The organism is Pseudomonas sp. PDM04 (genome assembly GCF_014851765.1).
Classification (GTDB): Bacteria; Pseudomonadota; Gammaproteobacteria; order Pseudomonadales; family Pseudomonadaceae; genus Aquipseudomonas.
Genome location: NZ_JACVAI010000003.1, coordinates 685,420 through 742,449, shown reverse-complemented (window position 1 = coordinate 742,449; position 57,030 = coordinate 685,420). Strand labels below are relative to the sequence as shown.

The window sequence follows — 57,030 nt, the reverse complement described above, 5'->3', positions numbered from 1 at the left end:
CCATTCACCTTCAGGAGACCGCCATGTACGGCATGCGCGCCCAGGACAACGCTCCCGCCACGCACTTTCGCAGTGACCGGGTGTGTCGGGTCAACGGGGAGTTGTACTTCAGCACCCGGGAAAACACCCTGGAGGGGCCTTTTGACAGCATGGAGCACGCCGAGCGCGAGATCGAGGCGTACATCGAACGGATGCAGCGTCTGGGTGCCGGGCGCTAGACCCGGTCGATGCTTACCGCCACCGGCAAAGCGGTCCCGCCCCCACAGTGGATCAGCATTTGCCGAATCCTTGTGGGAGCGAGCCTGCTCGCGAGGTGCTCGAAGGCTCGCTACACAGGTGAATGACTAGCGCACCGCCTCAAACAACCCGGTAGCCCCCATCCCACCGCCCACGCACATGGTGACGATGCCATAACGCAACTGGCGTCGCTGCAACTCGCGAACCAGATGCCCGACTTGACGCGAACCGGTCATGCCGAAGGGGTGGCCGATGGAAATCGAACCGCCGTTGACGTTGTACTTCTCGTTATCGATGCCCAACCGATCACGGGCATACAGGCATTGCGAGGCGAACGCCTCGTTGAGTTCCCACAGGTCGATGTCGGCGACCTGCAATCCCCTGGCCTTGAGCAGTTTCGGCACCGAGAATACCGGGCCGATGCCCATCTCGTCCGGTTCACAACCGGCGACGGTGAATCCACGGAAAAACGCTTTCGGTTTCAAGCCCAGCTCCAGCGCTTTGTCCAGGCTCATCACCAGCGTCATCGACGCACCGTCGGACAGCTGCGACGAGTTGCCCGCCGTGACCGAACCGTCTTCGGCAAACACCGGTTTCAACCCGGCCAGGCTTTCCAGGGTGGTGTCCGGGCGGTTGCAGTCATCGCGATCGACGACGCCGTCGAGGATCTGCACCTGGCCGGTGGCCTTGTCCTCGACACGGTATTTCACCGCCATCGGCACGATTTCGTCATCGAACAACCCGGCCGCCTGCGCCTGGGCGGTGCGCTGCTGACTTTGCAGGGCGTACAGGTCCTGCGCTTCACGGCTGACGTGATAACGGCGGGCGACCACTTCGGCGGTCTGGCCCATGGGGAAGTAGATACCCGGCACCTGTTCCTTGAGCAGCGGGTTGATCAGGTTGTCGGTGTTGACGCTTTTCATCGTCAGGCTGATGGACTCGACCCCACCGGCGACGATGATGTCGCTGCACCCCGAGGCGATCTGGTTGGCGGCGATGGCAATCGCCTGCAGGCCCGAGGAGCAGAACCGGTTGAGGGTCATGCCGGCGGTGCCGGTGCCCAGCCGCGACAGCACCGCGACGTTGCGTCCGATGTTGTAGCCCTGGGCGCCTTCGTTGGAGCCGGCGCCGACGATGCAATCCTCGACGCTCGCCGGGTCGATGCCGCTGCGTGCCAGCAGTGCATTGACGCAATGGGCCGCCATGTCGTCCGGGCGGGTCTGGTTGAACTTGCCGCGAAAGGACTTGGCCAGGCCGGTCCGCACGCTGTCGACGATCACCACTTCACGCATGGCATACCTCATTGTTGTTGTCGGTTGAGAGTGGACCGAGCATAAGTCCAGCCCTCACCGCCCGCGACAATCATTCACCCGGCGTATGCGTCACCATCGGCCCGCCCCTTGAACTACTTGTGTTTTTTCCCGTGCCTGTCGGACTTTTCGAAGGCCGCTTCCAGGGCTTCGTTGAGGGTGCGCAACACCTTGATCCGGGCCCAGCGCTTGTCGTTGGCTTCCACCAGCGTCCAGGTGGAAATCTCGGTGCTGGTGCGATCGACCATGTCGCCGACCGCCGCCCGGTAGGCGTCCCACTTTTCGCGGTTGCGCCAGTCGTCTTCCGTGATCTTGAAGCGTTTGAACGGGGTCTGTTCGCGTTCTTCGAAGCGCTCCATCTGCGTGTCCTTGTCGATGGCCAGCCAGAACTTGACCACCACCACGCCGGCATCGGCGAGCTGCTCTTCGAAGTCGTTGATCTCGCCGTAGGCTCGCAGCCAGTCGGCAGGGCTGCAAAAGCCTTCGACACGTTCGACCAGCACCCGGCCATACCACGAACGGTCGAACACGGTGAACTTGGCCCGTGCCGGAATATGCCGCCAGAACCGCCACAGATAGGGATGCGCCCGCTCCTCCTCGGTCGGCGCAGCGATGGGCACAATGCTGTATTGCCGCGGATCGAGCGCCGCCGCCACCCGACGGATCGCCCCGCCCTTGCCCGCCGCGTCATTGCCTTCGAACACCGCAACCAGCGCGTGGCGGCGCATGCGTTTGTCGCGCATCAGCCCGGAGAGCCGCGCCTGTTCGGTGATCAACTGCTCTTCGTAATCCTCCTTTTCCAGACGCTGGGTGAGGTCCAGGCTGTCGAGCAGGCTCACGCGGTCGACGCTGCTGGCCAACGGCGCGGCACTGACTTTATCCGGGTGGATGTCAGGTCTTTTCAAGGCGTTCTGCAGGCCTTCGAGCAGGATCTTGCCGACCGCCAGGCTGCGATAACGCGGGTCCATGCCGGCAATCACGTGCCAAGGGGCATAGTCGCGGCTGGTGCGGCGCAGAATGCGCTCGCCGTATTTGACGAACTTGTCGTAGGTCCGGGATTGCTGCCAGTCCAGCGGGCTGATGCGCCAGCTGTGCAGCGGGTCGTCGGCCAGGGATTTGAGCCGCGCCTTCATCTGCTTCTTGGACAGGTGGAACCAGAACTTGAAGATCAGCGCGCCTTCGTCGCAGAGCATTTTCTCCAGACGCTCCGCGCCGTTGATGGCCTGGTCGAGTCGCGGGTCCTTGAACACGCCGTGGACCCGGCCCTGCAACATCTGGCTGTACCAGTTGCCGAAGAAAATGCCCATGCGCCCCTGGGCCGGCAGCATCCGCCAGTAACGCCAGGCCGGCGGTCTGGCCAGTTCCTCGTCGGTCTGCTGGTCGAACGTGCGGACCTCGATCAGTCGCGGGTCCATCCATTCGTTTAGCAGCTTTACCGTCTCGCCCTTGCCCGCGCCTTCGATGCCGTTGATCAGGATGATCACCGGAAAGCGCTTTTGCTGTTGCAGTTCGAACTGTGCGTCGAGCAAAGCTTCGCGTAGCGCGGGGACTTCAGCGTCGTAGGTGTCTTTGTCGATGACGTGACCGATTTCGGCAGATTCGAACATGGACCGCTCCCTTTCAAGATTGCACAAGCCTAGCGGAAAAACACACGCCCATCAGGACCTCCGTCAATGTCGGGGCTCGCTCCCAGGAAGAAGGGCGGGTATGCGCTGGGTCATGGATCAACCCCGGCGATCGGCTAGAATGGCGCCCTTGCCGTTACCGAGCCTGCCATGAAACCTGTCCTGCCCCACGCCCAGCTCGACTGGGATGACCAAGGGCTCCCGCGTTCGCGGGTGTTCGACGATGTGTATTTTTCCGACCTGTCCGGGCTGGATGAAACCCGCTACGTGTTCCTTGAGCAGAACGCTTTGCGCGAGCGTTTTGCCGCGCTGCCGGCAGGCGGACGACTGGTGATTGGCGAGACCGGTTTCGGCACCGGCCTGAATTTCCTGTGCGCCTGGCAGCTGTTCGAACAACAGGCGGCGGCCGGTGCGCGCCTGCACTTCGTCAGCGTCGAAAAGTACCCATTGAGTGCCGCCGACCTGCAGCGGGCACTGGGGCTATGGCCAGAGCTCAAGCCGTTGGCCGATCAGTTGCTCGCCCAATACGTAGCCATCCATCCGGGCTTCCAGCGCCTGGTGCTGGCCGAGGGTCGGGTGACCCTGACCCTGTTGATCGGCGATGCGCTGGATCAGCTGGCGCAACTGGACGCACGGATCGACGCCTGGTTTCTCGACGGTTTTGCCCCGGCGAAAAACCCGGACATGTGGACCGCCGAACTGTTTGTCGAACTGGCCCGGCTGGCAGCGCCCGGCTCGACCATCAGCACCTTCACCAGCACCGGCTGGGTGCGGCGCCTGCTGAATGCGGCAGGTTTCAAGATGAAGCGCACCCCCGGCATCGGCCACAAATGGGAAATCCTGCGCGGCGCATTCCTTGGCTGGCCAGAGGACGTCATGCCTCCCGCCGCAGACAAACCCTGGTTTGCCCGCCCGCAACCGCCGGCCGGCGAGCGCCGCGCGCTGGTGATCGGCGGGGGCATGGCCGGTTGTGCGACGGCTGCCAGCCTCGCGGCACGGGGTTGGCAGGTCAGCCTGCTGGAGCGCCGCGATGGCCTGGCGCAGGAAGCCTCGGGCAACCCCCAAGGCGTGCTGTACCTCAAGTTGTCGGCCCACGGCACCACGCTGTCGCAGTTGATCCTCAGCGGTTTCGGCTACACCCGGCGCACGCTGGAACATTTGCATCGTGGTCTGGACTGGGACGGTTGCGGCGTGTTGCAACTGGCGTTCAACGCCAAGGAAGCCGAGCGCCAGGCGCAGTTGGCGCAGGCGTTTCCCCAGGATTTGCTGCACACGCTGGACAAGCAACAGGCCGAGGCGCGTGCCGGTATCGGTCTGGCCTCGGGCGGACTGTTTTTCCCCGAGGGCGGCTGGGCGCATCCGCCTGCGTTATGCCGCTGGCAGGCGACGCATCCGAATATCCAGGTGTTGACCCACCACGATGTGCTGCAACTGCGTCGCGTGCAAGGTCACTGGCAGGCCTGGTCTGGCGAGCAATTGCTGGCCGATGCCCCGGTGGTGGTACTGGCCGGCGCTGCCGAGATCCAGCGTTTCCCGTACACCCGCCACCTGCCGCTCAAGCGCATTCGCGGCCAGATCACCCGCCTGCCGCAGACACCTGAAAGCCAGGGACTGAGCACCGTGGTCTGTGCCGAAGGTTATGTCGCGCCGGTACGCCTGGGTGAACACACCCTGGGCGCCAGTTTTGACTTCAACAGCCAGGACCTGGAACCGACGGCGGCCGAGCACGCCGGCAATTTGCAGATGCTGGAAGAGATTTCGGCGGACCTGGTGACCCGTCTCAAGGCCGATGCCTTGTCGCCGGAGACGCTCGAAGGCCGTGCAGCATTTCGCTGCACCAGCCCGGATTACCTGCCGATCGTTGGCCCGCTGGCCGATGCCGAGGCCTTTGCCGACGCCTACAGCGTCTTGAGCAAGGATGCCCGGCAAATACCGGACACCCCTTGCCCGTGGCTGGAAGGTCTGTACGTCAACAGCGGCCACGGCTCCCGAGGGTTGGTGACCGCACCGTTATCCGGCGAGTTGCTCGCCGCCTGGCTCGATAACGAACCGCTGCCACTGCCCACAGCGGTGGCGCAGGCGTGCCATCCAAACCGTTTTGCCTTGCGTCGGTTGATTCGCGGCAAGGCCTGAGGCGCTCAATCCAGTACAAAGCAGGTCTTGAGTTCCTCGGCCTTCATGGCGTCTTCGGTCAGGCGCTGCAACAGCCGGGTTTCCCCTTGTTGCAGCTCAGCGGCAATGCCGTCGACTTGCCCGCGATACAGGTCACCCAGGGTGTCCTGGCTAGCGAACGCCTGTTCCATGCGCTGGTGAAATGGTGCGGCGAGATCGAGGAACCGTTTAGCGTGATGCTGGCGTAAAAAATCGACCCAAAAGCTGCGCTCACTCAGGTACTTGAGCAGTTCAGTGGACATTTCGGCGCTGACCACCCGGTTGTACGCCACGTCCAGGTCACTGGCCGTCACGCCGCTGGCCGAGGAATAACGCATGTGCCGGGGTTGCCCGATCAGATCGAGCCTGTCCGCCAGACCGACACGGTAGGCCAGTTCCACTTCCACCGGATCCAGCTTGGCATCGGCGGCCACCCGTTCCCGGGCGATCCTTGCCAGATAATCCTGGCGAAACAGACGGCGTCCGAGGCTCAGCAGGCGCGCCGCGTGATCGTGGGCATTGCCGGATTGGCGACTGACAGCATCGATCTTCACCGCCACTTCTAGGTTGCTGAAGATCGTCGCCGCCGAATCCGCGCAATTGGCCTTCACCGCCATCGAAAGCACTTGATCACGCAAGCGCGCATCGGATTGAACCGCCTCGATCACGCTCCAGACCCGGCGCGTCATGTCCTCACGCACGTAATGACTGTCCGCCGAACTTCCGACTTCCGCCAGCAACTGCAGAAAACCGCTGGCGTCGGGTTCGTTTTTCAGCGCGAGCCAGGTGCGGTTGCGCGCGGCATAGGTGGTTTCAGCCGGTTTGCCCATCCACAGTTCACGCGCCACCTGTTCGTTGATCACCCGGTCATCATTTTCCAGGTAGCCCATTCCGGCCCCCGTGCGCCCGCGATAGTTTCCCAGCGACACCTGGCTGGAAACCGACAACGGGTTATGGCGCAGGTTGATCGTACTGGCGAACCGTCGCGGCATGTCGAACAGCCAGGCCGGCAGATCGCGTATCTCGTTGCCGCGCAGATCCACCATGTCCAGGTAGCCCAGGCGTGACAGCCCGGAGGGCAACTCGGTCGCGTGGGTATTGGCCAGGAACAGCGATTGCAGATGCAACATCCTGCTGACATCCGGCGTCGCGCCGAGACGATTACCGCTCAGACCCAACGTGCGCAATCCACGCAGGTCCGCGAGCGTGCGCAACGTGTGCTCGGTCAGGACCAGTCGATTGTCGTTGAGGCTCAGGTGCTGAAGGTTGGGCATGTGCGACAGCACTTCGGGCAAGCGGGTCAGGTGGTTGCGGTCCAGCTCCAGGGTGACCAGACCTTTGAACGGCTTGAGAAAATACGCCAGCTCATCGCCGGCCTGCATGTCCTTGATCGACAGGTTGCGCACGTGGGCGACGTCCTGCTCGGTCAGCGTCGGCAGCGACCCCACCGGGTTACGCTCCAGCTTGAGCGTGGTGAAAGGCTGGTCGTGCGGCCAGCGCGGTGGTGTCACCCGACGCCAGCAGTTCTCGATGACGGCAGCGACCTGGCGACGACTGACACGAATATCGTTGAACTGCCCCGGCAGCTTCTTCATCGCCGCCTCGTCCTCACGCCAGGCTAGCAACACCGCTTGCAGTTTCTTCAACTGCTGCCCCAGCGCCTTGAGCCGGTTCACCCGCATCATCGGGGTACTGCCGGCTTCGTCGAGAAACGTCGAAACCTGGGCATCGCTGAACAGCGGATAGAGTTTCCTGACTTGACGGATCAAGCTTTTGGCATAGGGCCTGGTCACGGGAGGATCGGCCTGGACACAGGCGGAAAGGTGCTCCGGCAGCTCGCTGCGCTCCCCCCGAAGCACCTGCGCGGTACGCGCCAGGTCAGCCGTGCCGGCGCGCGCCAGGCGCGTGCGCAAGGTTGCGGCATCCGGCGCATCGATGTCGGAGAAGCCCATGCGGCTGCGCTGCGTGGCGGGCATTGCATCGATTATCGAGCCCAACAGCGTTTCACTCACCAGCGTCGAGGAGACGTTGCCACGGGTTTGGCTGAACGCGTAACCGGAAGACGTTTTGACGATCACCCCGCACGCCGGCGCCGTGGATTTACCGACGCTTTGCAGCAAGCTGCCGGTAGCGGACCCCTGGCGTAACTCCAGTCGATAGCCGTCGCCCCAGCCCTGCACGCGATCCATCAAACCGAACAACAGGGTGTCGGTGTCGGCATTGCCCAGTTCCGGCAAATACAGCCCCGTGAGCGCGCGATCCTGGCGGATCGCGAACCGTGCCTCACCGACCTCCCGCGCGAGGTCCAGGCCAAGCATCCTGCTTTCGCGCAGCAGAGTCCGATCCCTGGCGGATGCACCGTCCAGCAACGCCTGGCTGACCCTGACCGGAAGCTCGCGGGCATGCTCGCGCAAGGTGGCCACCTCGGCGCTGGCGCGGCCGTCGTAGGTTGCATGAAGCAAGTCGAGCAGCGGCCGCCGATCGGTCTGCAGCGATGCGGCGATCTTCTTCGCCAACAGGTGTGGTTTCGACTGCGTCGTCACCGGGCCAATGATGTTTTCCACTTCATGCGGATAAAGCCCACTGATCACCGTTTCGAGCAGTTTGCCGGCGCTCAGTTGCGCCTGCGAAACGTGCACACTGTTGATGTCATCATTGTGCGGCGCCGTCTCCGGGAAGCGGTTGATCACCCGCCCCCGAGCATCGCGCACTTCAATGAAGCGCTTTTTCGGCCAACCGGCCAGCCTGGGCAGGGTGTGCAGTTGTTCCGCTGAAAAAGCATTGTTGGCGATGTCATCTCGGGCGAAGGCCGCGATCAGCGCGCTGATGTTGCGGTTCAGCCTGAAGCGTTCGATACAGTCATTCACCCGTGGCGGCAAGGGGAGATTGCTTTCATGCATGAGGTAAAGCTGCGCCGGCGACAGGCCGGTGATGTCGGCGATTTGTGTCAGTTCACTGTGTGAAAAACTACCGAGACGCGGTGCCGCACGCTTCAGTGCATAGGCGCTGTCGGGCCATTCATGCCCGTACTCATGGACCTGTCGCCAGCCGCCCTCGACGTTGCGCTCAATCACCGGCTGATAGGCGTCCGGACGTGACGGGTGTTTCAACCGCCATGCCTGATTCGCCTCGTCACGAGCCACCTGATAAACCGCGCCCGCCATGACAATCGAAGTACGTTCGCCCTGCTTGTGCAGGCCATTGGTATCGGCCTTTGACCCCTTCGGCAGCGGCGTTGCCTGCTGGTAATGACGAAGTTCGGGCTTCCACAGGCGCGGCTTGCCATCGGCACGGGTCACCGCCTCGAAGCCGTCAAAAAAACCGGCCTGCTCCTGCATGCCACGGCGCAACGCGCTCGATACGACCTTGCCGCCGACCGCGAAGGCCGCCATCTGCGCCACGTTTTCAACGACATTCAACAGATGGCACAGCGCCTTGGTTCGCTCACCATGGCTCCAGTCTTCCACGCCCTCGTAGACCTCACCGGCCATGTCGACCACGGCGGCGGCGGTCATGACCAGCCCCAGCGCCGGCACGAAAAAAGACGCCACGTTCAAAAGCAGCAGTGTGCCATCGAGCACTTGCTGAAGGGTTTTCTCCCGCTGCGCTTCATCGACCTCGCGGGTCGGGATCGCCAGGATGCGGGCATCTTCCTGGGCCTTGCTGACCAGGGCGCTGAATAAGAAATCGGACAGGCAGGTGGCCGGGGCAGCGCCCAGCGTCCCCAGGACCCTGTCCTTGTCGAACTCGGCGAAAAAACCGGTCTTGTCGTGGCCATGCAGGTATTGCCCGGCGAAGAACGCCCGGTAGCTTTTGCTCTGCAGCTTGAGCGTCAGGTAGACCTTGAACTCATCCAGCGAGGCGTATTCATACAGCGGTCGCCGAGGCTCGTTCGGCAGGTAGACCACACACCTGGCCTTCGGCTCGGTTTCGATGGACACCTTGCTGAACACCAGCGCCCCACAGATGCACGCATCATGGATCATCAAGCCTTGCCAGGTCAGCGCTCCCCCATCGAAGGCCGCGTTCCTGGTTTGAGCGGCAGGCAGGTCCTGCGCAATCACGTTCAGCAACATCCGGTACGCGGCTTCGCTGATGTCTTTCTTCAGGTAGGCAACATGAACGGCCACTTCCATGTCGAGCAACTTCAGGCGCCGGATATCGGCGGCGCTGGCGCGATCATCGCCAGTTGCGGTCCCGGGTTTTGCCGGTAGGGCAAATACCTCATCGATGTGCCGCTGATAGCGTCCGCCCAGGTCGAGCTCGCGACAGAGTGCGGCGAATTGGGTGGGGGTGATCTCTGGCCCTTTTTGCGCTTCTGAATTGATTTTTATCGAGGAGTTTGCCGGGATGCCTCCACTTTGCGCCTCGCTCTCGGTGAAATTCTCCATGGCGGCATGAAGCAGACTACGAGAGAGGGTGGTGACAAAACCATTGACGCCTATGACGGGCGGTACCGTTGTCATCGGCAGCGACCTTCGGACGATCTCCAGGGTATCGCGCTCGACGTTAACATCGAGCTTCCATTTGTCCTTGAGAAAACGCGTCAGCTGCTCCTTGCAGAACAGGTCCAGCGGTTTGAGCGTGCACAGCACCTTTTCGGCCTTGGGATGAACCCGGGCGCTCTGTTCGAAAGCAGCCTTTAGCGCCTGCACTACCGAAAGCTCGGCGTCGGCCAGCCATGTTGGAATGGTCTTGTGCAGGGTCTGCGCCTTGTCCAGATCGGCGGTGTGTTCGAGCAACGCTTCCAGGCGATGGGCAGCGGTAAAACGGGCAACGGCAGGCGTCGCTTCGGTGGGTGACAGCATGAGCAATATCCTTATTGCGTTCAGGTTCTATCAGCCTACGGGACCTTGCGCGGCAAATGATAATTCGAATATCGCGTCAAACAGCCGGCGGTTGAAACAACTACTCGCATGCATCGCAGCACTATTTACCGCCATGGAAAAACGCCTGCGTGGCAGATAAACCATTCGTCCGGCCAGTACGGCTTATTACTTATCGATCTAAAACTCCTGAAATCCACACAGGTCAGTTTCTGAGTACCCGCCGTTTTGGCCGGGTGCCGATTGACCCTCCCCAACGGAAAAACCGGTAAGGACTTTATGTGCGGATTAGCTGGCGAGTTACGCTTTGATCATCAACCTGCGGACCTTGCAGCCGTTGAACGAATCACCCATCACCTGGCCCCTCGCGGCCCCGACGCGTGGGGTTTTCACAGCCAGGGACCGATTGCCCTGGGCCATCGTCGCCTGAAAATCATGGACCTGTCGGACGGCTCGGCGCAGCCGATGATCGACAATCAACTGGGCCTGTCCCTGGCCTTCAACGGCGCGATCTATAACTTCCCCGAACTGCGCGCCGAGCTGGAAAGCCTCGGCTATGCCTTTTATTCCGGCGGCGACACCGAAGTGCTGCTCAAGGGCTTCCACGCCTGGGGCGAAGCGCTGCTGCCCAAGCTCAACGGCATGTTCGCCTTCGCCATCTGGGAACGTGACGCCAAGCGCCTGTTCATCGCCCGCGACCGTCTCGGCGTGAAGCCGTTGTACCTGTCGCGCACCGGCCAGCGCCTGCGCTTTGCTTCGGCCCTGCCGGCCCTGCTCAAGGGCGGCGACATCAACCCGATCCTCGATCCGGTGGCGCTGAATCACTACCTGAACTTCCACGCCGTGGTCCCGGCGCCACGCACCTTGCTGGCGGGCATCGAGAAATTGCCACCGGCGACCTGGATGCGCATCGAGGCCGATGGCCGCACCGAACAGAAAACCTGGTGGACCCTGCCCTACGGCCCTCGCGCCGATGAGATGCACCTGACCCTGGAAGACTGGCGCGACCGGGTACTCGACAGCACCCGCGAGGCGGTGGCCATCCGGCAGCGAGCAGCAGTCGACGTCGGTGTGCTGCTGTCCGGCGGCGTCGATTCGAGCCTGCTGGTCGGGCTGTTGCGAGAAGTCGGCGTGGAAAACCTCTCGACCTTCTCCATCGGTTTCCAGGATGCCGGTGGCGAGCGCGGTGACGAGTTCCAGTATTCGGACCTGATCGCCAAACACTACGGCACGCAGCATCATCAATTGCGCATCGACGAGAAAGAGATCATCGAGCAACTACCCGCGGCATTCCGCGCCATGAGCGAGCCGATGGTCAGCCATGACTGCATCGCCTTCTACCTGCTGTCCCGGGAAGTGGCCAAGCATTGCAAGGTGGTACAGAGCGGCCAGGGTGCGGACGAGTTGTTCGCCGGTTATCACTGGTATCCGCAGGTGGATGGCGCAGCCGATCCTTACACGGCCTATCGCGAGGCGTTTTTCGACCGCAGCTACGAAGACTACGCCGCCACCGTGCAGCCGAAATGGCTGACGGCGAATGACGCCGCCGGCGACTTCGTCAAGGAGCATTTCGCACAACCCGGCGCCGACGCGGCGGTGGACAAGGCCTTGCGCCTGGACAGCACCGTGATGCTGGTGGACGACCCGGTCAAACGTGTCGACAACATGACCATGGCCTGGGGCCTGGAGGCGCGCACGCCGTTCCTCGACTATCGCCTGGTGGAACTGTCGGCGCGGGTGCCGGGCAAGTTCAAGCTACCCGACGGCGGCAAGCAGGTGTTGAAAGAAGCGGCGCGCCTGGTGATTCCAAGTGAAGTGATCGATCGCAAGAAGGGGTACTTCCCAGTACCGGGCCTCAAGCATCTGCAGGGCGACACGTTGAACTGGGTGCGCGACCTGCTGCTGGACCCGAGCCAGGACCGTGGCCTGTTCAACCCGGCGATGCTCGACCGCCTGCTGACCGATCCGCAAGGCCAGTTGACCCCATTGCGCGGCTCCAAGCTGTGGCAACTGGCGGCCCTGAACCTGTGGCTCAGCGAACAAGGAATCTGACTGATGAAACCTCACGCCACGGCGTACAGCCAACGCCTGTTGCGCGGTCAGGCGCCTTCCTACGAACGGTTGCAGGCGCGCCTGGCCGAAGACGGCAGCGAGTTGGCCGCCACCCCGATTGCCGTGCATTGCGGTTGGGGCCGGCTGCTGATCGGCCATACCTTCCCCGACCCGGCGAGCCTTGCCGGGGAATTGCTCAATGAACAGACCGGCGAGCGCGACATAGCGCTGTACGTGGCCGCGCCCCAACAAGTACTCGGGCTTGAGCCTGCGCAGTTGTTCCTCGACCCGTCCGACACCCTGCGCCTGTGGTTCAGCGACTACCGCCAGGCCACCCGGGTCTTTCGCGGTTTCCGCATTCGCCGCGCCCAGAGCGAGGCGGACTGGCAGGCGATCAACCAGCTGTACCAGGCACGCGGCATGCTGCCAATCGACCCCACCCTGCTGACGCCGCATCATCTGGGCGGCCCGGTGTACTGGCTGGCCGAGGACGAAGACAGCGGCGCGGTCATCGGCAGCGTCATGGGCCTCAATCACCACAAGGCGTACAACGACCCGGAACACGGCAGCAGCCTCTGGTGCCTGGCCGTCGACCCTCACTGTTCGCGGCCCGGTGTCGGTGAAGTGCTGGTCCGGCACCTGATCGAGCATTTCATGAGCCGGGGGCTGAGCTACCTCGACCTGTCGGTGCTGCATGACAATCGCCTGGCGAAGAACCTGTACGCCAAACTCGGTTTCCGCAACCTCCCGACCTTTGCCATCAAGCGCAAGAACGGGATCAATCAGTCGCTGTTCCTCGGCCCCGGGCCCGAAGCGGCATTCAACCCCTATGCGCGGATCATCGTCGACGAAGCGCACAGGCGGGGCATAGAAGTGCAGGTGGATGACGCCGAGGCGGGTCTGTTCACCCTGGTTCATGGCGGCCGGCGCGTGCGTTGCCGCGAATCCCTGAGCGACTTGACCAGCGCCATCAGCATGAGCTTGTGCCAGGACAAGAGCCTGACCCACAAAGTGCTGAAAAACGCCGGCCTGAATCTGCCCGCACAACAGCTCGCGGCCAATGCCGATGACAACCTGGCGTTCCTCGACGAGCACGAGCGTGTGGTGGTCAAGCCGCTGGATGGCGAACAGGGCCAGGGGGTGGCTGTGGATTTGCGCACCATCGAAGACGTGCAGCAGGCCATCGAATCAGCCCGCCAGTTCGACACCCGCGTGTTGCTGGAAAGCTACCACCAGGGCCTCGACCTGCGGATTCTGGTGATTGGTTTCGAGGTGGTCGCCGCCGCCATTCGCCGGCCGGCGGAAGTGGTCGGCGATGGCCAGCATTCCATCCGCGCCCTGATCGAAGCCCAGAGCCGACGCCGCCAGGCGGCGACCAGCGGCGAAAGCCGGATCCCGCTGGATCACGAAACCGAACGCACCCTGCAAGCGGCGGGCTACGACTACGACAGCGTTCTGCCGGCAGGCGAGCATCTGTTCGTGCGGCGCACGGCGAACCTTCACACCGGTGGGGTGCTTGAGGACGTCACCGCCATTCTGCACCCCACGCTGGTCGATGCCGCAGTACGCGCCGCGCGGGCGCTGGACATTCCCATGGTCGGCCTCGACCTGATGGTGTCGGCGGCGGACCAGCCCGACTATGTGTTCATCGAAGCCAACGAACGTGCCGGACTGGCCAACCACGAACCGCAGCCGACGGCGGAACGGTTCGTCGATTTGCTGTTTCCGCACAGTCAGCCCGTGGCCTGTTAACGATGCGGTGTCGGCACTGACGTCTTCGCAAGCCCGCTCCCACCCGTTGCATTTGCGCTGTGGGAGCGGGCGGGCGAAGGCGCCAGGCCAGGCACCGCCCACTTCATCATCGAAACCGTCGATGCTCTTCACTCATCAGGAGTTTCCATGACCAGCAAACTGCCCGAACCGGATCTCAACTACCTGCAAAAAGTCCTGCTGGAAATGCTCGCCATACCGAGCCCGACCGGCTTCACCGACACCATCGTGCGCTACGTGGCCGAGCGTCTCGAAGAACTGGGCATTCCTTTCGAAATGACCCGCCGCGGCACCATTCGCGCCACGGTCAAGGGCAAGAAAAACAGCCCTGACCGCGCCGTCTCCGCTCACCTCGACACCATCGGCGCCGCCGTGCGCGCCGTGAAAGACAACGGTCGCCTGACCCTGGCCCCGGTCGGCTGCTGGTCGAGCCGCTTCGCCGAGGGCAGCCGCGTCAGCCTGTTCACCGACAACGGCGTGATACGCGGCAGCGTACTGCCGCTGATGGCTTCCGGGCACGCCTTCAACACCGCCATCGACGAGATGCCGATCAGTTGGGACCACATCGAACTGCGCCTGGACGCCTATTGCGCAACCCGCGCCGACTGCGATTCCCTGGGGATCAGCGTCGGCGACTTCGTGGCGTTCGATCCACTGCCGGAGTTCACCGAAAGCGGCCACATCAGCGCCCGTCACCTGGACGACAAGGCCGGCGTTGCGGCGTTGCTGGCGGCGCTCAAGGCGATTGTCGACAGCGGCGAAGAACCGATGATCGACTGTCATCCGCTGTTCACCATCACCGAAGAGACCGGCAGCGGTGCCGCGGCTGCACTGCCGTGGGACGTCAGCGAATTCGTCGGTATCGACATCGCGCCGGTCGCCCAGGGCCAGCATTCGAGCGAGCATGCCGTCAGCGTGGCGATGCAGGATTCCGGCGGGCCTTACGACTACCACTTGTCCCGCCACCTGCTGCGCCTGGCCAGCGATAACGAGTTACCCGTGCGTCGCGACCTGTTCCGCTACTACTTCAGCGACGCGCACTCGGCAGTCACTGCCGGCCACGACATCCGCACCGCCCTGCTTGCCTTTGGCTGCGACGCAACCCACGGCTACGAACGCACCCACATCGACAGCCTGGCCGCCCTCAGTCGCCTGCTCGGCGCCTACATCCTCAGCCCACCGGTGTTCGCCAGCGATGCACAACCGGCCAAGGGGTCGCTGGACCGGTTCAGTCATCAGATCGAACATGAGACGCAGATGGAAAGCGATACGCGAGTGCCGTCGGTGGACAGCCTCGTGGGGCAGCGGTCCGAGAGCTGATCCAGTTTTTTACTGGCTGATCCGCCACCTTCGTCGGAACGCCGCCCGGAGCAAGCCCGCTCCCACAGACACAGCGTTGAACCTGTGGGAGCGAGCCTGCTCGCGATGGCGGTGGTCCGGACTGCACATGAACCCAGGCTAGCCGACGACCCTCATTCGCCGTAGCATCGCGTCATTGTTTAGCCGAGGTGCCTATGCTGATCCCCCACGACCAACTTGAAGTCGACACCCTGACCCGTCTGATCGAAGACTTTGTAACCCGCGATGGCACGGACAACGGCGACGACACCCCGTTGGAAACCCGTGTGCTGCGGGTTCGCCAGGCGTTGACCAAGGGCCAGGCGCTGATCGTGTTCGATCCGGAAAGCGAGCAATGCCAGCTGATGCTCAAGCACGACGTACCCAAGCACCTGTTTGACTGACGCCTTCAGGTCTCCTTGGCTTTCTCCCGTTTGGCCTGGATCCGCTGGTGAACCTCGGCCCGGTGCACCGCGACGCTGTGTGGCGCTTCGATGCCGAAGCGCACGTTGTTTCCGTTGACGGCCATAATGCGCAGGGAAATGGTGTCACCGATGGAAATCATTTCACCCACAACGCGGCTGAGTACAAGCATGGCATTCGTCCTCCAGGGTTATCGAGCCCTGAAGATGCCCGGTGTGTAGCGGGCCTTCAATGCAACGGGAGCAAAACAGTCTCGCCCTACAACGCTAAACGGACACCTCCCTAGGAAACGTCCGACAAAGCTGAGCGAAACTTCAAGAGGCGGAAAAGCGCGGGCCGAACAGGATGACGCTTGCACCGATAACGCACAGTGCCACGCCAATCCAGTCGGAGCCCAGCGGACGAATCCGCTCGACCACCGCCAGCCAGCCAATCGAGGCAATGATGTAGATGCCACCGTAGGCCGCGTAGGCGCGCCCGGCGTAGGTTGCCTCGACACGGGTCAGCAACAGGGCGAACAAGGTCAGGCTGAGCAGCGCCGGTACCACCCACCAGACGCTTCTGCCCTGGCGCAACCACATCCAGAAGGCAAAGCAGCCGGCGATTTCAAACAGCGCGGCGAGAAAGAACCACAGGTAATTGAGCATGCCTGGCGTCTCGTAGGGTTGACCGATCGATGGCGGCCACCCTAACGAGGACGCTGGCAGGGGGCAAGCTCAACCTGCGGTCTGTTTGGCCTTGGCGCGCATTTTGTCGGCCATGGCGGTCATTTCATCGTAGAGCAACTGCGGGTTCTTCTGCTTGAGCGCCCACGCCATGCGCCCCTGTTCGTGGGGCAAAATCATGAACTCGCCGGCCGCCACTTGCCGGTAGATGTAATCGGCAATATCGCCAGCGGTGATTGGCGAACTTTCCAGCAGTTTGCCGACCTGGGCTTTCATCGCCGGTGTCGGGCCCCGGAACGAGTCCAGCAGGTTGGTCTGGAAGAAGGAAGGACACACCACGTGCACGCCGACTTCCTGCTGGGCCAGTTCGACCAGCAGGCTTTCCGACAGCGCCACCACGCCGGCCTTGGCCACGTTGTAGTTGCTCATGGCCGGGCCCTGCATCAATGCAGCCATCGACGCGATATTGATGATCTTGCCCTTGCTCTTTTCCAGCAGCGGCAGGAAAGCCTTGCAGCCTTTGACCACGCCCATCAGGTTGATCGCGATCTGCCAATCCCAGTCTTCCAGGGACAGTTCGCTGAAGAACCCGCCCGAGGCGACACCTGCGTTGTTGACGATGACATCGATGCCACCGAACTTCACTTCGCAGGCCTGGGCAAAAGCGGTCAGTTGACTGTAATCGCGCACATCGCAACGTTGAATGAAACCGTCGCCACCGGCTTCACGAACGAGTTTCAGGGTTTCCTGCAAGCCGGGCTCGCTGACATCCGACAAGGCCAGCCGCCAGCCTTCACGCGCCCAGCGCAGTGCGATTTCGCGACCCAGGCCCGAGCCCGCGCCAGTGATCATCATGCGATTTTGCATAGCAAACAGCCTTGTTGTTCCGGGGAAGATACGTCGAGTGTAGCGAAGGTCCCTGGCCAACCCACGCTCCATCAGATTGCTGAATAGCCCGAACAAACCAAACACAGGTGCGCGATAACTTGTCTTGTTAAAACGAAATAAGCCTGTCTTCGAAAAACATTAAAAAAACTTGGAATTTTCTTTCACTCGCGAGAGTCGGACTTTGTAAGCAGCTTGGGTTTTTCGCATTCCAGCTGAGTGTTAAAGGCCAGGTAATTTCAGAAGACTTCCAACAAGGAAATAGACATGGGCACAATCCTAATTATTATTCTGATCCTCCTGCTGGTAGGCGGCCTGCCGGTCTTCCCTCACTCCAGAAGTTGGGGTTACGGCCCATCGGGTATCATCGGCGTGGTATTGGTGGTGCTGTTGATCCTGCTGTTGCTCGGCAAGATATAAAACGACCGATAAAAAAAGAGGCCCTGTGTAGGGCCTCTTTTTTATTGCGCCGGGAACTTAGTCCGGCTTGCCGTCAACCACACCGGCGGTGTTATCGATCAGACTCTTGGTCGCCGTCTGGATAAACGACTCAAGCTTCTTCCTGAGCACCGCTTCATCGGCCGACGCCGGGATCAGCTCACCTTTGGGATTGGCGCCCAACTGGTACTGATACAGCTTGGGTTCCATTTCCTTCGGCAGCACCAACACGCGGTCGGCGGTGAGCAACGCAACCGTCTGGTCACTGCCCGACGGCTTGATCACGCCAAAGCCCTTGTCGCCTTCCGGCAGGTTCAGCAGGTCACGGCCCCAGCACTGGTGAAGCACATCCCCACCGATACGCCCCATGATGGTCGGCACGATGTCGATCTGGGTGCCTACGGTGTGGTCAACCTGGCCGAACTTGTCCTGGACGCCCGGCCCGATCAGCAGCATTGGAACGTTGAAGCGGCCCAGGTCCATTTCGGTGATTTGCTGCTCGTTGCCGAAACCATGGTCGCCGACGATCACGAACAGCGTTTCCTTGAAGTACGGCTCCTTGCGCGCCTTCTCGAAGAACTGACCCAGCGCCCAGTCGGAGTAACGCATGGCGGTCAAATGCTCGTTGAGGCTGCCACGATCGGTCACACGCTCCACTGGCAACGGTGTCGGCAAGGCGTACGGCGTGTGGTTGGACAGGGTCTGCAGCAAGGCATAGAACGGCTTCTTGTCCTTGCCGTCGCGGGCCTTCAACTCTTCCAGACCGCGATTGAACATATCCTGGTCGGACACGCCCCAGGTCGGATCGGAGAACACCGGGTTGACGAAGTCGTTACGCCCGATGAAGTTGGTCATGCCCTGGTTGCTGAAGAAGCCCGACTGGTTGTCCCAGGCGAAGTCGCCGTTGTAGACATACACGTCGTCGTAGTCACGGGCGCTCAGCAGTTGCGGCAGGCCAGACAGCTTGTGACTGCCTTCGGGGGTCTGCATCAGGTATTCGAAACCGGGCAGGTTGGGGAAGCAAGCCATGGTGGCGAACATGCCCTGATGGGTGTGCGTGCCATTGGAGAAGAAACGGTCGAACAACAGGCCTTCCTTCGACAGCTTGTCGAAGTACGGCGTGACGTTGCCCGGACGCCCCAGCGCACCGACCGAGTGACCGGCGAAGCTCTCCATCAGGATCACCACAACGTTCTTGATCGGCAGGGTCTTGTCGGCATTCGGCGTGTAGGTACGGCGAACGGCGGCGGTCTCGGCATCCACCAGCTTGTCGCTCGGCGTCAGCAGCAGGTCGCGCACGGTTTGCTGGGCCACCGGCTGTTCAATAGTGGCTTTCCAGATGTTGTCGCGATCCTCGGACATCCGGCTCTTGGCCGCCGCGATCAGCGACAGCGTACCGTTGAGGCCCAACTGGTTGGCGAAGTTCGAATCGGTGGTGTAGACGTCACCCCAACGCAGCGGCGGACCTTGACGCAGGGTGCCGCGAGCCGCGACCACGCAGATCAGCAGGCAGACCACGAACACCGCCAGGCGCGCGTACCACGGAGCGACCTGGCGCGCGCCGATGCTGCCACCACTGAACGGCCCGCGAGGACGGGTCGCACGGTCGGCGCCCTTGAACGCCAGGGTCAGAATCACCGTCCCCACGGCCCAGGCGAGCACGTAGCGAACCACCGGGAAACCGTACCAGAGCATGCTCATCACGGTTTTCGGGTCTTCCTTTACATACTGGAAGACCAGGCCGTTGAGGCGCTGGTGGAACTCGCGATAGAAGTCCATCTCCATCAGGCCGAGGAACAGCGCGATGCTCGACGCAACGGTCAGCCAGAGGCGGAAGAACCCGCGCGCAGCCATGGCCCGGGCGCTGAACAGGGCCAACACCAATGGAATGCTGAGGTAAACCACCAGGCGCAGGTCGAAACGCAGGCCGTTGGCGAAAGCTTCGACAAAGGTCGAGGCCGGGGTGTCGAGGATCATCTCGCGGTTGTAGACCAGCAGCGCCAGGCGCAGCAGGCTGAACATCACCATCATGACCAGTGCGCACAGCAGCGTGTAGGCCAGATGCGATTTGACGGTCGGTTGCAGCAGGCGATTAGAGGCTCGCTGCTGACTCAGGGCGTCCGGGATTGCCATGTCGTTTTAGGACCCTTGGAAGTTGAAGTTGCAAAAAGGCGGCTGCGCCCTGCCCTCTGTTGGCCCGTACCAGGCCCCGGGGTTTGCGCGGTGCGCAAATGTTGCACGATCAGTGGTGGCATTGCCATTGATAACTGAGCGGCAAAGTTGACGCGGGCGAATTGTCTTGGAGACTTTGTGAAAATTTCGTTCAACGCATATGTGGAAACAAAATAAAGTCACGGCAGTGGGAGCGAGCCTGCTCGCTCCCACAGTGGTGGTGTTACTGCTCGGCTTTCGCCTTCAGCGCTTTCAAGGTATTGAATGGCGCATCCACTACAAACTTGTTGGCAACCATCGACGGCACGCTGCCGCCCGGTTCGGTGTGCACCTGGTAGGTCACTTCGACCTGGTCGCCCTTGGGCACGAACTTCCAGAAACCCTCGACCTTGGCGACCCGTACGAAGCCCTTTTCTTCGGGGATGTACTTGGGCACGCCTTCAAGCTTGCGGGTCAAGCTGCCATCGGCGCCTTCGCTGGTGGTGACGTGCAGTACCGAATCACGCGGTGTCACCGGCCATGGGGTGTTGAACTGGCTGTAGGTCCAGCTCTGGTCGCCTTCGTGCTTGAGCAATTTCTGCTGTTTGCACTCGTAGATCCAGGTGCAGGCTCCCGCCACGTCATCCTGCAGCGCGCGCAATTTGGCCACGGTGGTTTTCATCAGGGTGACGCCCTGGTACGCCTTGTAGTCGGAACCGGCCACTTCGCTCAAGGACACCTTGATACCGTCCTCGTTGCGTGCCTCCTTCCAGTCTTGCGCCTGGGCGGCGCTGGTTGCCAGCGCCACCGTCAACCCGCACAGCACAGCCATTCGATGCAGCGAACCCATAGTCTTATTCCTTATTGTTGAAGTTCCGTCGTTGGACACATCATGCCGCCGTCATTTGCTCCCACCAGCCCAGCAGCCTGATCGCTTCTTCGCTGCTGGCGCCGCAGACCTCGACATCGGCCTTGAAGCCAGAGCACACCGCAGGTCGTTCCGGTTGGCCGAAGATGTTGCACAGGTTTTCGACAGACAGCTGCGCGCAACGTTCTCCAGCGGCCTTGCCATTGGGCATGCCGGGAATCGCGGAGCTGATGGATGGGGCAATGCAGCAGGCGCCACAGCCTTCACGGCATTTCATGACGACGGGCTCCTCGCGACGGGTGATGGATTAATGGACGGGCACAGAATAGCGGCTAAAACAGGCGTTTTAAATTACCTGGCAGCGGGTTTTTACGCTCAATCGAACGTGACTGACCAGTCTCCGACAAAGCGTCTGGCGCACGGGTCACAGAAGGCGGGACATTAGCGCTTGAATTCGAACTCCAGCGCGGCGCCTTCGACTTCACGGCGCTCTTCGTTACGCAGTTGCAGTTGCATTTCGTTGCTGATCAGCCGCCCGTTGAGCTGAAATGGCGAGCTGCCGGTCTTGTCACCGAACATCTGCGGCAGCACGCCATCGTGCCTGGGCAAGGGCACGGTACCCACCGGTTTCAGTTCCTCGGCCATGTCCTCGGGCAGGCTCAAATCCAGTTTCGCCGAAGGCAGCGGGGTTTTCACGATCTCACTGGCGGGTTTGGACTTGGCGGCAATCGGCGGGCGCTTTTTCACCTTGGCGGCGCTCTTTTTGGCGGGCGTGACCTGTTTGGCCGGCGCCGCTTGCTTCACTGCAGAGGCCTTCTTGACCGGGGCGACCTTGGTCGGCGCCACTTTTTTCGAGGTGGCGCTCGCCGCAGGTTTTTCCTGGACGGCAGCCGCCATCACGCGTTGCGCCTGGACGGTCAGTGACAGAAAGATCGCCAGGCACACAGAGAAAAGAATCGGTTTCATGGACCCTACGGAGTTCACGGCGCATCGGCAGAGGGCCATATGCTCGCTTGTTGGAGGCAACAAGACAAGCTCGGTCGGGCGCGGCTTTTTTTCAAAAGTTGCCGGCCGTCTCCTGACACAGTTGTGTGGCAAGCATGCCAAGGGTCATCAAGGCCCGCTCGGCCTCGCGGTTCCACGGCGTACCGCAGTTGAGCCGAATGCAGTGATTGAATTGCTCGGTGTTACTGAAAATCAGTCCCGGCGCAATGCTGATGCCTTGTTGCAGGGCACGCACATGCAGCTCCTGGGTGTTGACCCTGCCCGGCAGGCTCACCCACAGAATGAATCCTCCGGTCGGCCGGGTCATCTGCGTGCCTTCCGGGAAATACTGCTGCACCGCGAGCTGGAAGGCGCTGAGATTCTTGCGGTATTCCTGGCGAATGAAGCGTAGATGCCGGTCATAACCGCCGTTTTCCAGGTAGGCGGCGATCCCCATCTGCGTGACGCTGCAGGCCGAATGCGTACTGAATGTCTGCAGACGCTGGATTTCCTGCTGGTACTTGCCGGCGATCATCCAGCCGATCCGTACACCCGGAGACAGGGTCTTGGAAAAGCTCGAGCAATAGATCACCCGATCCAGCCGGTCGTAGGCCTTCAGCGCCTTGGTCCGGCCCTGTTCGAACATCAATTCGCCGTAGATGTCGTCCTCGACGACCTGGATATCGAAATCCGACGCCAGGCGCAGCAATTGTTTCTGCCGCTCTTCGGGCATGGTGCCCCCCAGCGGATTGCCCAGGCGGGTCGTCAGTACCAGCGCCTTGATCGACCATTGGTTGGCCGCCAGTTGCAACGCCTCCAGGCTCATGCCGGTGGCCGGATCGCTGGGGATCTCGATGACTTTCAGGCCCAGCAGGTCAGCCAGTTGCAGCAACCCGTAGTAGGTCGGCGACTCGGCGGCGATCAGATCGCCCGGCCGGGTCAGCACGCGCAGCGACATTTGCAGCGCATCGACGCAACCGTGGGTGATCACCACTTCGGACGGATCGACCACCACGCCGGCATCGCGCATGCGAATCGCCACCTGGCGGCGCAACGGCTCGAAACCGGGGCTGAACATGTAGCTGAACGCCCGCGGGCTATGGAAGCGGGTGACCTTGGCCAGTTGCTGGTGCAGCGCGCGTACCGGCAGGTAGTCAACGCTGGGCACCGCCGCGCCCAGCGGGAACACCCCTTCGCGGCGCGACTCGACCAGGACCTGCTGGATGATGCTGCTGCGGGTGACCAGCCCCGGGCGCTCGACCCGGGCGATATCCGGCGTCGGTGCCGTCAGGGCCGGGGTCTGGTGGACATAGTAACCCGACTGCGGCCGGGCACGGATCAGCCCCTGATCCTCGAGGTTGGCGTAGGCCTGCAACACCGTGGCATGGCTGACGTTGAGCTGCGAGCTCATCTTGCGCACCGAAGGCACGCGCTCCCCCGGTTGATAGACACCGCGGCGGATGTCTTCGGCCAGTTGTTGAGCAATACGTTGGTAGAGCAAGAGGTTGGTCATGACGCAGCACTCGATTTCACGGGCATTTTATTCTTGTGTGAAACAATACCGGAACAGTTTAAAAGTGTACGGGGACAGTTACCACAATAGTCGACAGTACAGTGCAGTGTCAGCAAAATCTGTACTGCTTCCATCAAGCCTGTGAGGCGGTTGGCAAGCGCAAAAAAACCCGGCACTGACGGACAGGCCGGGTTTTCCAGTGACGCCGTCCTCAGCGGGCGGCGCCGAGCTGGCCTTTTTCGTCGGAGAACACGATTTCCACTCGACGATTCTGCGCACGTCCCCGTTCGGATGCGTTCACGTCCACCGGGTATTCGTCGCCGTAACCTTCGACCTGAATACGCTTGTCGTCGATGCCCAGGTCCATCAGCACATCGGCCACCGATTGCGCACGGTCCCGGGACAGCTTGAGGTTTTCCTGCTTGCCACCGGTACTGTCGGTATAACCCTCGATGCGTACGACGCGCTTGGGGTTGAGCTGCAGAAACTGGACGATCTTCAACACCACACGGTTGGCCGAGTTCTTCAGTTCCGCTTCGCCGGTATCGAACAGCACATCGCCCAGGGTCATCACCAGGCCACGGTCGGTCTGGGTGGTGGCGAGCGCGACAATCTGTTCTTCGAGCCACTTGCCCTGCTGCTGTACGCTGAACAGCTTGGACTCACGCAACGCCAGTTGCAGGCGTTGGCGCTCGAGCTCGAGCTTTGCCGCGCGCTCTTCGTTGAGCACCAGGTTGGTGTGCTCCCGGGCGATTTCACTGTAGCGGCTGCTCAGGTAGGCATAGTGCACCACGTCCGAACCGCTGCCCCAGTAACTGGATAAACGATCGGCGCGCGCCAGGGACTCGCCGGCACGGATCACGTCCTTTGGCGCGATGCGCAGCACGTTGGCATCTTCCTTGACCTTCTGGAAATCGTTGCTCGCATCCTGCAATGCGGCTTCGCTGCGCTGACCGGCGCAGCCGCAGAGACTGATGCAACCGGCGAGGATCAGGGCCGCTGCAACCTTGGAGTTGAGGTTCATTGGGCATCCCCCACTTGCTTGCGCAGTCGAGTGATGCGGGCATTGAGCATCTTCAGCTGCTCCTCACTCTTGAGGGTCAGCACCCTGGCTTCGGCCAGGCGAGCGTCCAGTTCGGCTTGTTCAGAACGCATCCGCGCATGCTTGTAGGATTGATCGGCCATATCGCCCTGGGCGCGACTGAACTTGTCTTCCGCCAGTTTCATTTCCGGCACGTCGTCGGCAGTGGCGCCCACGGCCTTGGCCTGTGCCAGAGCCTGCTCGGTCAGGCGGAACTGTTCATTGGGGGCTGGATCGGCTGCACACCCCGCCAGGGCCAGAACGGCCAGGGCAGCGAAAAGAGGTCGAATACTCACTAAAAATCCCTACTGTTTTGGGGCACTGACGGGGGCCTGCGGCGGTTGGGAGAGCTGGGTTTTCCAGCGCTCGATGTTGCGCAACAGCGCGGCTTGCGTCAGTCCGGACGCGGGCAATTCTGTCATCTTTTTGGCCAGCTGTCCGCGCAACCACGGATCGTTGCAGGCCGAGTTATGGGAAACCGCCAGGAACAGGCCGGGTTTGTCGACCGGCTGCGGATGCGCCACCAGGTCATTGGCCATGCTCAAAGTCTGCGCAACCGCCATACCCGAGTAGCGTCCGGCAACCACGTATTCCACCTCCCCCAGCAGCAGCTTTTGAAACGCCTGGGTCAGGTTCGCCGTGCGGGCAAGGGCCAGGTGCTGTTCTGCGAACAGTGCAAATTCCGGGGTTATCCGGGACTTTTCCGACAGTGCACCGGGATGTCCGTGAAGGTCCTGTACTTCGTTGTAAACCAACGGCGAGTCCTTTCGGGTCCAGACGAGGTAATCGTTTTCCAACAGCGGCGGATGGATGTAGTCCAGGCTCTGCAACTCGTTGATCGTCAACGGCGCATCCGCCAGCATGTCCATGCGCCCGCTGCGCACCTCTTCCAGGGCCTGAGCGCGCTTACCGGCATACAGCAACTCGACCTTGACCCCCAACTCCCCTGCCACCTGCTGCAACAGGTCGGCACTGGCGCCGATCAGGTGCTTGGGGTCCTGCGGATCCTGCCACAGGTACGGCGGCGCATCCGGGCTGCCGGTGACCACCAGGCGCTCGCACTTGCCTGCCGCAACGGACAGGCCCGGTAACAGCGTCAATCCCAGCACGCTCAATATCAAACGCAGATCCATGGTCATCCCCCGTTCGGTCCTGCAGAAGCAAACGCAAAATCAACAGCAAAAAAAAGCCCGACCAGAAGGTCGGGCTCTCTTATAGGTCAAGCGACTGGATTAGACCAGCTTCTCGAGCTCCGGGATGGCTTCGAACAGGTCAGCCACCAGGCCGTAATCGGCCACCTGGAAGATCGGCGCTTCTTCGTCCTTGTTGATCGCCACGATCACCTTGGAGTCTTTCATGCCGGCCAGGTGCTGGATCGCGCCGGAGATACCGACCGCGATGTACAGCTGTGGAGCAACGATCTTGCCGGTCTGACCGACCTGCATGTCGTTGGGCACGAAACCTGCGTCGACGGCAGCGCGGGAAGCACCAACCGCCGCGCCCAGCTTGTCGGCCAGGGCGTACAGGTGCTTGAAGTTGTCGCCGTTCTGCATGCCGCGACCGCCGGAAACGACGATCTTGGCAGCGGTCAGTTCCGGACGGTCCGATTTCGCCAGCTCTTCGCCAACGAAGCTGGAGATCGCAGCGTCGTGAGCAGCAGCAACGGCTTCAACCGAAGCGGAACCCCCTTCAGCGGCAACCGGGTCGAAACCGGTGGCACGCACGGTGATCACCTTGACGGCGGCGCTCGACTGCACGGTGGCGATCGCGTTACCGGCGTAGATCGGACGCTTGAAGGTGTCGGCGCTCTCTACCGAGATGATCTCGGAGATCTGGTCGACGTCCAGAGCGGCGGCCACACGCGGCAGGATGTTTTTGCCGTTGGAAGTGGCGGCAGCCAGGATGTGGCTGTAGCCCGCAGCCCCTGCTTCTTGGACGAGAGCTGCAACCAGAGGAGCGACGTTTTCCGGCAGCTGATGCGCGTAAGCGGCGTTGTCAGCATTCAGGACTTTGCTCACGCCCGCGATTTTCGCAGCGGCTTCAGCCACGGCGCCCGCGCCCTGGCCGGCGACCAGAACGTGGATGTCGCCGCCGATTTTGGCAGCGGCAGCCACGGTGTTCAGCGTGGCCGGGGCCAGCACTTTATTGTCGTGTTCAGCGATTACCAAGATAGTCATGATCAGATTACCTTCGCTTCGTTTTTCAGTTTCTCGACCAGTTCAGCCACCGACTTGACCTTGATACCCGCGCTGCGTGCAGCAGGCGCTTCGACTTTCACGGTCTTGTTGGTGGAGGCGGTGGAAACGCCCAAAGCGTCCGGAGTCAGCGTCTCGAGAGGCTTCTTCTTGGCTTTCATGATGTTTGGCAGGGACGCGTAGCGCGGCTCGTTCAAACGCAGGTCGGTGGTGACGATGGCCGGCAGTTTCAGGGAAACGGTCTGCGCGCCGCCGTCGATTTCGCGGGTCACGGCAACGCTGTCGCCGGACACTTCGACTTTCGACGCGAAGGTGCCCTGACCGTAGCCGCTCAAGGCCGCGAGCATCTGGCCGGTCTGGTTGTTGTCACTGTCGATGGCTTGTTTGCCAAGGATCACCAGCTGCGGCTGTTCCTTGTCGACAACGGCCTTCAACAGCTTGGCAACGGCCAGGGAGGTCAGATCTTCAGCGGATTCGACGAGGATGGCGCGGTCGGCACCCAGGGCCAGCGCGGTGCGCAGTTGCTCCTGAGCGGTGGACGGGCCGACGGAGACGACGACGATTTCAGTCGCAACGCCTTTCTCTTTCAGGCGTACGGCTTCTTCCACTGCGATTTCGCAGAAAGGGTTCATCGACATCTTCACGTTGGCGAGGTCGACGCCGGAATTGTCCGCCTTGACGCGGACCTTGACGTTGTAATCCACAACGCGTTTGACAGCTACAAGAACCTTCATGGATTCCTCGTTACTCTCCGGTGAAAAGAAAGTCGCCTAGGCGTACCTGGCGGTTGATGCTCATCGGGCGCAAGGGCACCTCTAAAAACGCCGGCCTCTGTGTCAAGTGATCGCCGCTCATGTTGCACGTGACCGTTCGTCAGTGGTGACTGATCGGTCATTGCATTTAACGGCGTGTAAACTGCGTGGCAAACCCGCGCGGCACATCACCTTGCACTGCCATCGCCCTGTCTTTAGAGGTGCTCTTGAAACCACCAGTCAGCCTACGGCGAGCGCAAAACCGACCGTATCTTGACCGGAACGCCTATTCCGGTCAATACGGCAAAATAGCCGTTCATAAGCCGCGTGACTTTGATTTCTCTGGCTTTGAGCCATTTCAAACAAACGTTTGTATTGGACGCTGAGAGTGGTGTAGATATAATGCGCCACCCAGAGAGAAAGGTGGCTCATCGATTGTCCTCTTCCCCGCTCGCGCAGGGATTCATGGATGCGACACCAAACCTCCAATCAGAAAAAAAACCGTTGAGCCTTGAGTAGGAGAAAACCTGTGGAACGCGAATACATGGAATTCGACGTCGTCATCGTCGGTGCCGGCCCCGCTGGTCTTTCCGCTGCCTGCCGATTGAAGCAGAAGGCCGCTGAAGCCGGTAAGGAAATCAGCGTCTGCGTGGTCGAAAAAGGCTCTGAAGTGGGGGCTCACATCCTGTCCGGTGCCGTGTTCGAACCACGCGCCCTGAACGAATTGTTCCCGGACTGGAAAGCACTCGGCGCCCCGCTGAACACGCCGGTCACCCGTGACGACATCTACGTGCTCAAGAACGCTGAAAGCGCGCAGAAAATCCCTGACTTCTTCGTGCCCAAGACCATGCACAACGAAGGCAACTACATCATTTCCCTGGGTAACCTGTGCCGCTGGCTGGCCCAACAGGCCGAGAACCTGGGCGTGGAAATCTACCCAGGCTTCGCCGCCCAGGAAGCGCTGATCGACGAAAACGGCGTGGTGCGCGGGATCATCACCGGCGACCTGGGTGTCGACCGTGAAGGCCATCCCAAAGACGGCCTGTACACACCGGGCATGGAACTGCGTGGCAAGTACACGCTGTTCGCCGAAGGTTGCCGCGGTCACATCGGCAAGCAACTGATCAAGCGCTACAACCTGGACAGCGATGCCGACGCCCAGCACTACGGCATCGGCCTCAAGGAAATCTGGGAAATCGATCCGGCCAAGCATCAGCCTGGCCTGGTGGTGCACACCGCGGGTTGGCCGATGGACATCATGGGCACCGAGAACACCGGTGGCTCGTTCCTCTATCACCTGGAAAACAACCAGGTGTTCGTTGGCCTGATCGTCGATCTTTCCTACAGCAACACCTACCTGTCGCCGTTCGACGAATTCCAGCGCCTCAAGCATCACCCGGTGCTCAAGCAATACCTTGAAGGCGGCAAGCGCATCAGCTACGGCGCCCGCGCGATCTGCAAGGGTGGCCTGAACTCGCTGCCGAAGATGGTGTTCAAGGGCGGTGCACTGATCGGTTGCGACCTCGGTACCCTGAACTTCGCCAAGATCAAGGGCAGCCACACGGCGATGAAGTCGGGCATGCTCGCCGCCGAGTCCGTAGCTGACGCGCTGTTCGCCGACAAGGACGGCACCGAAGAACTGACCACCTACGTCGATGCGTTCAAGAACAGCTGGCTCCACGAAGAGCTGTTCGGCAGCCGCAACTTCGGCGCCGCCATCCACAAGTTCGGCGCCATCGTCGGCGGCGGTTTCAACTGGCTGGACCAGAACATCTTCGGCGGCAAGCTGCCGTTCACCCTGCACGACAACAAGCCAGACTATGCCTGCCTCAAGCTCGCGGCCGACTGCAAGAAGATCGACTATCCAAAACCCGACGGCAAACTCAGCTTCGACAAATTGAGCTCGGTGTTCATCTCCGGGACCAACCACGAAGAAGAACAGCCGTGCCACCTGAAGCTGACCGACCCGAGCATTCCACTCAGCAAGAACCTGCCGCTGTACGACGAACCGGCCCAGCGTTACTGCCCGGCCGGCGTGTATGAAGTGGTGACCCAGGAAGACGGCGAGAAGCGCTTCCAGATCAATGCCCAGAACTGCGTTCACTGCAAGACCTGCGACATCAAGGACCCTGCACAGAACATCACCTGGGTGACACCGGAAGGTGCCGGCGGCCCGACTTACCCGAACATGTAAGCCAACCGCCTGAACATCAAGGCTCCCTGAGGGGGGCCTTTTTGTTGCCCGCCATTCAGGGCACACCATATTGCAGGCGGGCGTGTGTCAGACCTTGAGGCCCAGCTCCGCCGACAGCCGTGCCGTCACACCTTTGATGAGGGGGATCAGCTCGGCCATTTTTTCCAGCGGCATGTACGGTACGGTGCTGGCAATGCTGATGCCCGCCACAATGCGTCGGCTGGCATCGCGGATCGGTGCGGCGACACAGCGGATCGACGGTTCGTTGTCTTCCAGGTCGAAGGCATAACCGCCCGCCACGTACTCGACCATGCGCTGGCGGAACTGCTCCCAGGATTGCTCCGGGTGTTGCGGCCAGAACTGATTTTTCCCACCGGCCGGCAGACTGACTTCATACAGCCGCTGCCATTCTTCCTGCGCATCGTCGAGCATCAGGGCCTTGCCGATCCCGGTACGTGCCAACGGCATGCGATGGCCGACCCGCGAACGCATTTCCGGGCCGTTGCGCCCCGGATTCTTGTGCAGGTAAAGCACCTCGTCACCCTCGCGGATCGCCAGGTGGATGGTGTCACCGGTCAACGCCGACAACTCATCCAGATACGGTCCGGCGAGCGTCACCAGCGGCAGCTCTTCACGGGCCTGAAAACCCAGTTCGATCAACTTCGGCCCCAGCAGATAGCCGATCTGCGGCACCACTCGCAAATAGCGCTCGTCCACCAGGCAGCTGGCCAGGCGATGGGTGGTGCTGCGTGTAGTGCCGATCAGCCGGGCGATTTCCTTGAGATCACGGGCGCCACTGGCCACGGCCTGCACCACACCCAGCCCCCGAAGCAGGGTCTGGGTACCGGTTGGCGCGGCGTCCTTGGTGTTTTTTGCAGCGTCTTCCTGCATATCCAGCCTTTACCGTTGAGCGAGAGAACGGGCGGCATTATGGTCGCCCGGGGGCCACGACTACAACTTGATACGCTCGACCTTCCCTACCAGCAAGATGTAGGAAAGTGCACCGATCAATGCCAGAACAGAGATATAGGTAATGGCCGGCGCAAACGAATTACCCGTGGCGAGGAAACCGATGACGATCGGTGTGGCGATGGCCGACAGGTTCCCGATGAAGTTGAACACGCCCCCGGTCAGGCCCAGCAAACGCGCAGGTGCCAGGGTCGAGACCAGCGACCAGGTGATGGACGCCAGGCCGTTGCCGAAGAAGGCCAGCGCGAGGAAGGCAATCACCAGCGGTGTCGACTCGACGAAGTTGGCGCCGATGATCGAGGTGGAAATCAGCAAGCCGCCGATGATCGGCAATTTGCGGGCAAAGCCCACGGTGTACCCGCGGCGGATCAAAAAGTCCGAGAAGAAGCCCGAGCACAGCACGCCCACGAACGCCGCGAGAAACGGCAGCGACGCCAGCAGGCCGGACTTGATGAAGTCCATGCCACGATACTTCACCAGATAGGTCGGGAACCACGTCAGGAAAAACCACAGCGTCGAGTTGAGGCAGAACTGTCCGAGGTAGATGCCCCACAGCTTGCGCTTGCTCAGCACGATGCCCAGATCGGTCCAGCTGAATCTGGCCTTGACCCTGGCTTGTTCCGCCTGGATGTCCACCAGCCCGCCACCCTCGCGGATCAAGTCGATTTCGGCCTCGTTCGCGCCTTTGAAATCCCGCGGCTCGCGATACACCGCATACCAGATCACCGCCCAGAGAATGCCCACTGCGCCCGTGGTGACAAACACCATGTGCCAGCCAAACTCATGCTGCAACCAGGCCAGGACCGGTGTCAGGAATGCCAACCCGACGAACTGGCCGGACGTGTAGAAACCGATGGCCGTCGCCCGTTCGCGCTCGGGGAACCAGGTGGTGACCACGCGGCTGTTGATCGGGTACGCCGGGGCTTCCAGGGCCCCGACCGCCATGCGCAGGACGAACAACGCGATGAAGCTGCCGGCGAAGCCGAGCATGACCGTGGCAATCGACCACAGCAGCAGTGCCGCGGTGTAGAGGATGCGTGGCGGTACGCGGTCCACCAGCCAGCCGCCGGGGATCTGCATGGCGGCGTATGTCCAGCCGAATGCGGAGAAGATCAGCCCGACGTGAATCGGATCGATCCCCAGCTCGCTGGTCAGCGCCGGGGCGGCAATGGACAGGTTGCTGCGGTCGAGGTAGTTGATCACCACGGTGATGAACAGCAGGACCATGATGAAAAAACGCTTGCGGCTGGGCGTCACCAACGACGCCTGCCCGGTGAGGGTTTGCGGTTGCATGAGGGTGCCTCTTTTTATGTTTATTGAGGTCGGATTTGCAGCGATGCACCGCCCCCGGGTGGGCGCAGGATCTCTCCCACCCGGGGCGGTGCTGGATCAGAGGGGTCTCACCACTCGGCAAAGCTGCCGTCGGCATGGCGCCAGATCGGATTGCGCCAGCGGTGGCCGACAGCGGCGCGTTCGATGACGTATTCCTCGTTGATCTCGATCCCCAGGCCCGGGCCGTTGGGGATTTTCACGAAGCCCTGGTCGTAGTCGAACACCCGCGGGTCTTTGACGTAATCGAGCAGGTCGTTGCTCTCGTTGTAGTGAATGCCCAGGCTCTGTTCCTGAATGAACGCGTTGTAGCACGCCGCATCCAGTTGCAGGCAGGCCGCCAGGGCAATCGGCCCCAGCGGGCAATGCAGCGCCAGCGCCACGTCGTAGGCCTCGGCCATGTTGGCGATCTTGCGGGTCTCGGTGATGCCGCCGGCATGGGAGGCGTCGGGCTGAATGATGTCGACGTAGCCTTCGCTCAACACCCGCTTGAAATCCCAGCGCGAGAACAGCCGCTCGCCGAGGGCAATCGGCGTGCTGGTCAGGGGTGCCAGTTCCTTCAATGCTTCGTAGTTTTCGCTGAGCACCGGCTCTTCGATGAACATCAGTTTGTACGGGTCGAGTTCCTTCATCAGCACCTTGGCCATCGGCTTGTGCACCCGGCCATGGAAGTCCACGCCGATGCCGACGTTCGGGCCGACCGCATCACGCACGGCCGCAACGTTGGCCAGGGCCAGGTCGACTTTTTCGAAGGTGTCGAGGAATTGCAGTTCTTCGGTGCCGTTCATTTTCACCGCGGTGAAGCCACGGGATACCGCTTCCTTGGCCGCGCGCGCGGTGTCCGCCGGCCGGTCGCCGCCGATCCAGGAATACACGCGAATCTTGTCCCGCACCTGACCACCGAGCAGGTCGCTGACCGACACCCCCAGCGCCTTGCCCTTGATGTCCCACAACGCCTGGTCGATACCCGCCAGCGCGCTCATGTGGATGGCGCCGCCACGGTAGAAACCGCCGCGGTACAACACCGTCCAGATGTCTTCGATGTTGCGTGGGTCCTTGCCGATCAGGTAGTCGGACAATTCCTCAACGGCAGCCGCCACGGTGTGGGCTCGGCCTTCAACCACGGGTTCGCCCCACCCGGTCACCCCCTCGTCGGTTTCGACTTTGAGGAAGCACCAGCGCGGCGGAACGATGAAAGTGGTCAGTTTGGTAATTTTCATCTGTTTGTCTCTCTTGTTAGATGCAGCGCTCGCAGCGCCAAAAGTCTTAGCGAAGGGCGTTCCAGGCAGCGACGTAGGCCTTGGCATTGGCCGCCACTTGCTCAGGCGTCATGCCCGGCTTGAACAGCCCGGAACCGAGGCCGAAGCCTTTGACCCCGGCGTCGATGAACACCTGCATGTTGTCCGGCGTAATCCCGCCCACCGGCGCCAGAATGGTTCCGGCCGGCAGCACGGCAAGCCAGGCCTTGACCACCGCCGGCCCCATCTGCTCGGCCGGGAACATCTTCAGCACATCGGCGCCCTCGGCCAGCGCGGCAAAGGCTTCGGTCGGCGTGGCGACGCCCGGCGACAGGAACAACCCCGCCGCTTTCGCCGCGCGCAATACCTTGGCATCGCTGTGCGGCATGACTATCACCTGCCCTCCGGCGGCTTTCACCTGCTCCACCTGTTCCGGCGTCAACACCGTACCGGCACCGATCAGGCAATCGGCCGGCAGAGTGCTGCGCAGGATGCGGATGCTGTCGTACGGCTCGGGGGAGTTGAGCGGCACTTCGATCACGCGAAATCCAGCGGCATACAGGACTTCGCCGATGGCCGCCGCTTCTTGCGGACGCAGGCCACGCAGGATGGCAATCAGGCCGTTTTGCGCCAGGGCTTGCTTGAGCATGTCAGACCTCCAGTCAGGTTTAACGGGATGGATGTTGAGAGATCAGTCCGGCGGCAAGCGCCAACTGCCATAAGCCGCGCTCGGTGGCTTGTTCGGCCAGCGTCACACGAGAAAAGCCGCAGGCGTCCAGGGCCCGGCTGTAGCGAGCGCAGAGTTGAGTGTTGCCAATCAGAATGATTGCCGGCAAATGCACGCTGCAGCGCCGACGACGCAGCACCGCGGCCAATGCACTCAGCTCATGACCGATCAGCAGGCCGGACAGGTAATCCGCTTGAGCGCTGGCGCTGAGTTCGCCGGTCAACCCGAGGCTGCGGGCACTGAACAGCGTCGACAGCGGGCCGATTTCGCCCTCCGTCGACAACGCGACGTGCACGCCACGGTCGAAGGCGACGCCATCGAAGGGCGCTCCGCGTTGCTGGGTGCGCCCCAGAATGCTGTGGTCACTGAGCACGGCGAAGACTTCGCCGGTCATGAAGGTGTCGAACTGCACGATGCAGCCATCGGCCACTTCCACCCATTTCGAATGGCTGCCCGGCAGGCCGATCAGCAGGTCCTCGGTCGCCGCGACCGGCAGGTTCTGCAACACACCTAGGACTTGGGTCTCTTCGCCGCGCATTACGTTCGGCAAGCGCGAGCGCTGGATCACACCCGGCACGATATGCACATCGACGCCGCGGACACTGCGCACGGTCTGCAGGGACGTGCCGAGGTTGGCGACGTTCGCGGGCGTGTCGCGGTACGCCGCCTCGCGCCAGCCCTGGGCGCTGCCGACCATGCCGCAGGCAATCACCGGCAAGCCTGGCTGGGCCTCCAGCCAGTCGCCGCAGGCCTCATCGAAGGCCAGCTCAAAACCGTCGGTGCATACCCGACCGGCAATCGTGCGCGGCGTGTGAGGCAGCTGCATGATGCCGCACGACAGCGAACGCTGTTCGAGCACCTGGCCACCTGCTGCGAGTTTGTAAGCACGTAATGAGGTTGTCCCCCAATCGAGCGCGATCAATTGCGCCAGCATCGCTTCACCTGTTCTGTTTATTGGCAGTGAGTGAGCTGGACTATAAACCTGCCCGGGTCTAAATCTCAATATATAAATATTACTCCCATATATTGGGATGAAGACAAAAAAAGATCGCAATGTTTGGCAGCGCCTGCGGCTGCCGGACATTGCGATCCTCACGTCATCCCAGCGAGGACTACTTGCCTGCGGCGAACTCGCGCAACACGGCACCATCCATTCGGTAGCGCACCCACTCCTCCTGAGGCTGCGCGCCCAACGATTTGTAAAAGTCGATGGCCGGCGTATTCCACTCCAGCACGCTCCACTCGAAACGCCCGCAGTCGTTGGCACAGGCAATTTTCGCCAGATGGCGCAGCAAGGTCTTGCCCGCGCCGCCACCACGCTGTTCCGGGGTGATGTAGAGGTCTTCGAGGTACAGGCAATTACTGCCGAGCCAGGTCGAGTAACTGAAGAAAAACACGGCGAAACCGATTGGCAGGCCGTCGCGCAGGCAGATCAGGCCATGGGCGGTCGCACCTTCGCCAAAGAGGCTGCGCTCGATATCGGCGACACTGGCGATGACTTCGTGACGAGCACGCTCGTAGTCGGCCAGTTCGGTGATGAACCCGAGGATTTGCGGGGCATCGCTCGGGGTCGCCGGGCGGATCTCGATGGTCATGGACGGGCCTTCGTCATCAATGGAAAACGCCATGTTAAGTCGCTGAGCGACGCGCGTCACAGGGATTATTGTGCCCTGCCGAACAGCTAACGCCTGCCGCCATTCACCTGGCATCAATAACCATCGGTGCCTTGCGTGATGGCTCACCAGGCTGATCACTTTGGGTCGCCTGCCCTGGGGTCGTTTCAGGATCGGAACTGCGCAGCGACCTGAACCGTTCGTCGTTCATCAGGCACCATCCAAATCAAGGGGGGACCAACATCAGGTAAGGACTTCAATTGAAATGGAGACGACACCATGATCATGTCCCGATTGACCGCCCTCGGCGTCACGGCGCTGTTGTCCTCGACGACCTTCGCTGCCGGCACCGGCCCGACCGATCCGGTCGAGAAGCCCAAGTCCCCCGCCATCCAAAGCGCACCCGGCATCAACACCGATGGCGGCGGCGTCGATCACAACCTGCCACCGTCCACCGGCACCGACCCACGGACCCAGGGTAACGACACGGGCCGTCAAGGTGGCATGAACGTTCCCGACGGCACTCCCGATAACGCCGGCTCCGGCACCGGCTCGAAAACCACCACCGGTGGCTCGGGCTCGGAAGGCGGCGCCAACCAGTGATTCGCCCACGCGAGTAATCCACAGCCATGAAGAGGTAACCATGAACGTTGATGAAAACCTTGAGAAAGAAGTCCTGACCCGATTGCTGCACGCTCACCCGAGCGGCCTGGGCAAGGAGGTCCTGGACAATTACCGGGGGGAGAAAGTCGTGGCCAGCACCCTCGCCACGCTTCAGCAGCGAGGGCTGATCCAGCAGGGTCATGTGGTGTGCAACGAGGCCGGCGAACACTCGTTGAATCTGCCGATCAAACTCAGCGCCGCCGGTGTCGAGGCGGCGCGCAAACTGGACGTCTGACACCAGCCAAGTCAGGTCGCCGCCGCACGCGGTGGCGACCCTCGATGCAAACACCAGGAGAAGTCCCATGCCTCGTGGAAGCAAAGACAAATACACCGCTGAGCAAAAACGCAAGGCCGAGCACATCGAAGAAAGTTACGAGCACAAGGGCCTGTCGAAAGAGGAAGCCGAAGCACGCGCCTGGGCCACGGTCAACAAACAGTCGGGCGGTGGTGAGCGCAGTGGTGGTTCGGGCCGCAGGAAACCGGCGCAGGCCAAGTCAGAAGCCCGCAAGGAGTCATCACGGCGTGCGGCGGCCAGCCGTGAAGGGCATCCGCGTGACAGCACGGCATCGCGGGAGAAGCAGACCGTTGAAAGTTTAAGAAAGGACGCCTCGGCGAAGAAGATTCCCGGGCGTTCAAGCATGCGTAAGCAGGCGTTGATTGAAGCGTTGCGCAAAGCTGAATGAGCGACACGGACTGCCCCTTCGCGAGCAGGCTCGCTGCTACAGTGCGACCGGCATTGTGCCTCGTTGCAGTGTGGAAGCGAGCCTGCTCACGGAGGCGATCGCCTAGCCGCCAAGCGTCTGGCTGATCAACGCATCCACCTCAGCCTTGCCCGGCGAAGTCGCCGGGCCCCAGCGCGTCACCGCCAACGCCGCTGCGGCATTGGCCCGTCGTGCCGCCTCGAGTGCCGGCAACCCTTGCGCCAACCCGGCGACGAATACGCCGGCATGGGCATCCCCCGCGCCATTGCTGTCCACCGCGTCGACCTCGAACCCCGGCACATGCTGACGCGCGCCACGCTGACTGATCCAGCAGCCCCGAGGCCCATCACGGACCACCAGCAACACCTCCGGCGACAACAATCCGGCCAGCCGATCCAGGGCGCCGCCCATGTCCGCAGCCCCGGTCACCTTCAGCGCTTCGACACTGTTGCTGGTCCACACATCGATGCGCGGCAACAAGGCCTGCAACAACGGCCCGTCTGGTGAGTCCACCAGCGGGCCCGGGTCGAACACCACGTTGACGGCGGCGGGCAACCCCAGCACCCAATCGACCAGCGCCTGGGCCTTGCCGACCTGCACGAGGCTGTAGCCACTGACGTAGACATAGTCACCCGCCAGGGCCGGCACGCTGGCCAACTCCTCGGCACTCACCTCACCTTCCGCACCGATGTAGGAAATGAAACTGCGCTCGGCGCAGGCATCGGTCACCGCCACGCAGAGGCCGGTATCCCGTGGGGCAGGTTGGGCGATGCCAAGGCGAATGCCCTCAGCCTTCATCGCGTCCCGGGCCAGGTCGCCAAAACGGCCGGTGCCATGGCGCCCGAGGTAGACCACCGACAAGCCATTGCGCTGTGCGGCGGCCATCACGTTGAAACCGCCGCCGGCTTCGAAAACGGCGGACTGCGCGAGCACATCGCCACCCGGCGCGGGCAAGTGGTCGACGGCCATGACCAGGTCAATGATGACCTGGCCGGTGTGCAACATCTTAGGCATGAGCATTCTCGATCAACGCGGCACGACGATCCCTGGCCCCGCCCAGTGCAAGGTAAATTCCGCCCGCCACCAGGAACGTCACGATCCAGCCGAGACCGTTATGGCCCAGCCACGAATCGGACAACCAGCCACGGAACCACACGGTCTGCTCGGTGGTGCCGATGGTGGTGAAGCTGAAACCCAGCACGATCGCCACCGCCCACGCGCCGAACGCGCGCCACTCGACGCCGCCGCGATACCAGTAGGCACTGCTCGGGCTGACGTCCAGCAGGTCGGTCGGGCTGTAGTAATGACGATGAATCAGGTCGACGACGAAAATTCCGACCCACGCGGTGATCGGCACTGCCAGCAAGGAAATGAAGGTAATGAACGGGCCGTAGAAACTGTCAGCGATCAGCATGAAGTAGATCGAACCGGCGAAGATCGCCACGATATCGACCACCACCGCGTATACGCGCTTGACCTTCAAACCCAGGGTCAGGGTGGTCAGGCCGGCGGAGTACACCGACAGGTTGTTCGACAGCAGCAAGCCGCCGAACGCGGTGATCAGGTACGGCACAGCCATCCAGGTCGGCAACATGTCACGGATCGCGACGATCGGGTCGGTGGCCGACGCCAGGTCGTTGTTGCCCACCGACAACAGGCCGCCCAGAGTGATCAGCAGCACCAGCGGGATCCCCGCACCGAACGCCGCCGATGCCACCAGGCGCACGGCCTTGACGCTGCGGTGCTGATAACGCGACATGTCGGCCCCGGCGTTGGCCCAACCGATGCCGGTGCCGGCGGCCATGGTGCCGATGCCGATGATCATCGCGCTCATGGGCGCAGGCGTGGCGTTAAACACGGCGCTCCAGTCGATGGTGGCGCAGAGAAACCCGCCGACCAGGATGTTCAGCGCACCGAACACATAGGTGGCCCACTTCTGGATCACCAACAGCGTCGCGTGACCGAGTCCCGACACCGACAAGGTCAGCAGCACGAAAATCGCGATGAAGATCAGGGTCAGCAGCGGCGCACTTTTCGCTTCCACCGGCGAGCCGAACAGGATCGAGCACAGCGACAGCAGCACGAAGGCCGCAGTGGTGGTGTTGACGGTTTCCCAGCCCAGTCGCGACATCAGCGAAACCAGCGTCGGGCCGATGTTGCCGCGCACCCCGAAGATCGCCCGCGACAGCGTCAGGCTCGGCGCACGCCCCCGGCGACCGGCAATGGAAATGATCCCGACCACCGCAAAGGAACCGGCGGCACCAAGGATCGCGACGATGATCGCCTGCCAGATTGCCAACCCGCGAAATGCCACCAGCGTGGCCCCCAGCGGCAGGCCGAGGATGGAAATGTTGGCGGCGAACCAGACCCAGAACAGCTGCAACGGATGACCGTTGCACTCCGCTTCCGGCACCGGCTCGATACCCCGGGTTTCCAGTTGCCCGGCGCTTTGCCCGGCGGATGATGAACTCATGTGAAAGTGCTCCTGTTGCCATTTTTGTGGTTGTGGGCAATGCGGAAGTCGACAAAACATTCCGGCGTTCCTGGCCGTGGTTGTGCGATCCGTTGCGGTAAAGAATCAAACAGGTGGCGCGGCCTTCGCCAGCACGCCCGCTCTCACAGGTACGGCGCCTTTCCTCTGGGAGCGGGCTTGCCCGCGAAGGCGCCAGCCCCATCAGCGCAGGGCGAGAAGTCCTTCCACCAAGGGCTCCAGCGCCAGCGAATTAACGGCCTTGACGGTGTCGATCATCGCCACCGGCCAGCTCTCGAGGCCCAGGCAAGCCCCGAGCATGGCACCGAGAATCGCTGCGATGGTATCGGTGTCACCGCCCAGGCCCGCGGCCATGCACACCGCTTCGAACGCATTCATTTCGCCGATGGCGACCTGTTGCGCCAGGGCGAACGATACGACCACCGACTCTTGGGACGCCACCGAAGTGCCGATCACGTCGTACAGCAGGTCAGCCAACATCGCCTTGTCACGCTCGACGCTGATGCTGCGCGCCCAACTGATTCGCGAGGCCATGCGTCCACCCGCGACCCAGTGGCCATGTTCCTCGGCTTGCAGGGCGATGTGCTGGCCGAGATTCAACGCCTCGCCCAGGTCCATGCCATTGATGCCGGCCGAGACCACGGCCGCCACCGCCGCTGCACTGGAAATGCCCAGCGTGGTGTTATGGGTGACCTGGCAGGCCTGCACCACGGCAGCGATGAAGCGCCGTGGATCGGCGACGTCGGCGGCGATCCCGACCGGGGTGATGCGCATCGCCGCACCGTTGGTGGTGCCATAACGCCCCGCTTCCTCGGGCGAATGGCCGGCGAGGATCATCTCGATGGCGCGTTTGGTCGAAGGGCCGAGCAAATCCTGCGAGCCCTTGGCCTGCATCGCGGCCTCCCATTCGATCAGTCGCTGCGCCAGCACCGAAGGCTCGATGTTGCCCCGGCCATCGATCAACAATTGACCGACCAGAATCGCCTGCTCGGTGTCGTCGGTGATCGAGCCTCTGGGCATGTTGGCGGCGATCGGCTGATGGGGGCCGGCGTCTTCCAGACGGGTGATGTCACCAAAACGTGCCCGGATCTCGGCGCGGCTCAGGGATTGGGTCGGCATGCCCAGCGCGTCACCCAGGGCCAGGCCATAAAACGCGCCCAGGGCACGATTGAGCGCGGTCATTGCGGATTCCCGAACTGCAGGTGCAAGCGAAAGTGCACGGGATCGAGCAGGCTTTCGACCTGCTCCATGAAACGGTTCTGCCGGTCGTAGGTGGTGCGCAGGGCCTTGAGGAACACGGTGCCGGTCGCACGCCCGAGCAGTTCGGCGTCTTCGGCGCTCAAGGGTTCGGCGCCGATCCATTGATCGCCGCGTTCGCCGATATAGCCATAGGCGGCCAGGGTGATGGTCAGGGAGTTGTCGATCAGGCCGACACGCGGCAGGCTTTCCAGGCCGCCGGTGGCCGGCATCAATGAGCGCTCAAGGGAAACCAGCGTACCGTCGTTGGCACGACGGCGACGGTCAAGGGTGATGAATTGGTCGGTACCGAAACGCGACAGCAGGTCAGGCCGCGTGACCGCCTCCAGCCGCAGCACTTCGGTGTTGACCAGCGCCCCGCTGTCGGCCAGCGCCTGCGCCCAGCCGCTGCGCTGGTCGAGCACTACGCCGTCGAAGGTGACGATGGAACCTACCCCGCTTTGCGTCGCGATGTACTTGCGCCGTTTCAGTTCGGCCAGCGCCTCACGCAGCGTGCCGCGGCTGACCTTGAATTCCTGAGCCAACTGATGCTCGCCCGGCAACAGAAAGCCGTCCTCCAGGAGGCCGCTTTCGATGCGCCGGATGAGCTCGTCGACCACCCGTTGTTTCTTGTCAAATCGTACCTGTCTAATCATGTACAAATTGAACATGAAAGCATTGGCAGCGGGCAAGGGATTTTTGCGGGAGATGACAGAAGGCGGGGGGACAGCACTTGTGGGAGCGGGCTTGCTCGCGAAGGCGGCCTGTCAGTCAACGTATCGGTTGGCTGATCTACCGCTTTCGCGAGCAAGCCCGCTCCCACAGGGGGATTTGAGGGTGACTAGCGTTGCTTGAGCCGGTCGATCACCACTGCCAGCAACAGGATCGAACCGCGAATCACATACTGGTAAAAGGTATCGATGTTCTTCAGGTTCATCGCATTCTCGATGATCGCCAGAATCAGCACGCCGGCGATCACATGGCGGATCATGCCGATCCCGCCGCTCAGCGAAACCCCGCCCAGCACGCACGCCGAAATCACCGTCAGCTCGAACCCCTGGCCAATCATCGGCTGGCCCGAGGTCATGCGCGAGGCCAGGATCACCCCGGCCAGCGCACCGATCACGCCATGCACGGCGAAGATGATGATCTTGGTCCGGTCCACATTGACCCCGGCCAGCAGCGCGGCTTCCTGGTTGCCGCCGATGGCCATGGTGTTGCGCCCGTAGGTGGTGTAATTCAGCAGCCAGCCGAAAAACAGGAAGCAGACGATGGTGATCAGGATCGGCACCGGCACCCCGAACAGCTGGCCATTGCCGTAGACGAAGAACGATTCCTGAGAAACCCCCACCGCTTTGCCGTTGGCGAAGATGTAAGCCAGGCCGCGCACGATCTGCATGGTCGCCAGTGTGGTGATCAACGCATTGACCCGCAGCTTGGCGATCACGATGCCGTTGATCAGCCCGACGATCAGCCCCATGCACAACGCCGCCGAGACACCGAGAAACACGCTGTCGGTGTCTCGCATCACCACCGCCGCCACCACCCCGGCACAGGCGATCACCGAGCCCACCGACAAGTCGAAATGACCCGAGGCCAGGCAATACAACATGGTGCACGCGGCAATGCCGGTGGTCGAAATGGCCAGGCCCAGGCCGCGCATGTTCAGCGGCGAGAGAAAGTTGTCGATCAGCAGGGTGCAGAGCACGAAGATCCCGACCGCTGCCGCCAGCATGGCCCAGTCATCCAGAAAGCGTCTCAGGTCCAGCGGTTTGCGCGCCGTCGGCAGGGTTTCGTTTTGGGTTGTCATCATAGTCACCTCTCAGTTCGCCACGCCGTCAGCGCGTTGGCGCGGCAAAGCCAGTTGCAGCAGGTTGGATTCATTGGCCTGTTCGCGGCTCAGCTCGCCGCGCATCGCCCCTTCGCACATCACCAGGATGCGGTCGGAAATGCCCATCACTTCCATCAAGTCACTGGACACCACGATCACGGCAATGCCGCTGGCAGCCAGGTTGTGGATGATCTGATAGATCTCGGCCTTGGCACCGATGTCGATGCCACGGGTGGGCTCGTCGAGCAGCAGCACCTTCATCGGCATCGACAGCCAGCGGCCGAGAATCGCCTTCTGCTGATTGCCGCCGGACAGGAACTTGATCTGTTGCCCGGCGTGGGGCGTCTTCACCCTCAAGGCCTTGATCTGTTTGTCGGCATTGTCCTTTTCCCAGAGCCCGCGAATCAGGCAGCGGAATCCGGCATGGGCCGGACGCGCGCTGATGTTGATGTTCTCGGCGACGCTGCCCAGCGGAATGATGCCCTCCTTCTTGCGGTCCTCCGGGCACAGCAGGATGCCGGCGGCAATCGCGTCCCGAGGCGAACGCAGTTTCAGTTCATGACCCCGCAACTCCAGGCGACCGGCGCTGCTGCGCTCCAGGCCACTGAGCAAACGGAACAGCTCCGTACGCCCGGCGCCGACCAGACCGAACAACCCGAGGATCTCGCCCTTGTGCGCGTCGAAGCTCATCGGCTCGCGCAATCCCGGCCCCTGCAGGCCGTCGACCCGCAAGGCCACAGCCCCCCGCTTGCGCGGGCGGTAATCGTAGATGTCCTGGATATCGCGACCGACCATGCAGGTGACCAACTGGTCGTGAGTCAGCTGGTTCATGTCCTCGAAGGTGCGCACGTAGCGGCCGTCCTTGAACACCGTCACGGCATTGCAGATGCGGAAGACTTCTTCCATGCGATGGGAAACGTAGAGCACCACTTTGCCCTCGTCGCGCAGGCGACCGATGATCGCCATCAAGCGATCGATCTCCCGCGCCGAGAGGCTGCTGGTCGGCTCGTCGAAGGCAATCACGTGCGCACCACGGGACAATGCCTTGGCGATCTCCACCAGTTGACGCTGCCCCAGGGACAGGCGCCCGACCTTCTGTTGCGGGTCGATCTCATCGGCCAGGCCCTTGAGACAGGCCAACGCTCGCTGACGCAGTGCGCCGCGATTGATCAGGCCGAAACGGGCGGGCAGATGGCCGAGAAAGAGGTTTTCCGCCACGGTCATTTCCGGCACCAGGTGCAGCTCCTGATGGATCACCGCGACCCCGCAGGCGATGCTGTCGGCCGTGGACTTGAAGGCCATCGTCCGCTCACCGATGTGCAATTCACCGCTGCTGGGGATATAAGCGCCACCGAGAATTTTCAGCAGCGTCGACTTGCCGGCACCGTTCTCGCCCATCAGGGCATGCACCTGGCCCGGGTGCGCGACGAAGCTGATGCCATCCAGCGCCTTCACGCCGGGAAAGGTCTTGCCGATCCCGTCGAAGCGCAAACTGCCGCCGACGCTGTCATGTTGTGTCTGTACTTGCGCGTGCATAAAACACCTCTTCCCACGGATCGGGCAGCCCCGTCACCGAGGCCGCCGAGGAAATCAACCGAGCCTCAGTTCCACAGGCCGATCTTTTCCAACTCCTGCTTGAAGTTGTCCCGCGTGATCAGCGTCACGTCGTCCATTGCGGTGTACTTGGGCGGTTCCTTGCCGGTGGTGACCCACTCGAACATCATGCTGGCGGTGTTGTAGCCTTCGATGTGCGGGCTGGGCAGCATCGAACCGAAAAAGCCGCTGTTGGGCTTTTTCAGCTCACCGATGGCATCGGTGCCATTGATGCCGATGCCGATTACGTTCGCCGCGGCAAACCCGGCACTCTCGGTGGCGCGCACGCCGCCCAGCACGGTGTTGTCGTTCATACCGCCGATGATCAGGTTTTTCGCTGCGCCCGGCAGTTTCACCAGCGCCGAGTTGGTGGCGTCCATGCTGCCCGGTACGTCGAGGGTCTTGAGCGCCGAGAACAGGATGTGGTCCTTCGGCATCCCGGCGTCTTCCAGGGCCTTGACCGAACCGTCGGTGCGTTTCTTGCCGGTGTCGAGTTCGTTATAGGTGTTGATCACCGCGTAGGTGTCTTTCCAGTCCCAACCGCGCTTCTTCGCTTCGGTGGCCATCGCCGCACCTTGCTTCTGGCCAACCTCGAAGGCCGCCATGCCGAGATAAGGCACCTCTTCCATGAACTTGCCGCTGGCGTCGACGAAACGGTCATCCACCGCAATCACTTTCAACCCGTTGAGCTTGGCCTTGGCCATGATCGCAGGCCCCAGGGACACGTCCGGCGGGCAGATCACGAAACCCTTCGCGCCGTTGGCGGCCAGGCTGTCGATGGCAGACAGGGTTTTCTCACCGTCCGGCACGGCGATCTTGATGACGGTGAAGCCCTTGTCTTTCCCGGCCTTTTCCGCGAAAGCCCATTCGGTCTGGAACCAGGGTTCCTCCGCCTGCTTGACCAGAAAACCGATCTTCACTTCCTCAGCCGCCAGCAGCGTGCTGCTCAGGCTGACCGCAGTGACCGCCAAGGCGGCACGGCACAGGGAACGGATCCCACGACGACGATTCATAAGCTGACTCCTTGTTATTTTTTTTGAGCGTTAGTTGAAAGCCAATCAAAGGTTACTGCAAATAGTCATATCGTATGATGATTGGATTTCAGGCGTGGTTCCGCACCTGAAATCGAGGGGCTCAGTCGTGATACATCACTGAGCGACCACCATCGATGGTGATGCACGAAGCGTTGATGAACGGCGCCTCGTCACTCGCCAAAAACAACGCCGTCATCGCCACCTCCATCGGTTGCCCGATGCAACGCGGCGGATGCAGGTCGAATGCGCGCTGACGTTCGGCGTGCGGGTCGGCAAAGCCGTTCCAGTAATCGATGTTCAGTTGGGTTTCGATATAGCCTGGGGCGATGGCGTTGACGCGAATGCCCTTGGCCGCGTACTCGATGCCCAGTGCACGGGTCAGGCCGAGCAGGCCATGCTTGGCCACCGGGTAAGGGAAGCAGCCCGGAATGATGTGGCTGGAATGGGTCGAGGCAATATTGATAATGCTGCCGACGCCCTGCTCGATCATCTGCGGCAACACCGCCCTGCAACCGAACCAGGCGCCGTCCAGGTCGATGGCAAAGCAACGGCGCCAGTCTTCCTCGGTCATTTGCAGGGGGTCGCGGAACACGTTGACGCCGGCACAGTTGACCAGCACATCGATGCGACCGTGGCGTTCGACGGCGAACCGGGCCATGGCGTGCAGGTCATTCTGACTGGACACGTCGACCTTGAGCGCCTGGACATCGAAGCCTTTGTCGCGCCAATGCTTCGCCACGGCTTCGACTTTTTCGCCCTGGATATCGCTGATGACCAACCGGGCCTGCTGCGAAGCGAAGGCGGCGACGATTGCCTCGCCAATGCCCTGGGCGGCGCCGGTCAGCAGCACCACCTTGTTGCTCAGGCGTTCGCCCTTGGGTGGTTCGGGCACGGGAGGCAGAGACAGGAGCTCAGCCATGCGCCCGAGCCTCTATTCCTGGGCACGACAAAAACCGGGCATCTGTGGATGTCCGGGCAAAAAAGCAGTAGATAAATCGTTTCATCACTTCACCTGTCTTGTTCTTTTTAAGTGTGAGTGCGTGCAACTGATGGAGCCGACTATAAACCCGACCGCCAAATAATCTCAATATATAATTTTACATCCCATATTTTGGGATTTAACCGGCAAATCTCGTACAGGGTTTTCCGGACACATCGACCTGAAGGGCCAACACTGCGCCGTCCAGCGGATGGTTGAGCGGGCTGGCTGCGCTGGTGATGTAGAGGGTGTTCAGGTCGGCACCGCCAAACACGCAACTGGTGGGACGACTGACCGGCAGCTCGATCACGCGGTCGACCTGCCCGTCCGGTGCCAGCCTGAGCAGGCAACTGCCGTCCCAGCGCGCGTTCCAGATGAACCCTTCGGCATCCATCGCCGAGCCATCGGGACCGCCTCGCTCATGCGGGCCGAACCAGGCCTGGGCAGGCTCGAGACTGCCGTCGGTCCGAATGAAATGCCGGTAGAGCGTGCCATCCAGACTGTCGGCGAAATACAGCGTGGTGGCGTCGTCGCTCCACAGCAACGTGTTGGGAATCCCCAGACCACGCAGCAGCGGCGTGACACGGGCATCGCGGTCGATACGAAACAAACCGCCGGAACGCCGCACCAACGCCAGGTCTTCGCCGTTTTCGCCGATGTTGTTCTGCATGGTGCCAAGCCAGAGTCGGCCCTGAGCGTCGCAACGGGCTTCATTGCCGCGATTGCCAGGCTGCGGGTCGGCGACGCACAACAGCGTCAGCCGCGGCTCGAGCCCCGGCGAATCAAGGTCCAGCCGATAGACGCCACTGCTCAATGTCACCAGTGCATCGCCACTTTCACAGGGAATGAAGGCGGACACGTGCTCGGGCATCTGCCAGATCTGCACGTTGGCGCCGATCAAACGCAGCGCCTGACGACCGGCGATATCGACCCAGTACAGCGCCTGGGTCGGTGCGTCCCAGAACGGTCCTTCGCCCAATTGCGCGCGATGCCCGGTGACTGCAGTCCACTTCATGAAACCTCCGCCTTGTTGTTGTTTTTATCTGGAACACATTCGTTCCCGGATCCTGCCCCTTTAGCCGGCTTTCTTGTCGGCCATGACCTGCGGGTAAAAACGCTTGATCGCCAGGTCGGCGTTATCGATCAGGGTCATGCAGGCCCATACGCCCCGCGCCGAATCACGGGCGGCGATGGCATCGGCCATTTCTTTGTGGATGGGCAGCGTGCGTCGCAGTTCGTCCGGGTCGGCCGCAGACACTTCGAAGGACACCGCCAGCAACGCGCCGAGCGCCGGGACCATCTGTTCGATGAACTGGTTGTGGCTGGCCGCCAGGATGCACTCATGGAAAAACCGGTCGGCGCGGTTGTAATCGATGCCACCGTCAACAGCGCGCTCCAGCGCGTTATAGGCCAGCAGAATCGCGTCGACCTGTTCGACCGTCGCCCGCTCGCAAGCCCAGCGCACCGCCATCGGCTCGATGGTGCGGCGCAAGTCCAGCAGATCGTCGACAAAATTTTCCGGCAAGCCGCTGCGTGACAGCCAGCCAACCACCTGTGGATCGAAGAGGTTCCAGCGCCGAACCGGCAACACCCGCGTGCCGACCTTCGGACCGACTTCGAGCATGCCCTTGGCCACCAAAGTCTTGATGGCTTCGCGGATGACCGTGCGACTGACGCCCAACTGCTCGCCGAGGTCGGCTTCAACCTTGAGCGCTTCCCCCGGTTTGACCTGACCGGCGGCAATCCAGCAACCCAGCCAATCGACCGTCGACGCATGAAAACTGCTGGACATGGACACCTCGAAGCCATTCGCTGAGCAGGACCACGCTAATCATCATATGATTGGGTGTCAATTTGATTTTTCACCAGAACACCCAAGCCCCACAGCAAGCTCCCCCAGGGGCATGCGTCAGGGTTCGAGGCCGATCCGGAAAAATTCACCGCCACTCCACACCCCCAACCAACGCTGCCCGTCGATCTCACGACTGACCGCCAGCTCCACCAGTTGGTAGAACACATTGCGGTGGATCAGGCCTTCGAGGTTGCTGCGCACATGCACGTAGGGCGCAGGCTCCTGGGTATCGGGATCGATCATCACCCGGATCGGATGCTCGGCACCTGCCTCGGTGGTTTCGTCCACGTTGGTGGTGAAGCGCAGGGTTTGTGCTTCGCCCTCACCCTCCACTTCCACGGCAATCGCGACAAAGGGTGCGTCGTCGACCTTGATCCCGACTTTCTCGACCGGGGTGATCAGGAAATAGTCATCGCCATCGCGGCGGATGATGGTGGAGAACAGCTTGACCATCGGTTTGCGCCCGATCGGCGTACCCAGGTAATACCAGGTGCCGTCGCGGGCGATGCGCATGTCGATGTCGCCGCAGAACTCGGGGTTCCACAAGTGGACCGGTGGCAAGCCCTTGGTCTTGGGGATTTGCCCCAACAGGTCGTTGGCTTTCTGCGGGCCACTCATGGCGTTCTCCTTCGATTTACTGGTCGCTGATCCCCAGCAGGCTGCGCGCGTATTGTTCCAGCGGCGGGCCCATCAGGTCTTCCGGCTTTTTGTCGTGGAACGTCAGTAAACCGCCACGACTCTTGATGCGTGCAGTATCAATCAAATACTGGGTGCTGGTCTCGATCAACATGATCTGAATCACCCCGGTGTCGACACCGAGACGGTCCACGGCTTCCTGGTCCAGCCACTCATCGGAGTTGCCGATGCGGTCGTCGGCCTTGGCGAAACGGGTATACAGCAGGTAATGCGCGCCCACCGCACGGGCCTCGCCCATGGCTTGGTCGAGACCTTCCGGCGCCCGCGCGCGGCGGACCATCGGGAAGTACTCGATAAAGCCGTCGAAAGCGACTTCGGCAATCACGTTGGGTCGTGGATACACGGCACTGTGCGGCGGTGCAAAGGCACCTTGGGCAATGTAGACGAACGAGTCCGGCTGGATGCGCAGGTTGTTCACCCGACGGCTATCACTGTGGTCAAGCAGACCGGCGTCGCTCATATGGTAGCGAGTCCCTTCTGCCATATCGCTGACATTCATGCAGCCACCAAGTGCCAAAACGGCCAGCAGCAAAACCAGGCTACGCATCCTACCCTCCAGAGGCCGGTGACGGAAAACCGGCGAATGGCCATGGGATGCAGCTTCCGCGCCAGCTCCCGAACTTGGGTACCGTGTGGATACAATCGCCAAAAACTGCGGGGGCGAGCCTGCTCGCGAGAGAATCAGCCGCCAATGATCTTCATGACGGTCGCGCCACCGGAGAACGCCACATCCTGCTTGTCACCCAGGGCTTTCACCAGCAGGCGTTGCAAGGCCGGCAATGCCTGATGACGCGGCTTGTCCAGGAGGTCACCGACATAGTGACGGTTGCTCGACGACAGGCAGCCGTGCAGCCAGCCGGTGGACGACAAGCGCAGTCGCGAGCAGGTCCGGCAGAACGGCACGCTTTCGTTGGCGATCACGCCGAAATAACCTTGACCCGGAATCTCGTAGCGCACAGCGGTGGCGTCGATGGGCGCATCGGCCTGGAGATACTCATGGTGATCGCCAATCAGGCTCAACAGCTGTTGCAGGCTGACGAACTGCTGCAGGAACGCATTGGAATCGCTGGCCAGGTGACCCATGCGCATCAACTCGATAAAGCGCAACTCATAGCCGCGCTCCAGGCAGTAATCGAGCAGCGGCATCACCTGGTCCAGATTCTGCCCGCGCAGTGGCACCATGTTGACCTTGATTTTCATCCCGGCTGCGCTGGCCTGTGACATGCCGTCAAGCACCGTCGCCAGGTCGCCACCGCGGGCGATGGTGCGAAACGCACTGGCATCCAGGGTATCGAGGGACACATTGAGACGGCGGATGCCTGCGTTGACCAACAACGGCAGTTTTTTTGCCAGTAACTGGCCGTTGGTGGTCAGGCTGATGTCTTCCAGCCCCATCTGCCCCACAGCCGCCATGAAGGCTTCGAGTTTGGGGCTGACCAACGGCTCGCCACCGGTGATGCGCAAGCGCTCGATGCCGGCCGCTTCGATCAGATACGCCACGCCGCGCGCCATGGCCTCGGCCGACAGCTCATCCTGCGCAGCCACCAGCCGCTTGCCGTTGGGCACGCAGTAGGTACACGCGTAATTGCAGGCTGAGGTCAGGCTGATTCGCAGATTGCGGAAACGCCTGCCTTGACGGTCAACGATCATGATCACTCCGGCACAGGGGAATCGAACGAAGCAAAACTTGACTCACAAATCAAGTTTTAGCAAGTCCTATGCCTGAGTATATTCCTGAGGTACTGCGCCATGTAGCAAAATCATGGCGCGATGACGCAACTGAACAACTCAGCTGCTCGGTGTGTCGGTATCGCGCTTGCGCTTGTTGCCCATGCGCACGCCGATATCCATCAGGAACTGGAAGAAACCTTCCTGATCTTCCAGCACATTGCTCCAGAACGGAGAGTGATAGAGCGCCACCGCACCGTGGACCAGTGCCCAGGACGCGCAATAGTGGAAGTAAGGCGGCACGTCTTCGAGCTTGCCTTCACTGATCCGGCCCTTGATCAGCAGGGTCAGGCGTTCGAAGTTGGAGGCGCGGATCTTGTGCAGCTCCTCGATCATCTCCGGCACCTGGTTGCCCTTGACCACCTTCTCTTCAAGACGATCGAACAAGCGATAGCGTTGCGGATCGCGCATGCGGAATTCGAAGTAGGCCCGGGACAGGGCTTCCTTGTCCTTGTCGACATCGGCCGAATGCAACAGCTCGTTCAGATCACGCTCATAATCGAGCATCAAGCGCAGATAGATCTCCGCCTTTGACTTGAAGTGCTTGTAGATCGTGCCTTTGCCGATACCGACGGCATCAGCAATCATCTCGACGGTGACACTGTCTTCACCCTGGTCGAGGAACAGCTTGAGCGCGGTATCGAGAATTTCCTGCTCGCGGCGACGAAATTCACGGACCTTACGAGGTTCTTTATGCATAAGAAAAGGTCTGTCGGGGTCAAAATTCGAAGCCGCGTATTATGCCTAACTTGCGCAAAAATGCACGGATCATCCGAGCATATCTGTGTTTCTCGATGATTTCTCGCAAGGTCCTCTTTTAATGAGAACGCTTCTGAAGCGGCTGTATTCCAAAATTGTTTAAAAACCGCGACCGGTGAACTGGACTCGGCGCAATACTGATCAATACTTCAACTGTCGGCGATGCATCTCCCCCAAGTGCCGCGCCGATATTGGTACCAACGGACCGCGTACCATTGTTTTACTCCTAATGGTCTTAACCCGGATTCACCCCCCAGAACCCGGGTTTTTTTTGCCTGCGATTTAACCTTTCACATGCGCCAGCGGAAACAGCCGGCGGAAATTCGCGGTGGTCTGCTCGGCCAATCGCTCGTAGGACTCACCGCGCAACATGGCCAGGAACTCTGCCACTTCCCGCACATATTGCGGCAGGTTCGGCTTGCCCCGATAAGGGATCGGCGCCAGGTAGGGCGAGTCGGTTTCCACCAGCAAACGGTCGGCGGGCACTTTACTCGCCACGTCACGCAGCGCATCGGCATTGCGGAAAGTGACAATCCCGGACAGGGAAATGTAGTAGCCCATGTCCAGCGCCTCCCGGGCCATCTCCCAGTCCTCGGTGAAGCAGTGCAGGACGCCGGCCTGGGGCAGCGCAGCCTCGCGCAACAGGCTCAGGGTGTCGGCCCGGGCGCCCCGGGTGTGAATGATCACGGGCTTGCCGGTCTGCTGTGCAGCTTGCAGGTGCAGGCGAAAGGACTCCTGCTGCAACTGCGCCGCCTCAGGCTCGTAGTGATAATCCAGGCCGGTTTCGCCAATCGCCACCACGCGCGGGTGATTGAGTTCCTGCAACAGCCAATCCAGCGCCGGTGCAGCCCCCGGTTGGACGTCCAGCGGATGCACGCCCACCGAACAATCGACATCGTCGTAGCGCTCGGCCAGGGCCTTGACGTCGGCCGCGTTGTCGGCGCTGACGCCGATGCACAGAAAGTGCCCGACGCCGCGCTGCCGGGCTGCCTCGAGTGCGGCATCCAGGGAGCCGTCGTGTGCGGCAAGGTCAAGGCGGTCAAGGTGGCAATGGGAATCTACAAGCATAAAGGGGCGGCAACTTACATCGTATGAGTGGGACGGTCGGACTTCAGGGCTCCGGCCAGATGGGTTTCGATTCGACTGCGCGCGGCGCTGTCGCCATCGTTGAACTGCACGCCCACGCCAGCGGCGCGGTTGCCCTGGGCACCTTTGGGCGTGATCCAGGCGACCTTGCCGGCCACCGGGATTTTTTCCGGTTCGTCCATCAGGTTCAGGAGCATGAACACCTCGTCGCCCAACTTGTAGCTCTTGTTGGTCGGGATGAACAGGCCACCGTTCCTGATGAACGGCATGTAGGCCGCGTAAAGCACGGATTTGTCCTTGATGGTCAAGGACAGGATGCCGTTGCGCGGGCCCTGGTTCGCGGTTTCATTCATGCTGACCTCCACTGCCGATGTTCAGAGTCTAGGCGCAGTCGATCACTTATGGGTAGGCAATGACGCCCATTGCACCAGCAAGGCTTCCAGCAACAGCACGCGGTTGAGGTTGGCCTTGCTCAGGACTTTCTGGCGCTGGGCGAGTATCCAGTCCTGAATATTCAAGGTTTTTTCCTGGCTGGTTTTCTGCGCCAGGTACTGAATGACCTTGCGCATGTCGGGCAGCCCCAGCCCGTCTTCGTCCTGGGTCAACTGATATCGCAGGATCAGGCTCGACCAATCGCAGAACCAGTCGAACAGCAACAGCAGCGGAAGCGAATTCCAGCCCTCGGCCAGCTGCGTGGGTGATTGTTGTTGCTTGAGCAGTTTCTTGACACCGTCGACCACCAGCGCCCGCTGCTCTCGCACCCCCTGGGCGTGCAGGTTGACCGCCGCCAGCGGCGAACCGGCGGCCAGGGTCAGCAGCTCGATGCGTTCCTCTTCGGCACAATCGGGCAGCGCCGTTGCCAGCCAGGCCAGGCTCACCGCCTCGCTCGGCAACGGGCACGCCTGCTGCACGCAACGGCTTTTGATGGTCGGCAACAGGCGGCTGCTCTGATGGCTGACCAACAGCAGCACCGTGTCGCCGGAGGGCTCTTCAAGGCTTTTGAGCAAGGCGTTGGCAGCGTTGACGTTCATCGACTCGACCGGCTCGATCAGCACCACTTTGCGCCCGCCCAGTTGCGCGGTTTGCACCACGAAGCTGACCAGGTCACGCACCTGATCGACCTTGATTGCCTTGTCGGCCTCTTCCGGCTCGAGAATGTAGTTGTCAGGGTGACTGCCGGCCTTGAGCAGCAGGCAGGATTTGCACTCGCCGCAGGCGCCCTCACCGGTTGGGTGCTGGCACAGCAGGCTGGCCATCAGGCGTTCGGCCAACGCGCGCTTGCCAATCCCGGCCGGACCATGCAGCAGATAGGCATGAGCATGCTGCTTGCGACCGGCGAACTGCTGCCAGAGGCTGTCCTGCCACGGATAGGCTTCAGCCACGGCTCAGCTCCAGCAGACGCGGCAACAAGGCGTCCAGTGACTGCTGGACCTGCGCCAGAGGCTGTGCGGCATCGACGAGCAGGTAACGCGCCGGCTCTGCTGCGGCACGCTTGAGGAACGCGCTGCGCACGGCATCGAAAAAGGCTCGGCCTTCCAGCTCGAAGCGATCCAGGCGGCCGCGGGCGCTGGCACGGGCCAGGCCCACTTCCACCGGCAAGTCGAAGATCAGCGTCAAGTCCGGACGCAGATCGCCCTGGACGAAGGTTTCCAGCGTCGCGATGCGCTCCAGCGACAAGCCACGTCCTCCACCCTGATAGGCGTAGGTCGAATCGGTAAAGCGATCGCACAGCACCACGGCGCCCCGGGCCAGTGCCGGGCGGATCACGCCGGCCAGATGCTGGGCGCGGGCAGCGAAGACCAGCAGCAGCTCGGTGTCCGGGTCCATGGACTCTTCGACCGGGGCCAGCAGCACGTCGCGGATGCGTTCGGCCAGCGGCGTGCCACCGGGCTCGCGGGTCAATACCACTTCGAGTCCAGCGGCGCGCAGACGCTCGGCAAGGTACTCGCGGTTGGTGCTCTTGCCGGCGCCTTCAGGGCCTTCCAGGGTAATAAACAAGCCAGTCACGGGCAGTCCTTAGTCAAGTTCATTGCGGGCGTTGCGGCGTGGAGGCGCCCGATTCGGGCGCAGACTCGGCAGCGGGCTCTTTGGCAGGTTCTTCGCTCGGTTGCGGGGCCGGCTCCTGGCTTGGCGCCTGAGCCGGTGCCTGAGCGGGCTCGGGCGGGGTCACGGGCGGCAACGCTTGCGGGTCGGTGTCAGGCGAAGCCGGCGGGATCGGCGCCGGCTCACCATTCGTTTCAGGAGCCGTGACCGGCGCCGGGCTGGAGCGATAATCGGCACGTCGCTTGAGCTGGAACTCGCGCACGGCACTGTTGTGGGCGTCCAGATCGTCGGAGAACACATGGCTGCCATCCCCACGGGCGACAAAATACAGGCTGTTGCCGGCCACGGGATTCAGCGCTGCATGGATCGCTTCGCGGCCGACCATTGCGATCGGCGTCGGCGGCAGGCCTGCGATCATGTAGGTGTTGTAAGGGGTCGACTCCTTGAGATGGGCGCGGGTCAACTTGCCGTTGTAACGATCGCCCAGGCCGTAGATCACGGTCGGATCCGTCTGCAACAGCATCCCCAGCCCCAGACGTCGCACGAACACCCCTGCAATCTGCCCGCGCTCCTGCGGCACGCCGGTTTCCTTCTCCACCAGCGAAGCCATGATCAGCGCCTGGTAGGGGTCGGTATACGGCACGTCCGCCGCGCGTTGTGCCCACTCGGCGGCCAGCACCTCATCGAGGCGGTCATAGGCTTTTTTCAGCAGCTCGACGTCGGTCATGCCACGAACGAAACGATAGGTGTCCGGGAAGAAACGCCCTTCCGGAAAGACACCCTTGTGACCAAGCTTGTCCATCACATCGCTGTCGCTCAAGCCGTCCAGGGTCTTCTCCAGCTTTTCAGCCTTGGCCAGGGCCGCGCGAACCTGATGGAAATTCCAGCCTTCGACCAGCGTCAGGCTGTACTGGACCATCTCGCCGCGCTTCCACAGGTCGATCAGGTCGTCGACCGTCATGCCGGGCTGCATGCGGTATTCGCCACTGTGCAGGGGTTGCCTTGGCAGGTTGAAGCGCCAGTACACGCGCAACCAGAAAGCGTCCTTGATGACGCCATCGGCTTCAAGTCGGTAGAAAGTGCGGGTGGGGGTCGTGCCCTTGGGCACATCCAGCAACGCTTCCTGAGCAACATTCAATGGCTGGTTCAGCGCCGTATGGATCTTCCAGGCCGAAGCGCCCAGACACAACCCTGCCAGAACCAGGCCGGTTTCCAGCAACAGCAAGAGTTTACGTCTCACGTATCAAGCATCCAGTAGCGCGCGGGAAATGTGTTGGAGTTTACGGGTGAGCGGCCCAACCGGCCAGCTCAGTGCTGCATAGGCGCGCACCGGCCAGACGCCATATACGCTGTTGCAGACAAACACTTCATCGGCCCATTGCAGCTGTTCGAGGGTGATGTCGGTGATATGCGTGGAGATTCCCAACGACTCGGCTTGAAACAATAATTCCGCGCGCATCACGCCGGCAACACCACAACGCTTGAGATCGGCGGTGATCAACACGCCATTGCGCACAAGGAACAGATTACTGAAGACGCCTTCGATCACCCGCCCCGCCTGATCCAGCATCAACCCTTCGGCGTGCTCGGCGTCTTGCCATTCGGACCGCGCGATGACCTGCTCAAGACGGTTCAGGTGCTTGAGCCCCGCGAGCAGGGGTTGCGTGGAGAGTCGCGTGGCGCAGGGAAACAGACGAACGCCTTGTTCGGCATGGATGCCGGGATAGGCAGCCGGAGGATTGCCCTGCAGGATGCGTCGGGCCTGGGCCGAGGGATCAGGCGCGTAACCGCGCAAGCCGTCGCCACGGGTGAGAATGAGCTTGAGCACGCCCTCACCCAGTGCTGCGGCGTAGGCCAGCACCTCACTACGGATCAAGCCGTGATCGGTGTTGATCGCCAGCCGCGTGCAGCCTTGCGCCAGGCGTGATAGATGGCGATCCAGCAACAACGGCTGGCCACTACGCACGGCAATGGTCTCGAACAGACCATCGCCGTAAGCCAGGCCGCGATCCTTCAGCGACAGAGCGTCAGCCGGCTGACCGTCGACCCAGCCGTCCATCAGCCTGCGAACCGGCGGAACACCAGCGAGCCGTTGGTGCCGCCAAACCCAAAGGAGTTGGACAGCACGACGTCGATATCCATGTTGCGCGCCGTGTGCGGCACGAAATCAAGGTCGCAACCTTCGTCCGGCTCATCCAGGTTGATGGTCGGCGGCGCCGCCTGGCTGTTGATGGCCAGCACGCTGAAGATCGCCTCGACCGCGCCTGCAGCACCCAAGAGGTGACCGGTCATGGACTTGGTCGAGCTGACGGCCAGCTTGTAGGCATGATCGCCGAACACCGACTTGATCGCACAGGCCTCGGCCAGATCGCCGGCCGGCGTCGAGGTACCGTGGGCGTTGATGTACTGGACCTGATCGAGATTGACCTTCGCATCGCGCAGGGCATTGGTGATGCAACGTGCAGCACCGGCACCGTCCGCAGGAGGCGACGTCATGTGGAAGGCATCGCCACTGGTGCCAAAGCCAACCAGCTCGGCATAGATGGTCGCGCCACGAGCCTTGGCATGTTCCAGCTCTTCGAGCACCAGCGCGCCGGCACCGTCGGACAGGACGAAGCCATCACGGCCCTTGTCCCACGGACGGCTCGCACGGGCCGGTTCGTCATTGCGGGTGGAAAGTGCACGCGAGGCACCGAAACCGCCCATGCCCAGGCCACAGGCGGCCATCTCGGCGCCGCCGGCGATCATCACGTCCGCTTCGTCGTACATGATGTTGCGTGCTGCCATGCCGATGCAGTGCGTACCGGTGGTGCACGCAGTAGCGATGGCGTAGTTGGGTCCCTGTGCGCCGAGGTGGATCGACAGGAAACCGGAAATCATATTGATGATCGAGCCAGGCACGAAAAACGGAGAAATCCGCCGTGGGCCGGAATCATGCAGGGTGCGGCTGGTTTCTTCGATATTGGTCAGTCCGCCAATACCCGACCCCATGGCCACGCCAATG

The 57,030-nt window shown here is 61.9% G+C and carries 54 protein-coding genes (1 of these 54 only partly in view); 11 read left to right on the top strand and 43 right to left on the bottom strand.

The window, feature by feature from the left end; translation table 11 throughout:
* The first annotated feature begins 23 nt into the window (after window positions 1-23).
* Window positions 24-218 carry a DUF6316 family protein gene (locus IB249_RS15435; protein ID WP_192306411.1) on the top strand — a complete coding sequence of 65 codons (195 nt, stop codon included), beginning with the start codon at window positions 24-26 and terminating at the stop codon, window positions 216-218.
* A 126-nt stretch (window positions 219-344) separates the two neighbouring features.
* Here the strand turns inward: IB249_RS15435 and IB249_RS15430 are convergent, their stop codons facing one another.
* Window positions 345-1,529, bottom strand: coding sequence for a thiolase family protein (locus IB249_RS15430; RefSeq protein WP_192306122.1), 1,185 nt, complete (start codon window positions 1,527-1,529; stop codon window positions 345-347).
* Window positions 1,530-1,642: 113 nt separating this feature from the next.
* Window positions 1,643-3,154: a polyphosphate:AMP phosphotransferase gene (gene pap / locus IB249_RS15425; RefSeq protein WP_192306120.1), complete on the bottom strand. Its 1,512-nt coding sequence runs from the start codon at window positions 3,152-3,154 to the stop codon at window positions 1,643-1,645.
* Window positions 3,155-3,322: 168 nt separating this feature from the next.
* Between pap and mnmC the strand changes: the two genes are divergently transcribed.
* Window positions 3,323-5,305: a bifunctional tRNA (5-methylaminomethyl-2-thiouridine)(34)-methyltransferase MnmD/FAD-dependent 5-carboxymethylaminomethyl-2-thiouridine(34) oxidoreductase MnmC gene (gene mnmC / locus IB249_RS15420; RefSeq protein ID WP_192306118.1), complete on the top strand. Its 1,983-nt coding sequence runs from the start codon at window positions 3,323-3,325 to the stop codon at window positions 5,303-5,305.
* Between the two features lie 5 nt (window positions 5,306-5,310).
* Here the strand turns inward: mnmC and IB249_RS15415 are convergent, their stop codons facing one another.
* Window positions 5,311-10,131, bottom strand: coding sequence for an NEL-type E3 ubiquitin ligase domain-containing protein (locus IB249_RS15415; RefSeq protein ID WP_192306116.1), 4,821 nt, complete (start codon window positions 10,129-10,131; stop codon window positions 5,311-5,313).
* 297 nt (window positions 10,132-10,428) lie between these two features.
* Here IB249_RS15415 and IB249_RS15410 point away from each other — a divergent pair, with 297 nt between their 5' ends.
* From IB249_RS15410 to IB249_RS15395, 4 genes are all read left to right on the top strand, one after another.
* Window positions 10,429-12,201, top strand: a complete 1,773-nt coding sequence (locus IB249_RS15410; protein ID WP_192306114.1) for an N-acetylglutaminylglutamine amidotransferase — start codon at window positions 10,429-10,431, stop codon at window positions 12,199-12,201.
* Window positions 12,202-12,204: 3 nt separating this feature from the next.
* A complete protein-coding gene (gene ngg, locus IB249_RS15405; RefSeq protein ID WP_192306112.1) occupies window positions 12,205-13,953 on the top strand; it encodes an N-acetylglutaminylglutamine synthetase in 1,749 nt (582 codons plus the stop codon).
* Window positions 13,954-14,100: 147 nt separating this feature from the next.
* Window positions 14,101-15,291 (top strand): osmoprotectant NAGGN system M42 family peptidase, encoded by a 1,191-nt coding sequence (locus tag IB249_RS15400; RefSeq protein ID WP_192306110.1) that lies wholly within the window; start codon window positions 14,101-14,103, stop codon window positions 15,289-15,291.
* Window positions 15,292-15,485: 194 nt separating this feature from the next.
* Entirely contained in the window at window positions 15,486-15,713 is a 228-nt protein-coding gene (locus IB249_RS15395) for a YheU family protein (RefSeq protein WP_003199186.1), read from the top strand.
* Between the two features lie 5 nt (window positions 15,714-15,718).
* Here the strand turns inward: IB249_RS15395 and csrA are convergent, their stop codons facing one another.
* The 3 genes from csrA to IB249_RS15380 all read right to left on the bottom strand — a co-directional run bounded on the left by csrA (window position 15,719) and on the right by IB249_RS15380 (window position 17,264).
* Window positions 15,719-15,904, bottom strand: coding sequence for a carbon storage regulator CsrA (csrA, locus tag IB249_RS15390; protein WP_192306108.1), 186 nt, complete (start codon window positions 15,902-15,904; stop codon window positions 15,719-15,721).
* A gap of 142 nt (window positions 15,905-16,046) precedes the next feature.
* Window positions 16,047-16,379, bottom strand: coding sequence for a YnfA family protein (locus IB249_RS15385; RefSeq protein ID WP_192306106.1), 333 nt, complete (start codon window positions 16,377-16,379; stop codon window positions 16,047-16,049).
* Between the two features lie 69 nt (window positions 16,380-16,448).
* Window positions 16,449-17,264 (bottom strand): SDR family oxidoreductase, encoded by an 816-nt coding sequence (locus tag IB249_RS15380; protein WP_192306104.1) that lies wholly within the window; start codon window positions 17,262-17,264, stop codon window positions 16,449-16,451.
* 279 nt (window positions 17,265-17,543) lie between these two features.
* On the opposite strand from IB249_RS15380, the gene IB249_RS15375 reads away from it, so the two are divergent.
* A complete protein-coding gene (locus tag IB249_RS15375) occupies window positions 17,544-17,702 on the top strand; it encodes a DUF3309 family protein (protein ID WP_174602692.1) in 159 nt (52 codons plus the stop codon).
* Window positions 17,703-17,759: 57 nt separating this feature from the next.
* Here the strand turns inward: IB249_RS15375 and IB249_RS15370 are convergent, their stop codons facing one another.
* The 10 genes from IB249_RS15370 to IB249_RS15325 all read right to left on the bottom strand — a co-directional run bounded on the left by IB249_RS15370 (window position 17,760) and on the right by IB249_RS15325 (window position 27,246).
* On the bottom strand, window positions 17,760-19,853 hold the full coding sequence (locus IB249_RS15370; protein ID WP_192306102.1) for an LTA synthase family protein: 2,094 nt from the start codon (window positions 19,851-19,853) through the stop codon (window positions 17,760-17,762).
* 262 nt (window positions 19,854-20,115) lie between these two features.
* Window positions 20,116-20,721 (bottom strand): START domain-containing protein, encoded by a 606-nt coding sequence (locus IB249_RS15365; protein WP_192306100.1) that lies wholly within the window; start codon window positions 20,719-20,721, stop codon window positions 20,116-20,118.
* A 40-nt stretch (window positions 20,722-20,761) separates the two neighbouring features.
* Window positions 20,762-21,016 carry a YkgJ family cysteine cluster protein gene (locus IB249_RS15360; protein WP_192306099.1) on the bottom strand — a complete coding sequence of 85 codons (255 nt, stop codon included), beginning with the start codon at window positions 21,014-21,016 and terminating at the stop codon, window positions 20,762-20,764.
* Between the two features lie 164 nt (window positions 21,017-21,180).
* The gene (locus tag IB249_RS15355) at window positions 21,181-21,705 is read right to left on the bottom strand and encodes a translation initiation factor 2 (RefSeq protein WP_192306097.1); all 525 of its coding nucleotides are present in this window, start codon (window positions 21,703-21,705) and stop codon (window positions 21,181-21,183) included.
* Between the two features lie 91 nt (window positions 21,706-21,796).
* The gene (locus IB249_RS15350; protein ID WP_192306095.1) at window positions 21,797-23,236 is read right to left on the bottom strand and encodes a PLP-dependent aminotransferase family protein; all 1,440 of its coding nucleotides are present in this window, start codon (window positions 23,234-23,236) and stop codon (window positions 21,797-21,799) included.
* A 211-nt stretch (window positions 23,237-23,447) separates the two neighbouring features.
* A complete protein-coding gene (locus tag IB249_RS15345; protein WP_192306093.1) occupies window positions 23,448-24,260 on the bottom strand; it encodes an OmpA family protein in 813 nt (270 codons plus the stop codon).
* On the bottom strand, window positions 24,257-24,613 hold the full coding sequence (locus IB249_RS15340) for a DUF4398 domain-containing protein (protein WP_192306091.1): 357 nt from the start codon (window positions 24,611-24,613) through the stop codon (window positions 24,257-24,259). The genes IB249_RS15345 and IB249_RS15340 overlap by 4 nt, the downstream gene beginning before the upstream one ends.
* Window positions 24,614-24,622: 9 nt before the next feature.
* Entirely contained in the window at window positions 24,623-25,450 is an 828-nt protein-coding gene (locus IB249_RS15335) for a substrate-binding periplasmic protein (protein WP_192306089.1), read from the bottom strand.
* Window positions 25,451-25,549: 99 nt separating this feature from the next.
* Complete coding sequence (locus tag IB249_RS15330) at window positions 25,550-26,494, bottom strand: electron transfer flavoprotein subunit alpha/FixB family protein (protein WP_192306087.1); 945 nt, start codon at window positions 26,492-26,494, stop codon at window positions 25,550-25,552.
* 2 nt (window positions 26,495-26,496) lie between these two features.
* Window positions 26,497-27,246, bottom strand: coding sequence for an electron transfer flavoprotein subunit beta/FixA family protein (locus tag IB249_RS15325; protein WP_192306085.1), 750 nt, complete (start codon window positions 27,244-27,246; stop codon window positions 26,497-26,499).
* Window positions 27,247-27,793: 547 nt separating this feature from the next.
* On the opposite strand from IB249_RS15325, the gene IB249_RS15320 reads away from it, so the two are divergent.
* Window positions 27,794-29,458 carry an electron transfer flavoprotein-ubiquinone oxidoreductase gene (locus tag IB249_RS15320; protein WP_192306083.1) on the top strand — a complete coding sequence of 555 codons (1,665 nt, stop codon included), beginning with the start codon at window positions 27,794-27,796 and terminating at the stop codon, window positions 29,456-29,458.
* 87 nt (window positions 29,459-29,545) lie between these two features.
* On the opposite strand, the gene IB249_RS15315 is transcribed toward IB249_RS15320, so the two are convergent.
* The 6 genes from IB249_RS15315 to IB249_RS15290 all read right to left on the bottom strand — a co-directional run bounded on the left by IB249_RS15315 (window position 29,546) and on the right by IB249_RS15290 (window position 35,316).
* Window positions 29,546-30,349, bottom strand: coding sequence for an IclR family transcriptional regulator (locus IB249_RS15315; RefSeq protein WP_192306080.1), 804 nt, complete (start codon window positions 30,347-30,349; stop codon window positions 29,546-29,548).
* Between the two features lie 60 nt (window positions 30,350-30,409).
* A complete protein-coding gene (locus IB249_RS15310; RefSeq protein WP_192306078.1) occupies window positions 30,410-31,720 on the bottom strand; it encodes an MFS transporter in 1,311 nt (436 codons plus the stop codon).
* A gap of 107 nt (window positions 31,721-31,827) precedes the next feature.
* Entirely contained in the window at window positions 31,828-32,976 is a 1,149-nt protein-coding gene (gene dgoD, locus IB249_RS15305) for a galactonate dehydratase (protein ID WP_016770960.1), read from the bottom strand.
* 46 nt (window positions 32,977-33,022) lie between these two features.
* Entirely contained in the window at window positions 33,023-33,643 is a 621-nt protein-coding gene (locus IB249_RS15300) for a 2-dehydro-3-deoxy-6-phosphogalactonate aldolase (RefSeq protein WP_192306076.1), read from the bottom strand.
* Between the two features lie 19 nt (window positions 33,644-33,662).
* The gene (locus tag IB249_RS15295; protein ID WP_192306074.1) at window positions 33,663-34,655 is read right to left on the bottom strand and encodes a 2-dehydro-3-deoxygalactonokinase; all 993 of its coding nucleotides are present in this window, start codon (window positions 34,653-34,655) and stop codon (window positions 33,663-33,665) included.
* Between the two features lie 178 nt (window positions 34,656-34,833).
* On the bottom strand, window positions 34,834-35,316 hold the full coding sequence (locus tag IB249_RS15290; RefSeq protein ID WP_192306409.1) for a GNAT family N-acetyltransferase: 483 nt from the start codon (window positions 35,314-35,316) through the stop codon (window positions 34,834-34,836).
* Between the two features lie 297 nt (window positions 35,317-35,613).
* Here IB249_RS15290 and IB249_RS15285 point away from each other — a divergent pair, with 297 nt between their 5' ends.
* The 3 genes from IB249_RS15285 (at window position 35,614) to IB249_RS15275 (ending at window position 36,680) form a co-directional block, all read left to right on the top strand.
* Complete coding sequence (locus tag IB249_RS15285; RefSeq protein ID WP_192306073.1) at window positions 35,614-35,937, top strand: hypothetical protein; 324 nt, start codon at window positions 35,614-35,616, stop codon at window positions 35,935-35,937.
* Between the two features lie 40 nt (window positions 35,938-35,977).
* Window positions 35,978-36,232 carry a hypothetical protein gene (locus tag IB249_RS15280; RefSeq protein WP_192306071.1) on the top strand — a complete coding sequence of 85 codons (255 nt, stop codon included), beginning with the start codon at window positions 35,978-35,980 and terminating at the stop codon, window positions 36,230-36,232.
* Window positions 36,233-36,299: 67 nt separating this feature from the next.
* Window positions 36,300-36,680, top strand: a complete 381-nt coding sequence (locus IB249_RS15275; RefSeq protein ID WP_192306069.1) for a Rho termination factor N-terminal domain-containing protein — start codon at window positions 36,300-36,302, stop codon at window positions 36,678-36,680.
* Between the two features lie 102 nt (window positions 36,681-36,782).
* Here the strand turns inward: IB249_RS15275 and IB249_RS15270 are convergent, their stop codons facing one another.
* The 21 genes from IB249_RS15270 to fabF all read right to left on the bottom strand — a co-directional run.
* Window positions 36,783-37,712: a PfkB family carbohydrate kinase gene (locus IB249_RS15270; protein WP_192306068.1), complete on the bottom strand. Its 930-nt coding sequence runs from the start codon at window positions 37,710-37,712 to the stop codon at window positions 36,783-36,785.
* Window positions 37,705-39,171 carry a purine-cytosine permease family protein gene (locus IB249_RS15265; protein WP_192306066.1) on the bottom strand — a complete coding sequence of 489 codons (1,467 nt, stop codon included), beginning with the start codon at window positions 39,169-39,171 and terminating at the stop codon, window positions 37,705-37,707. The genes IB249_RS15270 and IB249_RS15265 overlap by 8 nt, the downstream gene beginning before the upstream one ends.
* A gap of 201 nt (window positions 39,172-39,372) precedes the next feature.
* Complete coding sequence (locus tag IB249_RS15260) at window positions 39,373-40,371, bottom strand: ADP-ribosylglycohydrolase family protein (protein WP_192306064.1); 999 nt, start codon at window positions 40,369-40,371, stop codon at window positions 39,373-39,375.
* Window positions 40,368-41,081, bottom strand: coding sequence for a GntR family transcriptional regulator (locus tag IB249_RS15255; RefSeq protein WP_192306062.1), 714 nt, complete (start codon window positions 41,079-41,081; stop codon window positions 40,368-40,370). Before IB249_RS15255 ends, IB249_RS15260 begins: the two co-directional genes overlap by 4 nt.
* A 185-nt stretch (window positions 41,082-41,266) precedes the next feature.
* Entirely contained in the window at window positions 41,267-42,235 is a 969-nt protein-coding gene (gene araH, locus IB249_RS15250) for an L-arabinose ABC transporter permease AraH (RefSeq protein ID WP_192306060.1), read from the bottom strand.
* A 12-nt stretch (window positions 42,236-42,247) separates the two neighbouring features.
* The gene (gene araG, locus IB249_RS15245; protein WP_192306058.1) at window positions 42,248-43,792 is read right to left on the bottom strand and encodes an L-arabinose ABC transporter ATP-binding protein AraG; all 1,545 of its coding nucleotides are present in this window, start codon (window positions 43,790-43,792) and stop codon (window positions 42,248-42,250) included.
* Window positions 43,793-43,857: 65 nt separating this feature from the next.
* Entirely contained in the window at window positions 43,858-44,862 is a 1,005-nt protein-coding gene (locus IB249_RS15240) for a substrate-binding domain-containing protein (RefSeq protein ID WP_192306056.1), read from the bottom strand.
* A gap of 121 nt (window positions 44,863-44,983) precedes the next feature.
* Complete coding sequence (locus IB249_RS15235; RefSeq protein ID WP_192306054.1) at window positions 44,984-45,802, bottom strand: SDR family oxidoreductase; 819 nt, start codon at window positions 45,800-45,802, stop codon at window positions 44,984-44,986.
* A 199-nt stretch (window positions 45,803-46,001) separates the two neighbouring features.
* Window positions 46,002-46,877 carry an SMP-30/gluconolactonase/LRE family protein gene (locus tag IB249_RS15230; protein WP_192306052.1) on the bottom strand — a complete coding sequence of 292 codons (876 nt, stop codon included), beginning with the start codon at window positions 46,875-46,877 and terminating at the stop codon, window positions 46,002-46,004.
* Between the two features lie 60 nt (window positions 46,878-46,937).
* Window positions 46,938-47,654 carry a FadR/GntR family transcriptional regulator gene (locus IB249_RS15225; protein WP_192306050.1) on the bottom strand — a complete coding sequence of 239 codons (717 nt, stop codon included), beginning with the start codon at window positions 47,652-47,654 and terminating at the stop codon, window positions 46,938-46,940.
* A gap of 117 nt (window positions 47,655-47,771) precedes the next feature.
* Complete coding sequence (locus tag IB249_RS15220) at window positions 47,772-48,332, bottom strand: DUF1285 domain-containing protein (protein ID WP_192306048.1); 561 nt, start codon at window positions 48,330-48,332, stop codon at window positions 47,772-47,774.
* Window positions 48,333-48,348: 16 nt separating this feature from the next.
* Window positions 48,349-48,957, bottom strand: a complete 609-nt coding sequence (locus tag IB249_RS15215) for a DUF4823 domain-containing protein (protein WP_192306046.1) — start codon at window positions 48,955-48,957, stop codon at window positions 48,349-48,351.
* Window positions 48,958-49,091: 134 nt separating this feature from the next.
* The gene (locus IB249_RS15210) at window positions 49,092-50,060 is read right to left on the bottom strand and encodes a GTP 3',8-cyclase MoaA (RefSeq protein ID WP_192306044.1); all 969 of its coding nucleotides are present in this window, start codon (window positions 50,058-50,060) and stop codon (window positions 49,092-49,094) included.
* 138 nt (window positions 50,061-50,198) lie between these two features.
* Entirely contained in the window at window positions 50,199-50,837 is a 639-nt protein-coding gene (locus IB249_RS15205) for a TetR/AcrR family transcriptional regulator (RefSeq protein WP_008031613.1), read from the bottom strand.
* Between the two features lie 342 nt (window positions 50,838-51,179).
* Window positions 51,180-51,965, bottom strand: coding sequence for a TatD family hydrolase (locus IB249_RS15200; RefSeq protein ID WP_192306042.1), 786 nt, complete (start codon window positions 51,963-51,965; stop codon window positions 51,180-51,182).
* A 14-nt stretch (window positions 51,966-51,979) separates the two neighbouring features.
* Entirely contained in the window at window positions 51,980-52,336 is a 357-nt protein-coding gene (locus IB249_RS15195) for a PilZ domain-containing protein (protein ID WP_192306040.1), read from the bottom strand.
* Between the two features lie 42 nt (window positions 52,337-52,378).
* A complete protein-coding gene (locus tag IB249_RS15190) occupies window positions 52,379-53,365 on the bottom strand; it encodes a DNA polymerase III subunit delta' (protein WP_192306038.1) in 987 nt (328 codons plus the stop codon).
* Window positions 53,358-53,990, bottom strand: a complete 633-nt coding sequence (tmk, locus tag IB249_RS15185) for a dTMP kinase (protein ID WP_192306036.1) — start codon at window positions 53,988-53,990, stop codon at window positions 53,358-53,360. The genes IB249_RS15190 and tmk overlap by 8 nt, the downstream gene beginning before the upstream one ends.
* 19 nt (window positions 53,991-54,009) lie before the next feature.
* Entirely contained in the window at window positions 54,010-55,266 is a 1,257-nt protein-coding gene (mltG, locus tag IB249_RS15180; RefSeq protein WP_192306034.1) for an endolytic transglycosylase MltG, read from the bottom strand.
* Window positions 55,267-55,269: 3 nt separating this feature from the next.
* Window positions 55,270-56,085: an aminodeoxychorismate lyase gene (pabC, locus tag IB249_RS15175; RefSeq protein ID WP_192306032.1), complete on the bottom strand. Its 816-nt coding sequence runs from the start codon at window positions 56,083-56,085 to the stop codon at window positions 55,270-55,272.
* Window positions 56,085-57,030, bottom strand: the 3' portion of a protein-coding gene (fabF, locus tag IB249_RS15170) for a beta-ketoacyl-ACP synthase II (protein ID WP_192306030.1). 299 nt of this gene lie beyond the right edge of the window; 946 of the gene's 1,245 nt are visible here — the last part of the coding sequence; its start codon lies beyond the right edge, outside the window; its stop codon occupies window positions 56,085-56,087. The genes pabC and fabF overlap by 1 nt, the downstream gene beginning before the upstream one ends.

Excerpts from the sequence above, each read along its gene's own strand:
- IB249_RS15435 (WP_192306411.1), top strand. The coding sequence starts at position 24 with ATGTACGGCATGCGCGCCCAGGACAACGCTCCCGCCACGCACTTTCGC.
- IB249_RS15430 (WP_192306122.1), bottom strand. The coding sequence starts at position 1,529 with ATGCGTGAAGTGGTGATCGTCGACAGCGTGCGGACCGGCCTGGCCAAG.
- pap (WP_192306120.1), bottom strand. The coding sequence starts at position 3,154 with ATGTTCGAATCTGCCGAAATCGGTCACGTCATCGACAAAGACACCTAC.
- mnmC (WP_192306118.1), top strand. The coding sequence starts at position 3,323 with ATGAAACCTGTCCTGCCCCACGCCCAGCTCGACTGGGATGACCAAGGG.
- IB249_RS15415 (WP_192306116.1), bottom strand. The coding sequence starts at position 10,131 with ATGCTGTCACCCACCGAAGCGACGCCTGCCGTTGCCCGTTTTACCGCT.
- IB249_RS15410 (WP_192306114.1), top strand. The coding sequence starts at position 10,429 with ATGTGCGGATTAGCTGGCGAGTTACGCTTTGATCATCAACCTGCGGAC.
- ngg (WP_192306112.1), top strand. The coding sequence starts at position 12,205 with ATGAAACCTCACGCCACGGCGTACAGCCAACGCCTGTTGCGCGGTCAG.
- IB249_RS15400 (WP_192306110.1), top strand. The coding sequence starts at position 14,101 with ATGACCAGCAAACTGCCCGAACCGGATCTCAACTACCTGCAAAAAGTC.
- IB249_RS15395 (WP_003199186.1), top strand. The coding sequence starts at position 15,486 with ATGCTGATCCCCCACGACCAACTTGAAGTCGACACCCTGACCCGTCTG.
- csrA (WP_192306108.1), bottom strand. The coding sequence starts at position 15,904 with ATGCTTGTACTCAGCCGCGTTGTGGGTGAAATGATTTCCATCGGTGAC.
- IB249_RS15385 (WP_192306106.1), bottom strand. The coding sequence starts at position 16,379 with ATGCTCAATTACCTGTGGTTCTTTCTCGCCGCGCTGTTTGAAATCGCC.
- IB249_RS15380 (WP_192306104.1), bottom strand. The coding sequence starts at position 17,264 with ATGCAAAATCGCATGATGATCACTGGCGCGGGCTCGGGCCTGGGTCGC.
- IB249_RS15370 (WP_192306102.1), bottom strand. The coding sequence starts at position 19,853 with ATGGCAATCCCGGACGCCCTGAGTCAGCAGCGAGCCTCTAATCGCCTG.
- IB249_RS15365 (WP_192306100.1), bottom strand. The coding sequence starts at position 20,721 with ATGGGTTCGCTGCATCGAATGGCTGTGCTGTGCGGGTTGACGGTGGCG.
- IB249_RS15360 (WP_192306099.1), bottom strand. The coding sequence starts at position 21,016 with ATGAAATGCCGTGAAGGCTGTGGCGCCTGCTGCATTGCCCCATCCATC.
- IB249_RS15355 (WP_192306097.1), bottom strand. The coding sequence starts at position 21,705 with ATGAAACCGATTCTTTTCTCTGTGTGCCTGGCGATCTTTCTGTCACTG.
- IB249_RS15350 (WP_192306095.1), bottom strand. The coding sequence starts at position 23,236 with ATGACCAACCTCTTGCTCTACCAACGTATTGCTCAACAACTGGCCGAA.
- IB249_RS15345 (WP_192306093.1), bottom strand. The coding sequence starts at position 24,260 with ATGAACCTCAACTCCAAGGTTGCAGCGGCCCTGATCCTCGCCGGTTGC.
- IB249_RS15335 (WP_192306089.1), bottom strand. The coding sequence starts at position 25,450 with ATGGATCTGCGTTTGATATTGAGCGTGCTGGGATTGACGCTGTTACCG.
- IB249_RS15330 (WP_192306087.1), bottom strand. The coding sequence starts at position 26,494 with ATGACTATCTTGGTAATCGCTGAACACGACAATAAAGTGCTGGCCCCG.
- IB249_RS15325 (WP_192306085.1), bottom strand. The coding sequence starts at position 27,246 with ATGAAGGTTCTTGTAGCTGTCAAACGCGTTGTGGATTACAACGTCAAG.
- IB249_RS15315 (WP_192306080.1), bottom strand. The coding sequence starts at position 30,349 with ATGCAGGAAGACGCTGCAAAAAACACCAAGGACGCCGCGCCAACCGGT.
- IB249_RS15310 (WP_192306078.1), bottom strand. The coding sequence starts at position 31,720 with ATGCAACCGCAAACCCTCACCGGGCAGGCGTCGTTGGTGACGCCCAGC.
- dgoD (WP_016770960.1), bottom strand. The coding sequence starts at position 32,976 with ATGAAAATTACCAAACTGACCACTTTCATCGTTCCGCCGCGCTGGTGC.
- IB249_RS15300 (WP_192306076.1), bottom strand. The coding sequence starts at position 33,643 with ATGCTCAAGCAAGCCCTGGCGCAAAACGGCCTGATTGCCATCCTGCGT.
- IB249_RS15295 (WP_192306074.1), bottom strand. The coding sequence starts at position 34,655 with ATGCTGGCGCAATTGATCGCGCTCGATTGGGGGACAACCTCATTACGT.
- IB249_RS15290 (WP_192306409.1), bottom strand. The coding sequence starts at position 35,316 with ATGACCATCGAGATCCGCCCGGCGACCCCGAGCGATGCCCCGCAAATC.
- IB249_RS15285 (WP_192306073.1), top strand. The coding sequence starts at position 35,614 with ATGATCATGTCCCGATTGACCGCCCTCGGCGTCACGGCGCTGTTGTCC.
- IB249_RS15280 (WP_192306071.1), top strand. The coding sequence starts at position 35,978 with ATGAACGTTGATGAAAACCTTGAGAAAGAAGTCCTGACCCGATTGCTG.
- IB249_RS15275 (WP_192306069.1), top strand. The coding sequence starts at position 36,300 with ATGCCTCGTGGAAGCAAAGACAAATACACCGCTGAGCAAAAACGCAAG.
- IB249_RS15270 (WP_192306068.1), bottom strand. The coding sequence starts at position 37,712 with ATGCCTAAGATGTTGCACACCGGCCAGGTCATCATTGACCTGGTCATG.
- IB249_RS15265 (WP_192306066.1), bottom strand. The coding sequence starts at position 39,171 with ATGAGTTCATCATCCGCCGGGCAAAGCGCCGGGCAACTGGAAACCCGG.
- IB249_RS15260 (WP_192306064.1), bottom strand. The coding sequence starts at position 40,371 with ATGACCGCGCTCAATCGTGCCCTGGGCGCGTTTTATGGCCTGGCCCTG.
- IB249_RS15255 (WP_192306062.1), bottom strand. The coding sequence starts at position 41,081 with ATGATTAGACAGGTACGATTTGACAAGAAACAACGGGTGGTCGACGAG.
- araH (WP_192306060.1), bottom strand. The coding sequence starts at position 42,235 with ATGACAACCCAAAACGAAACCCTGCCGACGGCGCGCAAACCGCTGGAC.
- araG (WP_192306058.1), bottom strand. The coding sequence starts at position 43,792 with ATGCACGCGCAAGTACAGACACAACATGACAGCGTCGGCGGCAGTTTG.
- IB249_RS15240 (WP_192306056.1), bottom strand. The coding sequence starts at position 44,862 with ATGAATCGTCGTCGTGGGATCCGTTCCCTGTGCCGTGCCGCCTTGGCG.
- IB249_RS15235 (WP_192306054.1), bottom strand. The coding sequence starts at position 45,802 with ATGGCTGAGCTCCTGTCTCTGCCTCCCGTGCCCGAACCACCCAAGGGC.
- IB249_RS15230 (WP_192306052.1), bottom strand. The coding sequence starts at position 46,877 with ATGAAGTGGACTGCAGTCACCGGGCATCGCGCGCAATTGGGCGAAGGA.
- IB249_RS15225 (WP_192306050.1), bottom strand. The coding sequence starts at position 47,654 with ATGTCCAGCAGTTTTCATGCGTCGACGGTCGATTGGCTGGGTTGCTGG.
- IB249_RS15220 (WP_192306048.1), bottom strand. The coding sequence starts at position 48,332 with ATGAGTGGCCCGCAGAAAGCCAACGACCTGTTGGGGCAAATCCCCAAG.
- IB249_RS15215 (WP_192306046.1), bottom strand. The coding sequence starts at position 48,957 with ATGCGTAGCCTGGTTTTGCTGCTGGCCGTTTTGGCACTTGGTGGCTGC.
- IB249_RS15210 (WP_192306044.1), bottom strand. The coding sequence starts at position 50,060 with ATGATCGTTGACCGTCAAGGCAGGCGTTTCCGCAATCTGCGAATCAGC.
- IB249_RS15205 (WP_008031613.1), bottom strand. The coding sequence starts at position 50,837 with ATGCATAAAGAACCTCGTAAGGTCCGTGAATTTCGTCGCCGCGAGCAG.
- IB249_RS15200 (WP_192306042.1), bottom strand. The coding sequence starts at position 51,965 with ATGCTTGTAGATTCCCATTGCCACCTTGACCGCCTTGACCTTGCCGCA.
- IB249_RS15195 (WP_192306040.1), bottom strand. The coding sequence starts at position 52,336 with ATGAATGAAACCGCGAACCAGGGCCCGCGCAACGGCATCCTGTCCTTG.
- pabC (WP_192306032.1), bottom strand. The coding sequence starts at position 56,085 with ATGGACGGCTGGGTCGACGGTCAGCCGGCTGACGCTCTGTCGCTGAAG.